Source organism: uncultured Alsobacter sp., from assembly GCF_945952055.1.
In the GTDB taxonomy this organism is placed as follows: Bacteria; Pseudomonadota; Alphaproteobacteria; order Rhizobiales; family Beijerinckiaceae; genus Alsobacter.
Window position 1 is genome coordinate 1 of the sequence record NZ_CAMFHB010000004.1, and the last position, 56,064, is coordinate 56,064.

Here is a 56,064-nt window from a genome sequence, read left to right on the forward strand (position 1 = left end):
AACAGGTGTCCACCATCTCCCCGGTCTAAACACTTGGCCCGGCCACCCACGACTTCAGCACGCCCCCGGCAAAGTCGTGGATGCCCGGGCCAGGCCCGGGCAGGACGGCGGAGAGGGGACCAGTGGTGGGTCAGCCCACCAGATCGGCTATCCCCACCTTGGCCGCCCCAGCCACCATGGCTGCCCAACTGGCGTCGTCCACCGGCAGCCCCTCCGCGAGGCGACGGGCGCGTGTCGTGCGCTCCGGATCGCCGGGCAGCATCGATCCGGCGTCCCGCGCCATCCATGCCGCCAGAGCCTCGACCCTTTCGGCATGGCCGCCCGCGTCGTCGAAGCTCTCCGGCGGCAGGATGACCGACAGCATCGAGTTGGTGACGCCCGTCTCGGTGCTGCCGTCCTGGGTGGCGCCACCGGTGAGCGCGCCCGCGAGGAGTTCGCAGGCGAGCGCGAGGCCGAAGCCCTTGTGCTCGCCGAAGGGCAGCAGGGCGCCCGCGGGCGAGGCGAAGAGCCGGGAGGGATCGACGGTGGGGCGCCCGTCCGCGTCGAGCAGGATGCCGTCGGGCAGCGTTTCGCCCTTGGCATTGGCGACGCGGACCTTGCCGACAGCCCAGCGGCTCGTGGCGAAGTCGACCACCACCGGCTCGTGCCCGGGGCGCGGAATGCCGACGGCGAAGGGGTTGGTGCCGAGCCGCGCCGTCGTGCCGCCGAAGGCCGCGACGGCCGCATGGCGCGGCACGTTGACGAAGTGCAGCGAGACGAGACCGGCCCCTGCGCACTGCTCGGCCCAGTGGCCGATGCGGCCGATATGGTGGGCGTCGCGAAGCGCCAGCACGCAGAGCCCATGGGCGCGCGCCCGGGCGATGCCGAGGTCCATCGCCTCATGGGCCATCACCTGCCCTGCCCCGCGCCGGCCATCGCAGACCACCAGCGCGCCGAGGTCCCGCGCGATGGCGAGCGGCCGGCCGAGCACCATGCGCCCCGCCTCGATCGAATCCAGGTAGGAGGCCAGCAGGCCGACGCCATGCGAGTCGTGGCCGCGCAGGCTCGCCTCGACCAGATGTTCGGCGATGAGCGTCGCCTCGCGCGCTGTTGCGCCGGCGGCCTCGAAGCTGCGGGCGATGCCGGTGCGGAGGCGAAGCGCGTCGATCAAGGGCATCGCAAGGGTCCTTGGGTTGGCTCAGTCCGCCTGGTTCCTCCCAAAGTCTGCATCTCCGCGCGTCCTGGCCGGGCCTGGCCCGGCCATCCACGCCTTTGGGCCAGCAGCGCAAGTCGTGGGTGCCCGGGCCGAGCCCGGGCATGACGGCGGACAGAGGGAGCCTCGAGCGGAGGCATGAACGGCCTCCTCAAATCGACACCGTCATCCCGCCGTCCACCGTCAGCACGGTGCCGGTGGTGAAGGAGGCGGAGCGGGAGACGAGATAGAGGGCTGCGGCGGCGAGCTCGGGCGGGTTGCCCCAGCGGCCGGCCGGGATGCGGGCGGCGATGCGGTCGTGGAAGGCCGGGTCGGCGGCGCGGGTGCGGGCGTTGCCGTCGGTCAGGAAATAACCGGGCGCGATGGCGTTGACCGTCACGCCCTTGCCGGCCACCTCCACCGCGAGGCCGCGCACGAGGCCGAAGAGGCCGGTCTTGGCCGCGGCGTAGCCCGCCATGCCCGGGCGCACGATCATGCCGTTGATCGAGGACGTGAACAGGATGCGCCCGTAGCCGGCCGCCGTCATGATCCGCGCCGCCTCGCGGGCGAGGCGGAAGCCGCCCGTGAGGTTGGCCGCGATGTCGCGCTCCCACTCCTCGTCGCTCATCTCGACCACGGGCTTGCGCAGCGAGGCGGCGGCGTTGCTGACCAGGATGTCGAGGCGACCGTGGCGCTCCGCCACCGCCCGCAGGGCCGATGCCCCTTCCGCGCCCGTCGTGGCGTCGAAGCACAGGCCCTCGGCGCTGGCGCCTCGGCCCTTCAGCTCCGCCACGCGGGCCTCCAGGGCAGCGGCATCCCGGCCGTTGAGCACCACGTGGGCGTTCGCCCCCGCCAGCGCCTGCGCCATGGCCCAGCCGAGCCCCCGGGTCGACCCGGTGACGAGCGCTACCTGCCCGGCGAGGCCGAAGAGCGCGGCGGGAGACCAGGCGTCAGTCATAGTCGATCCTCGGGTCGATATAGACGTAGAGCACGTCGACCATGAGATTGATCAGGATGTAGATCGCCAGGATCACCAGGATCGAGCCCTGGATCAGCGGGTAGTCGCGGCTGCTGATGGCCTGGATGACCAGCCGGCCCATGCCCGGATAGGTGAACACCGCCTCGGTCACCACGGAGCCGCCGATAAAGCCCGCCAGCATGATGCCGACGATGGTGATGAAGGGCAGCAGCGCGTTGCGCATGACGTGGCGGGCGACGATGACGCCCTCCGACAGGCCCTTCGAGCGCGCGGTGCGCACGTAGTCGGCGTTGAGCTCGGCGATCAGCGAGCCGCGCAGGAAACGGGCGAAGATGCCCGAGACGTAGAGCCCCAGCGTGGCGGCGGGGAGGATCGTGGCGCGCAGCATGCCGAGCGGCGACTGCCAGAACGGGACGTAGGCCGACGCGGCCGGCAGCAGGCGCAGTTCGACGGCGAAGAGCAGGATGAGCAGGATGCCGACCCAGAAGGTCGGAACGCCCAGCGCCAGCGCGCCCCAGCCGCTCAGGATCCGGTCGAGCCAGCTGCCCTGGTGGAGCGCGCTCGCCAGGGCGATCGGAATGCCGATGAGGAGGCCGAGCACGGTGGCTGCGGCCGCCAGCTGCAGGGTCGCCGGCAGGCGCTCGCCGATGAGCTGCATCACCGGCACGCGGCTGTGCAGCGACACGCCGAGGTCCCCGTTGAGCGCCCGCCACAGCCAGTCGAAGTACTGGATGATGACCGGCCGGTCGAGGCCGAAGCGGCGCGTCACCTCGGCGATCTGCTCGGGTGTCGCGTTCTCGCCGACGAGCGCACCGATGGGACCGCCCGGCACCCCGTACATCATGAAGAAGATGAGCGCTGAGGCCGCGAGCAGCACGGGCACGAGATGGAGCAGGCGGCGCAGGATGAAGCCGATCATCGCTCGTCGCTCCGTGCGGCGATCACCGTGTCGCGGCCCTCGATGACGGTGGAGAGCGCGCGGCCGATGGTGTCGAAGGCCAGGATGGTCAGCGTCAGCGCGAGGCCCGGCAGCACCGCGAAGGTTGGCGCGTCGTGCAGGTACTCCTTGCCGGTGCGCAGCATCTCGCCCCAGCTCGGCGTGGGGGGCGGGATGCCGACGCCCAGGAACGACAGCGCCGCCTCGAGCAGGATCGCCACCGAGGAGAGCACCACCATCTGCGTCAGGATGGGGCTCCAGGAGTTCGGCAGGATGGTGCGGAACATGCTGTAGGACGAGGTCGCGCCGAAGGCCTCCACCGCGGTGACGAAGTCACGCCGCCGCAGGGTCAGCACCTGCGCCCGCGCCACGCGGGCGAAGGTCGGAACGCCGGTGATGCCGACGGCCACGAGGGCGGCCGCCTGGCTGCGGCCGAGCACGGCGATCATGGCGAGCGCCAGCATGATGCCCGGCAGCGCCAGCAGAAGGTCGACGATCCGCATCAGCACGACGTCGCGCCAGCCGCCGAAGAAACCGGCCATGAGGCCGATCGGCACGCCGATGGAGGCCGCGAGCAGCACCGCGCCCGCCGCCGTCACGAGGGAGGTGCGCGCCCCGTAGATGACCCTCGCCAGGATGTCGCGGCCGAGTTCGTCGGTGCCGAAGAGGAAGTCACGCGACGGCCCCTCCAGCATGCGGATGACGTCCTGGGTGAGCGGATCGAAGCCGAGCAGGCCGGCGCAGGCGGCGAGCGTCGAGAGCCCCGCCAGGAAGGCGATGCTGAGCGCCGCGCCCGGCTTGGCGATGACACGGCGCCCGACGCGGGCGGCTGCGACCAGAGCCCCGCTCATGCCCCCGCTCCCGGATGGTGGCACGCCGCCAGGCTCGGACTGCCGGGGACCGGCGCGAAGGCCGGCGCCTCGGTGCGGCAGCGGTCGGTGGCCCTGAAGCAGCGCGGATGGAAATGGCAGCCGGACGGCGGCTTGGCCGGATCCGGGATCTCGCCCTCCAGCACGATGCGGGCGGTGCGGCCCTGCGTGGCGGCGTCGACGACGGGCACCGCCGAGAGCAGCGCCTGGGTGTAGGGATGCACCGGCGCGCTGTAGACGTCGTGCTTGGCCCCCTCCTCCACAACCCGGCCGAGATACATGACCGCGACCCGGTCGGAGATGTGCTTCACCACCGAGAGATCGTGGGCGATGAAGAGATAGGCGAGCTTCAGGTCCCTCTGCAGGTCCTGCAGCAGGTTCACGACCTGCGCCTGGATGGAGACGTCGAGGGAGGCGACCGGCTCGTCGAGGATGAGGAGCTTGGGCTTCAGCGACAGCGCGCGGGCGATGCCGATGCGCTGCTTCTGGCCGCCGGAGAACTCGCGCGGATAGCGGTGGGCCACCGAGGGCGACAGGCCCACCATCTCGAACAGGCGCGCGATCCACGCCGCTCCGCCCATCTCGTCGTAGAGGCCATGGATGCGCAGCGGCTCGGCGATGGCCTCGCCGACGCTGAGCATCGGATTGAGCGAGGAGAACGGATCCTGGAAGACGTACTGCATGCGGCGCCGGACGCCGCGCATGCCCGTGCGGTCGAGGCCGCGGATCTCCTGACCGTCGAAGCGGATGCTGCCGCTCGTCGTCGGCACGAGGCCCATGATGGCCCGGCCCGTCGTCGTCTTGCCGCAGCCGCTCTCGCCGACGAGGCCCAGCGTTTCGCCGGGCGCGACCCTGAGCGACACGCCGTCGGCCGCCCGGACCGTGCGCACCACGCGCTTCAGCAGCCCCGCGCGGATGGGGAAATGCACCCTGAGGTCGTCCACCGTCAGCAGCGGTTCCGGAGCGGAGACCGGCGCCGGCCGCACGATGGCCGGCACGGACCCGGACCCGGACCTGAAGGGTGGCGGCACCTCTTCGGCATAGTGGCAGGCGGACCGGCGGGTGCCGTCGAGGATGCGCAGGGGCGGCTCCTCGGCGCGGCACTTCTGGCGTCCCTCCCCGATCGCGCAGCGCGGATGGAAGGCGCAACCGGTGGGCATGTCGGTCGGCGTCGGCGGCTGTCCCGGGATCGGGTCGAGCCGGTCGCCCGTGACGTCGATGCGCGGCGCGCTGCGCAGCAGGGCCGCCGTGTAGGGATGGCGGGGCTGGCTGAAGATCTCGCGGACCGTCCCGGTCTCGACGATGCGCCCGCCATACATCACCGCGACACGGTGGGCCACCTCCGCCACGACCCCGAGGTCGTGGGTGATGAGCACGACGGCGGCCCCGGTCTGCTTCTGCCGCTCGGCCAGGAGGGCCAGCACCTGGGCCTGCACGGTCACGTCGAGAGCCGTCGTGGGCTCGTCGGCGATGATGACCCGGGGCCGACCGGCCATGGCCATGGCGATCACGGCGCGCTGGCGCATGCCGCCGGAGAACTGGAAGGGGTACTGGAGCGCCCGGTTGTCCGGGTCGGCGATGTCGACCTCGCGCAGGAGTTCGACCGCCCTCGCCTGCCCGGCCGAGGACGCGAGGCGGCCATGGGCGATTTCGCCCTCGACGATCTGGCGCCCCACGGGCAGCAGCGGGTTGAGCGTGGTCGAGGGGTCCTGGAAGACGACGCCGATGTCCTGCCCGCGCAGGCGGCGCAGCGTGTCGTCGTCGGCGCCCACGACCTCCTGGCCGTTCAGCCTGATCGAGCCCTCGATCAGGGCATTGCGCGGCAGGAGCCCGGCGGCGGCGAGCGCGGTGACGCTCTTGCCCGACCCGGACTCGCCGACGATGCCCAGCACCTCGTTCTCGAAGACGTCGAGATCGACGCCGCGCACCGCATGGATCGGCTTGCCCGATCCCAGGAACGTGACGTCGAGCCCGCGAATGGACAGGACGGGGGCCGCCGTCTGGTCGGTCCCCGTCCTGTCGGATCGATGCATCACTTCTTGATACCCGTGGTCCGCAGCACGAGCATGTTGTCCATGTCGAGCGTGAAGCCCGTTACGTTCTTGCCCGTGACGATGATGCCCTGGTCGTAGGTGTTGGTCGGGATGCCGAAGGCGGTCTCGATCAGCACCTTGTTGAGCCCGTCATAGGCGGCCTTCACCTCGGCGGGGCTGCCGACGGTGGTGTCCACCCTGGAGATGGCGGCCACGTATTCCGGGAACGGATGCGGGTTGCCGAGCACCGGGTTGTTGACGGTGCGGTAGATGCTGTTGGTGGCAAGCCGCGAGGGGAACTTCTGGATGTTGCCGACGCCGCCGAAAAGCGCGTCGAAGCGGCCCTGCAGCATGGTGTCGACGAGGTCGGAGCCCTCCTTCATGTCGAGCTCGATGTTGATGCCGACCTTCTTGAGGGTGGCCTGCACCAGCTGGCTGATCACGACGTCGGGCTGGCTGCCGGAGTTGACGACGAGCTTCCAGGCGCTCTGGTCGGCGGCGCTCAGCCCGGACGCGGCGAGCAGTTCCTTCGCCTTGTCGAGGTTGAAGGCATAGGTCTTGGTGTAGCTTGCGTCGAAGGCCGGGCTCGAGGGCGCCCAGGGCAACGCCACGACCTCGCCCAGGCCCGCATAGCCGGCCTTGAGGATGTTCTCGCGGTCCATCAGGTAGTTGAAGGCCTGGCGGAACTTGGCGTTCTTGAACGGCCCGCGGGTCGCGTTGATGCGGAAGACCTGCACGAGCGGACCGGGGCCCGACAGCACCGGATAGTCGGCGGACTTCAGGCGGGCGGCGCTGCGCGCGGTGCCGCCGTAGATCACGTCGGCGCCGCCGGATTCGAGCGCGGCGGTGGCCGCGGCGTCCTGGGCGAAGACGGTGATCTCGACGTCCTTGGTGACGGGCTCGTTCTTGCGCCAGTAGTTCGGGTTGGCGACGAGCTTGATGCGCTGGCCGACGACGCGCTCGCCCAGCATGTAGGCGCCCGAGCCCGCGGGCTTCTGCTCGACCGTGTCGATCCCGGCCGGGTCGATGATCGAGATGAACTGGAAGAGGTCGGTGATCTGGCGCTCCGGCACCGGCGTCTTGAAGTTCACCTTGATGGTGTTGGCGTCGACGACCTGCCAGTTGTCGACGATGCCCATGGTGGCGAAGACGTTCTTGCCGAGCTTGGGATCGGCGGCCTTCTTGAAGTTGGCGGCCACGGCCTCGGCGTTGAAAGCGCCGCCCGAATGGAACTTCACGTCCTTGCGCAGCGTGAGCGTCACGGACTTCGCGTCGGGCGCGATCTGCCAGGATTCGGCCAGGCTCGGGATCGCCTTGCCGTCCGGCGTGTATTCCAGAAGGCTGTCGTAGAGGTTCTTGATCAGCGAGGCGTTCACCGACGAGAACTGGTGGGGATCGAAGTTGGCGATGTCGGCGATGACCGCCACGCGCAGCGCCTGGGCGTAGGTGGGCGCCGGCGCGGCGAGCGCCAATGAAGTCCCGAGAGCCAATGCGCCGGCGATGCGGCGCACGATTGAGAACCTGTGTGTCATGTCCTGCATCCTTGTCTGACGGTGGAAAGGCTAGGCTTCAGGGCGTCGCAGGCCGGACTAGCGCGCGGGACTGGTGCGCGGCGCGTTCCGGTCGGCGAAGGTTTCGAGCGGGTAGATCGGGCGCGGCAGCCGCTGCCAGGGCAGCGTGAAGACGTCGGACTGACCCGGGCCGGAGGTGTCGGCGCGCACGACGCGCGAGGAGATCGGCGCGAAGTACTGGAAGTTCGAGGCGGTCTTCACGACGGCGATCTTGAACTCGGTCGGCTCCAGGCCGTGCACGCGGTAGACTTCGGGCAGGTTACCCGCCACCCCGCGCAGTTCGCTGACGAGCAGCGTCACTGGCCCGACCTCGAAGACCGCCGTGCGGCCCATGTCGATCTCGCTGCGCTGGTAGCTGGGGATCGTGAAGCCGCCCTGGCGCAGGCGCTTCACCGTTCCCGTCACGGTCAGCGGCTTGAAGAAACGGCTCGCCGTCTCGCCGCCGACCGGCAGCGTCACGGTGGCCCCCTCGCCGGCCTCCCACAGCGTCGCCACGACGCCGGGCGCGATCATCGGGATCAGCGCCGGGCCGCGAATCTTGAGCCGCAGCATGGCCTCGAGCAGCAGGTTGCTGTCGCCGGCCGATCCGCCGAACACGGTGTCGCCGGTGTCGGAGAGCACGACGACGCCCTTGGGCTCGGCGTCGGCGGTGCGCACCGCCTCGTCGATGCCCATGGCCTCGCGCTCCATGAAGGCGTCGCGCAGGCTCCAGGCATGGTCGGCGAGCTCGTCGGCGAGCTTCTCGGCGAGCGCCTTGTCACCGTTGGTGACGACCACCGCGGTCCAGCCGCCCTCCTCGACGTCGAGCCAGGGCTGCATGGGGAACGGCGCGGCCTGCAGCACGCGCGGGTCCTTCTCCATGTCGCGCGCGTGGTCGAACCAGGCCTTCATCGGCCCGTGCGCGGTGAGGAATTTCTCCTGGTGCGTCACCAGCGGGATCTTGCGCATGGCGATGACGGGCTTGAGCTTCTCCTGCACGATCCGCATGAGGAGCCGCATGCCGATGACGCCCGTGTCGAAGGTGTCGTGCGGCTGCGTGCGGTGACCGACGATGGCGTCGACCGAGCCGACCATCAGTTGCGTGACGTTGGCGTGGTGGTCGAGGCCGAGCATGATCGGCACGTCCGGCCCCAGCACGCGGCGGCAGAGCGCGGCCTGCTCGCCCTCGACGTCGTCCAGCCCCTCGGCGGAGCAGGCGCCATGCAACTGGAGATGCAGCCCGTCGAGCTTGCCGGCCGCGCGCAGGCCCTTCTCGATGACGTCGAGGAAATACTGCCGGGACTGCGTGTCGATGCGCCCGCCCGCCACCGCGTTGGCTCGGATGATCCCGACCGTCTCGACCGGAATGCCGGACTCGGCGACGGCCGCGAGGTGCCCGCCGACCTGCCCGAGGCCACCGGACTTCTCGACGACCTCCTGGCCCAGGTGGATGGCGAAGGCCTCGTAGTCGCGCAGATAGGTCGGCAGCGGGTTGAAGTCGTTCGTCTCCTGGGAGACGTGGATCAGGCCGATGCGCATGCCTCGCCTCCTAGAAATAGGTCTTCACCGCGTCGACGACCGTGCCGTCGGCGTCGATGACGAGGAGCACGTCCCACTTGTCGAAGGTCGTGCAGGGATGCCCGATGCCGAGCGACACCATGTCGCCGACCTGCAGCGGGCTGTCGGCCGGGATGGTGAAATGGGCGTGCTGGTCGTTGAGGCTCGCCACCACATGCCCGTCGGGCAGCGGTTGCGGCGTCGCCATGCCGCCGCCGGGCCGGAACCAGGCGGTCGCCACCGGCAGATGCCCGTCATGGCTGACGTCGCGCTTGCCCGCGGTGAGGATCGCCTTGCCGGGTTCCGGGCGGGCCTGGACGTAGGTCCACACCTCCAGGGCGGGCATCAGGCGTCCTGCGGGCAGGCGCAACGTCGTCTCGCGCAGGATGCGGTCGTGCGCCTTGGCGTAGCCGATCGCGTCGTGGGTCAGGTAGCAGCCGCTGCGGATGATCTTCAGGACCGGACGGTTGCCGAAGAGCGCGGGTCCGAAGCGCTCGCCCACCCGGTCGTAGAAGGCGCTGCCGCCTGCCGTGAGGACCACGGGAGACTCGGGTGGGAACAGCCCCTCCGCGACGCAGGCGCCGGCGACGGCGAGCACGTCGTCCAAGAGCGCGTCGACCTGCGCGGTGTCGGGCAGGATGCCCTCGAAGCACTCGATGCCGGCGAGCGACAGGCCCTTCGCCTCCACCACGGCGCGGGCGACGTCCACACCCTCCTCGCGGGTCCGGCACCCCGTGCGGCCGCCGGGCACGCCCATCTCGACGAAGACGCCGAGCGGCCGGGTGGCTCCCGCGCGCCGGGCGCCCTCCGCATAGGCCGTGACGCAGGCGCGGCTGTCGGCCAGGACGAAGAGCTCGAAGCCGGGGTCGGCGAGCGCCGCGAAGCAGGCGTCGATGTTGGCGGGCCCGGTCGGCTGGTTGGCGATGACCACGCGCGGGAAGCCGAAGTGCTTGGCGACCGCCATCTGCTGGGTGGTCGCGACGGTGATCGCCCAGGCGCCCGCCGCGTGCTGCATGGCGTAGAGCTGCGGGGCCATGGTCGTCTTGCCGTGGGGCGAGATCATCAGCCCGTTGGCCGAGAGGAACCCCGCCATCCAGCCGTTGTTGGCCGAGAGCACGTCGGCGCGCATGACGGCGGCGGGCATCGGCAGGTCACCCCTGAAGATGTTCCAGCCGCGCGCCGCGACGTCGCCCAGCCGCAGGCGACCGGCCGAGGCCGGGATGCCCTTGGTCATGGCGTCCAGCATGAGGTCGTCGATGTCGGCGCCGTTCTTGGGCGGCAGGGGAAGGCGATTCAGGGCCATGGATTCGCGTCCAGGGGCGCGATGGGACGGCGCACGCGCCGGTAGGTGACCTTGAGCGGATCGTGCGGGAACGGGCCGCCGGTGTCGAGATAATGGATGGCCGGCGCGATGCGCGCGAAGGCCGCCGAGAAGTGGTTGGACGACTTCACCACGACGATCGCCTTCTTCGACAGGTCGATGCCGAGATTGGTGAAGGCCGGCGGGCTGAAGGTCTGGGACCGCTTGCTGCACAGCACGATGTCGACGTCGCCCACCGACACGGCCGCGGCCGCGCCGAGCGACACCCAGCTCTGCTCGAAGGGGATGACGAGGTCGTCGGTGACGGCTTTCACCACGACGTGCGCGTCGAGCGTGGGGCCGGAGACCGGCGTCGCCTTGCCACCGATGCGCAGCCACAGGTGGCTGCCGGGCCCGGCCGCATGGCAGAGCTCGACGGCGACCGGATCCCAGGTGGCGCCGATCGCCGAGGGCACGTCGGGATGCTTCAGCAGCGTCTCGATCATGATCGTGCTGTCGCCCGGCACGCCGCCCCCGGGGCTGTCCCACCGGTCGCCGAAGACCTGCGGCCAGGCGGTCGCCTTGCGGGCGAGCTCGACCGCCTCCTCCGGCTTGTAGTGGCGCGGCGTGGCGGTGCGGCCCATGGCGAGCACCTCGCGGCCGAGCTTTTCGGCCAGCGCGGCCGCCTTCGGCCTGTCGTTGTCGGTCGTCACCAGGACGCGAAAGCCCACCTCCGGGACGTCGCCGGCGGAAAACCCGTGGGCGAGCGAGATCGACAGGATCCCGTCCTTCCCCTCCATCGCGAAGATCCTGTCGATGAAGGCCCGTCCGATGGGCTGGTTGGTCATGAACGCGCCGGTCAGCGTCCGGCAGTCGAACATCTCCATGGTCGGCCTGATCTCACCCCGCCAGGTGCGGATGGCTAGGTCGACGAGGTCCTCGGCGCGCGCCAGGAAGTCCGTGTGCGGGAACTCCTTGAACAGCACGACGACGTCGCAGGCCGCGACGCGCTTCTCGGTGAGATGGCAGTGCAGGTCGTACTCGGCGCCGACGACGGCCTTGGGGCCGACGATCTCGCGGGCGCGGGCGAGCAGGTCCCCCTCGCAGTCCTCGTAGCCCTCGGCGACCATCGCCCCGTGCAGGCCGAAGAGCGCGATGTCGACAGGCATGGCGGCGCGCAACTGGTCGAGGATCTCGTCGCGCAGGCTCTCATAGCCCCCGCGCGAGACGAGCCCGGCCGGCTCGGCCCAGGTGCTCGTGCCCTCCACGAGCTCGAAGCCGTCCTGCCGGGCGCGGCGGCGCGCCGCGACGACGGGCGCGGTGCACAACGTCGGGGTCTCGGGGTGCTGGCCGGGCGGGAAGTAGAAGGCGCCCTCGAAGGCGGCGCGACCCACGGGAAGCGGCGCGAAGGTGTTGGTCTCCGTCGCCAGGGAGCCGACGAACATCCGCATCGCTGGCCTCCTCCCCTTGCCCCGAGCGGAACGATCGACGCGTTCCACAATGTAAGATGAATGTTCTGACGTCATGTTCAGCTTGAACCCGAGAGCGTGTCAACAGGATTTCGTCCCCGTTTTCTTTGTTGCAAAAGCTGATGGCAGACGCTGTAGTGACAAACGGATGTCTTCGCACAATCGTTCTACATCGTGGAACGCAAGCGGAGCAGAGAGGCGGCGCCGCGGCGCGGCCATCACCGGGAGGAACGGCTTGAGCCCTCGAACGACCGCTGTGGCGCTCCCTGCTCCCGAGGCGCGGATCCAGTCGATCGCGCGCGCCAAGGCGATCCTCGACGTGCTCGCGTCCGGCGATGGCGGCTGGATCCTGCTGCGCGACATCGCGGCCGGCACCGGCCTGGCCAAGACCACCGCCTTCAACCTCACGACGGCGCTCGTCGAGGTCGGCCTGGTCGAGCACAACCCGGCCCAGGGGTCCTACCGGCTCGGCGTCGAGCTCATCGCCTATGGGCGGGCGGTGGAGCGGCGGACCGACCTCCTCGGCTTCATGCGGCCCTATCTCGTCAAGCTCTGCGCGGTGACCCGCGAGACCGTGAACCTCGCCCTGCCCTGCCCGATGGACGTGATCATCGTCGAGAGCCTGGAGGGGTCGCAGAGCCTGCGCATCACCTCCTATGCCGGCACGCGCGCGTCCTATCACTCGACCGCCTGCGGGCGGGCGCTGCTGGCCTACGGCACGGACGCCACGCGCCGGCAGGTGCTGGGCTTCCACCCCCTCGTGCCGCTGACCCCGCACACCACGATCGATCCCGACCGGCTCGACGCCATCCTGGCGCAGTGCCGCCAACGCGGCTTTGTCGAGGAGGTCGAGGAGAACGAGGAAGGCGCGGCCTGCGTCGGGGCCGCGCTGCTCGACGGCAAAGGCGACGCGGTCGCCGCCGTCAGCATCGCCGGGCCGCTGACCCGCATGGGTCCGGAGACGCGCGAGCGCGTCGGGCGGCTGCTCGTCGAGACGCTGGAGGAGGCGCGCCAGGCCCTCCTCACCGCGCCGCATCACTGACCGGGGCACGCCATGGCGCACCGCATCCTCCTCGCCGGCCTCTTCCACGAGACCCACACCTTCCTCGAGGAGATCACCGGGGCGGCCGACTTCCGCACCCGCGCGGGCGCCGACCTCTTGGCCCGGCGCGGCGACGCCTCGACCATCGACGGATTCCTGGAGGTCGCCGAGCGCCACGGATGGACGGTGATCCCGGCCCTGGAGACGCAGGCCACGCCGTCCGGCACGATCGACCACGCCGTGTTCGAGAGCTTCTGGACGGCGCTGGAGGCCGTGGCCCGGCCGGCGCTCGCCCAGGGCATCGACGGCATCTGGCTGGCCCTGCACGGCGCCATGGTGACCACGGGGACGGACGATGCCGAGGGCGAGCTGCTGAAGCGCATCCGGGCGCTGCCCGGCGCCGCCGACCTCCCGATCTTCGCCGTCTTCGATCTCCACGCCAACTTCACGCCGGCGATGGCGGCACTGGCCGACGGGCTCGTCGGCTACCGCGAGAACCCGCATTCGGATGCCCGCGACGCCGCGGTGCTCTCGGCCGAGCTGCTGGCCCGCTCGCTGGCGACCGGCGTTCGGCCCCGCATGGCCTCGCGCAACTTCCCCGTCCTGTGGCCGCCGACCGGGACCGGCACGGCCGACGAGCCGATGCGCTCCATGAGCGCGCTGGCGCGCCGGATCGAGCGCGAAGACCCGCGCGTTTGGGCCATCAGCATCGTCGGCGGCTATTCCTTCGCCGACACCTGGCACACGGGCGTCGCCGCCTGCGTGATCACCGATGCCGCGCCCGACGCGATGGCGGCGCATCTCGATGCGCTCGAAGCCATTGCCGTCAGCCAGCGCGAGCAGGGCGTGCCGGCCGAATGGGACCTGGAGGCGGCGATCGATGACGGTATCGCCCGGCCGCCGTCGGATGGGCCCGTGATCCTCGTCGAGCCGGCCGACAACATCGGCGGCGGGGCGCCCGGCGACTGCACCTCGATCCTGCGCAGCTTCGTGCGGCGCGGGCTGGAGAAGTCGGCCGTCGTCATGGCGGATGCCGCCGCGGTGCGGGCGCTGGCCGGATGTGCTCCCGGGGAGCGCGTCACCATCCGGCTCGGCGGCAGCAGCACGCTCGATCCGGGGCCGTTCGAGCTCACCGTGACCTTCGTCTCCCGATCGGACGGCCGCTTCCGCCTCGAGGATTCCCGCAGCCACATGGCCGCGGCGTCCGGCGTGAACATCGACATGGGTCCGTGCGCCACCGTGCAGGCCGGCGGCACCGCGATCCTGATCACCTCCAGAAAGACCGCGCCCTTCGACCTCGGCCAGCTCCGTTCGCAGGGCATCGTGCCGGAGGACCTCGCCTTGGTCGGCGTCAAGGCCGCCGTGGCGCACCGGCGCGCCTACGACCGCCTGAAGGGCCGCAGCTACTGGGTGGGCACGCCCGGGCCCTGTCCCAGCGACCTCACCACCCTGCCCTACACGAAGATCCGCCGGCCGATCTTTCCGCTCGACCCGCCCTGGAGACCCGCATGACCTTCACCCCGGAATATCCCGCGCTCGACGACACGCCGCGCTCGCACCTGCCCTTCTCGCCCTGCGTAAAGGTGGGTCCCTTCGTCTTCGTCTCGGGCCAGGCCTCGGTCGACAAGACGGGCAAGATCGTCACCGACTCGTTCGAGGGCGAGGTCCGCCGCTCGATCGAGAACATGCGCGACGTGCTGAAGGCGGTGGGCTGCGACCTCACGCATGTCGTCCAGACCCGCAACTACGTGCGCGATCCGGCCGACGTGCCGGAGTTCAACCGTCTCTACCGCGAGTACTTCCAGACGCCCTTCCCGGCCCGGACCACGATCACCGGATGCCTTCAGGGCCTGAAATACGAGATCGAGTGCATCGCCGTCGCACAGGGCTGACGCGCCACACCATTGGGGAGCGATCCATGACGATGACCTTCTCCGCCTCCGCCAAGCGCGTGGCCGAGGCCGCCAGGCTGCTGCCAGGCGGCGTGAACAGCAACTTCCGCATGGGCATCTCCCCCACCCCGCTGGTCGTCGACCACGGCGAAGGGCCCTACCTGCACGACATCGATGGCAACCGCCTCATCGACTACTATCTCGGCATGGGGCCGATGATCCTCGGCCACAACCCGCCGCAGGTCGCCGACGCCATCCGCAAGCAGCTCGAGAAGGGCCTGCTCTTCGCCGCGCAGACGGAGATCGAATACGAGGCGGCGGCGCTGGTGAACAAGCTCGTGCCGTGCGCCGAGCGCCTGCGCTTCGCCTGCTCGGGTTCCGAGGCGGCCCAGGCCGCCATCCGGCTGGCCCGCGCCGCCACCGGCAAGCCGACGATCCTGAAGTTCGAGGGCCACTACCACGGCTGGTTCGACAACGTGATCTGGAGCGTCGCGCCGACGGCCGACACCATGGGCCCGATCGACGCGCCGGCCCACATCCCGGGCTCGCCCGGCATGGACCCGAACGTCGAGGCCGCCATCGACGTCTGCGTCTGGAACGACCTCGACCGGCTGCGCGACCGGCTGAAGAAGGGCGACGTCGCCGGGCTCGTGATGGAGCCCATCATGTGCAACCAGAACGTCATCATGCCCGATCCAGGCTATCTGGAGGGCGTGCGGGCGCTGTGCACGGAGACGGGCACCGTCCTCATCTTCGACGAGGTGATCACCGGCTTCCGCGTGGCGCCCGGCGGCGCGCAGGCGCTGCTCGGCATCACGCCCGACCTCGCGATTTTCGGCAAGGCCATCGCCAACGGCCTGCCCGTCGCGGCGGTCGCCGGCAAGGCCGAGCTGATGGACCTGATGGTCTCGAAGCGCGTGCTGCACGGCGGCACCTACAACGCCCACCCGCTCGGCATGGCGGCGACGGTCGCCACCCTGTCCACGCTCGCCGACGGCAAGGTGCACGCCACCATCGCCAGGCGCGGCCAGCGGCTGATTGAAGGCTTCCGCACCGTGTTCCGCGACCACCAGGTGGCGGCCCGCGTCCAGGGCCTGCCGCAGGTCTTCCACGTGACGCTGGGCGTGCGCGACCCGATCCACCGCTACCGGGACCAGGTCATGGCCGACAAGGCCGGCTACGTGAAGCTCACCACCGCCTTGATGGGCCACGGAGTGCGAGCGCTGGAGCGCGGCGCGTGGTTCCTGTCGGTCGAGCACGACGACGCGGTCATCGACGCGACGATCGAGGCCTTCGACAAGGCGGTGGGCGAAGCGCTGGTGTGAGGCAGCGGCGCTGGAAGATCGTGCGTCCTTCGACACGCCCGCTGCGCGGGCTGCTCAGAGCTTGTGATTCTTCCGGTCGTCCAGTGAGCACCTCCCTCTCCGCGTCATGGCCGGGCTTGGCCCGGCCACCCACGACTTCGGCAGGGACACCTGGCCTTCCCCGGCAAAGTCGTGGATGCCCGGGCCAAGCCCGGGCAGGACGGCGGAGAGGTGGTCGCGCGCTAGAGAAGTCGGATGCAACGCCGTATCGGGAGTTGATCCTCACCCTCTCAGGATGAGGATCGCTCGTGGCTTCGCGTTTCTACAATTGTCCTCATCCTGAGCAGCCGCCGAAGGCGGCGTGTCGAAGGACGCAGGACCCCTCAGCGCTTGCCCGGCGCGGCCGTCGATCGGCGCACGATCAACTGCACGCCCGTCGCGATGCGCTGCGCGGCGCCTTCGGCGCCGGACATGCGCTCCTGCAGGAGGCGGACGGCGATGCGGCCGACCTCGTAGCGGTCGATGATCATGGTGGTGAGGGGCGGACTGGCGTGCGCGCCGATCGGCAGGCCGTCGAAGCCCATGATGGAAAGGTCCTCGGGCACGCGGATGCCGGCGGCGGAGGCGGCCTGCAACGCGGCGAGCGCGACGATGTCGGCGGCGCAGAACAGCGCGGTGGGCCGACGCTTGGTGCGCGACAGCCAGTCAGCGATGCGCGGGCGCGCGTCGAGGCTGATGGCGAGCGGGTCGCCGAGATCGAGCACGTGGCGCGCCGGATCGAAGGCGATGCCGGCATCCGTCAGCGCGTCGCGGAAGCCTTCGAGCCGCAGCGAGATCGACTTCCGGTAGACGTGGGTGACGTGGACGATGTCGCGGTGGCCGAGGTCGAGAAGATGGCGCGTCGCGGCATAACCGCCGAAATAGAAGTCCGGCGACACGCTGGGGATGCGCATCCGGCTGTCCATGCCGTTGACGATCACGGCGGGGCAGCCGTGATCGGCCAGACGATCGATGATCTCGGGGCTGTCGATCCCCACCAGCACCACCGCGCTCGGATTGGCGTTGGCGAACATCGCGGCGTCGGCCGTCGCGGCGCCCGCGGAGGCGCCGATGTCGATGTCGATGCGGATGCCGGCCGCGGCCGCACCTTCCAGGATGCCGCGGATGATCTCGCCGTAGAAATTGTTGCTCGTCAGATAGCGATCGAGCGTCACCAGCGTGGCGGTCCCGCCCCCGCCGGCCGGCGCGGCGCGCCCGGCCCGGCCGCGGTAGCCCAGTTCCTCGATCACGCGCAGCACCCGCGCCCTGCTTTCCGCGCTGACGCCCTTGCGGTCGTTCAGCACCTTCGACACGGCGGCCACCGACAGGCCGGAGGCTGCGGCGATGTCCTTGAGGGTGGGAGCGACCGGGTCGGCTGACGTCACGCGGGTGGACCTTGGGGTGGTGGAGCGGCCGGGAATCGGCCGAGCCCGAACGAAACTATCGCGATTTCGTTACGGGTTCCGCATGAGTGGTCTTCCCCTAGTCCCCTCATCCTGAGCAGCGACCGAAGGTCGCGTGTCGAAGGACGCACGATCTGGCAGCGTGACCATTCTGCGTCCTTCGACACGCCCGCTACGCGGGCTGCTCAGGATGAGGAGACTGGGGAGGGTGGCCCGATGGCCTGTACCGTCACCAGAAGAAGCTGTCGTGCCCCAGCGAGCGCATCAGCGCTTCCATGTAGTAGTAGTCGCCGTAGGGCAGCATGGTGTTGCTGCGGCCTGCCGTGACGTGGGCGGCGCCCTGGCCCAGGAGGCCCTGGGCGGCGGGGTTGGCGGTGAGGTCGCAGTCGGCGATGAGGCCGTCGATGAGCCGGTCGGCGAAGCCGCGCCAGCGGGCGGCCTCCTCGGCCTCGGTGACGCCGGCAAGAATGTAGAGACCGGCCGCCATGATGGCGCCGGCGGAGCTGTCGCGCCAGCGGGTCTCGCCGTCGGTGAGCGCGTAGTCCCAAACGGGCACCCGATCCTCGCCCATCAGGCGCTCGGCCGTGGCGGCGAGCAGGCGGGCCGTCTCCAGGTCGGCCGGGTCGCGGGTGGTCACGTAGGTCTGCGCGAAGCCGTGGATGAGCCAGGCCTGGCCGCGCGACCAGCAGGAGCCGTCGGCGAAGCCCTGGTGCGTCTCGCCGCGCAGGGGGCGCCCGTCGGCGGCGTCGAAGACGAAGGTGTGGAAGCTCGTGCCGTCGGCGCGGACGAGATGCCGGCGCGTGGTGTCGGCGTGCAGCAGGGCGATCTCGCGGAAATCCTCGACCGCCGTCTCGCGGAAGGCCCAGTGCAGCAGCGCGAGGTTCTGCATCGTGTCGACGATCGCCCGGCCCTGCACGAAGGCCGCGCGCTCGCGATTGTGCGGCCCGGGTGGATTCCAGGCCTGGATGTAGTGACCGGCCTCGTTGAAGCGGGCGGCCAGCGCCTCGGCGGCGCGCAGCCCCATGTCGCGCGCCACCTCGGCGCCCGTCATGCGCCAGTCCGCGACGGCGGACAGGGAGAACTGGAAGCCCAGGTCGTGGTCCCGCGCTTTCCGGTTCTGCAGCACGGCGCGGAAGCCCGGCCGGCGCGCCTGGGCGCTCTCGCGGAAGACCGGGTCGCCCGTGAGCTGGTAGGCGAGCCAGAGCTGGCCCGACTGGAAGCTCATGACCCAGTCGGGACCGTTGCAGTAGTCCCAGGTGAGGTCGGGCTTGCCGATCTTGGGATTGCGCAGGCCGATGACCGGCATCGTCGCGGCCAGCCTGTCGACCGCCCGCATCAGGGCCGCCTGGTGGTGGGCCACGGTGCGCGAGGCGGCGACGCTGGCGTAATAGGGATTGCGCGGGGCGTTCATGGGACAACTCCATCCAGACGCAACATTTCGCGATTTCGAAACTTTCGTCAACACATGAAATTTCGATTGACAGAACTCGGCAGGAGGCTCTCAATTCGCGTCAGAAACGGCCTGCCGACGCTCTCTGCCAAGCCCTGCAGAGGCTGCGTCTGACGAAGAGCCGAAACTGCGAACGAAACTTTCGCGAAACGAGGAACGCCGCGCGTGCCCCAGGCACGATCCGCAGGCGTCTGGAGGAGGACACCATGATCGACCGCCGTTCAGTCCTGAAGGCCGGCCTCGCCGGCGCCGCCCTGCCCTTCGCCGGCCGCCTCGTGGGCGAGGCCCAAGCCCAGTCGGCGGACCTGCGCCTCTACTGGTGGGGTTCGCAGGATCGATCGAAGCGCACGCTGGCGGTGGCCGACCTGTTCAAGGCCGCCAACCCCGGCCTCGGCGCCAGCGGCGAAGCGGTGGGTGCCGACTACTGGCCGAAGCTCGCGACCATGCTGGTCGGCCGTAACCTGCCCGACGTGATCCAGTTCGAGCCGACCACCCTGCCCGACTATGCCCGCCGCTCGGCGATGCAGGAGCTCGATCCCTTCCTCGGAAAGACCATCAAGACCGACCAGTTCGCCAAGGGGATCCTCGATCTCGGCACCGTGGACGGCAAGGTCTACGGCATGGCGCTGGGCCTCAACTCGTTCTCGATGTTCTACGACGCCGACCTCTTCGCCAAGGCCGGCATCGCGCCGCCCAAGCACGGCATCACCTGGGACGAGATCGCCCGCCTCGCAGTGGAGATCGGCAAGGCCGGCGGCAAGGAGCGGTTCTGGGGCATCACCAACGGCGCGCGCTACAACTACGTGTTCGACGTGTGGCTGCACCAGCGCGGCAAGTCGCTGTTCACGAAGGATGCCCAGCTCGGCTTCACCGTCGACGACGCCAAGGAATGGTACGACTACTGGGAGAAGGTGCGCCTCTCCGGCGGCGCCGTGGGGCCGGACGTGCAGGCCCAGGACACCCACCTCATCGACTCGAACCCGCTCACCACGGGCAACACGGCGATGGCCTTCACCTTCTCCAACCAGCTCATCGGCTACCAGTCGGTGCTGAAGCAGAAGATCGGCATCACCACGCTGCCGGTGGCCAAGGCCGACGGTCCGTCGGGCCTCTATTATCGGCCCGCGCTGATCTGGAGCATCGGCAAGACCTCCAAGCAGGCCGAGGCGGCGGCGAAGTTCATCGACTTCTTCGTCAACAGCCCCGAGGCGGGCAAGATCCTGGGTGTCGAGCGCGGCGTCCCGGTGAACCTCGCCGTGCGCGCGCAGGTCGCGCCGCTCCTCAACGACCTCGAGCGCCAGACGGTCGCCTATGTCGACTTCATCGCCGACAAGGTGGGGCCCTACCCGGCCCCGGTGCCGCTCGGCGCCAACGAGTTCGACCATCAGGTGATGCGCCCGACCGCCGACCAGCTCGGCTTCGGCAAGATCAAGGTCGCAGAGGCAGCCGAGCGCCTCGTGTCCGAAGGCAAGCGGGTCATCCGAGCTTCTTGAGGCCAGACCCGGCTGCCGGAATGCCCCGGGGTTCCCCTCCCGCCCCGGGGCATTTTTGTTTTCGGAACGGGGCACTATCGTTCGATCCCGCCAGGAGGATGCTCGATATCTGCGCGTCATGGCCGGGCTTGGCGCGGCCACCCACGACTTGCACGCGGCCCCGGCAAAGTCGTGGATGCCCGGGCCGGGCCCGGGCAGGACGTGCGGAGGGGCGGCAGCAACGCAATGGCCAGACGCAGCGAGACCCCCGTGAGCGGCACCCCGACCCCCGATCCCTTCGTCCATCAGCTGTGGAACCCCATGGCCGGCAACCCGCTGCGCACGCGGGCGGATGTGGAGGCGGCGCTTCGGGCCTTGTGGACACCGCTCGAGACCTATCGCTCGCCGGGCAAGGCGCGCATCCGGCTGGGGCACGACTCGGCGCATTTCGACCGGGCCGCCGCGGATTTCGAAGGGTTTGCCCGCCCCCTGTGGGGGCTCGCCCCGGCGGCTGCGGGTGGCGCGGCGTGGATCGACTGGGCGCCGATCCGCGAGGGACTGGCCAACGGAACGGATCCGGGGCACCCGGAATACTGGGGCGCGGTCGGCGACGTCGACCAGCGCATGGTCGAACTCGCGGCCCTGGGCTACGCGCTCCGGCTGGTGCCGGACAGGCTTTGGGAGCCGCTATCGTCGCAGGCGAAGGACAACGTCGCGCGCTGGCTCACGCAGGCGCGGGTCAGGCCGTTCTCGACCAACAACTGGAAGTTCTTCCGGGTCATGATCGACCTGGGTCTGGAGGCCATCGGCGTGGCCCACGACCCCGCCCCGACCGAGCAGTATCTCGACGAGATCGACGCCCTCTATCTCGGCGAGGGCTGGTACCGGGACGGGCCGTGGCGGCGCGTCGACCACTACATTCCCTTCGCCTTCCACTTCTACGGGCTGCTGCTGGCGGCCTATGGCCGCCGTGCCGATCGCGCCGAGGCCTGGCGGAAGCGGGCCAGGGTGTTCGCGCCGGATTTCGACCGCTGGTTCGCCGAGGACGGCGCCGTCGTGCCCTACGGCCGCAGCATGACCTACCGTTTCGCCACGGGCTCGTTCTGGGGCGCGCTGGCGGTGGCCGGCGTGGAGGCCCTGCCGTGGGGCGTCATCAAGGGGCATTACCTTCGTCATCTGCGGTGGTGGGCGCGCCAGCCGATCGCGCATCCGGACGGCGTCCTGTCCATCGGCTACGCCTATCCCCAGCGCATGATGTCGGAGCACTACAACTCGGCCGGCTCGCCCTACTGGGCCTTCAAGGCCTTCGCCCCCCTGGCCCTGCCGGCCGACCATCCCTTCTGGCAGGCGCAGGAGGCGGCGGGCCCCGAGGGCGACGGTCATGCCCTGCAGGTCCATCCCGGCATGGTCCTGACCCGGCCGCCGGGCGACGTCGTCGCCCTGTCCTGCGGCCAGGAGGATCTCGAATTCCGCTTCGGGCCGGAGAAATACGCGAAGTTCGCCTATTCGGGGCGCTACGGCTTCAGCATCGAGGCCGACGAGCGGCGCTTCGTCGACGCGGTCTTCGATTCGATGCTGGGGCTCAGCGACGATGGCCGGCACTACCGCGTCCGCGAGGGCAATGAGGAAGCGCTGGTCTCGCCCGAGGTTCTCTACGCCCGCTGGCATCCCTGGGCGGACGTCACGGTGGAGACCGTCCTGATGGCGCATGGCGCCGGGCACGTTCGCCTGCACCGGATCCGGACGCCGCGCCCCCTCGCGACCTCGGAAGGCGGCTTCGCCGTGGCCCGGACGGACGGCGACCGCGACCTGCGCGAGGCCGGGGACGACTGGGCCCTGGCCGAGACCAGCACGGACGCGTCGCTGATCGTCGACCTCGGCCCGTCGACCCTCCGCCAGCCGGTGGTGCATCGCGCGCTGCCCAACACGAACCTGATGGCGGCGCGGACCTGGATCCCGCAACTGCGCGGCACCCTCCAGGCCGGGGAGACGGTCCTGGCCTGCTTCGCCTGCGCCTCGCCCGCCCGTGACGTCGTACGCGCGGCGCTCGCCGGGCGCCCGGCCGTTCCCGACTTCGAAGCGCTCGTCGAGCGCATCCGCGCCACCGGAAAAGTCCCGGGGGCGATGTCGGGAAAGGTCAACCCGGCCGTCGTGCCGCGTTGAGACCTTGAGTCAGGGACGGCGCCCAAGTCCCTGACGCCGCTCGGACGGCCGGTCCATGCCCTGCCGGTCCTGAGGGCTCCCTCTGGCGCTTCCGCCTTCGGCGTTCCACACTGGCTTCGAACCGGCGACTTGCCGGGCCGACAGGACGTGAAGGGCCGAACGATGGACAATCGCAGCGAGATCTGGCGCCAGGTGGACGAGCACAAGGAGCGCTTCGTCGCGCTCGCCGACCGGGTCTGGGGGATGCCGGAGGTCTGCTACACCGAGGAGCGCTCGGTGGCCGAGCACAAGGCGGAGCTGATCCACCAGGGCTTCAAGGTGACAGAGAAGGTCGCCGGAATTCCCACCGCGATCATGGGCGAGGCGGGCGAAGGCGGTCCGGTCATCGCCATCATGGGCGAATACGACGCCCTGCCGGGGCTCAGCCAGGAGGCCGGCAAGGCGGTCCACAGCCCCATCGAGACGGGTGGGCATGGCCACGGCTGCGGCCACAACCTGCTGGGCTCGGCCGCCTTGCTGGCGGCCACCGCCGTCAAGGATTGGCTTGCCGCCAACAAGGTCCCGGGCCGCGTGCGCTACTACGGCTGCCCGGCCGAGGAAGGCGGGGCCGCCAAGGCCTTCATGGTGCGGGCCGGCGCTTTCGCCGACGCGGACATCGCGATGACGTGGCATCCGTCGAGCTGGTGGGAGGTGGCGCCGCCCCTGTCGCTCGCCAACACCCGCGCCGACTTCGTGTTCACCGGAAAGGCGGCTCATGCCGCAGCCTCCCCGCATCTGGGCCGCTCGGCGCTCGACGCCGTCGAGCTCATGAACGTGGGCGTGAACTACATGCGCGAACACATGCCGAGCGATGCACGCGTTCACTACGCCGTGCTCGACACCGGCGGCATCGCGCCCAACGTCGTGCAGGCCCACGCCCGCGTCCGCTACTCGATCCGCGCCCGCGACCTGCCCGGCATGACCGAGCTCGTCAACCGGGTCACGAAGATCGCCCAGGGCGCCGCCCTCATGACCGAGACCACGGTTGAGACGCGCATCGTCAGCGCCGTGTCCAACATCCTGGGCAACACGCCGCTGGAAAAGGCACTGCAGGCGATCATGGAGGATCTGGGCCCGCCGCACTTCGACGAGAAGGACAAGGCCTTCGCTGCCGCGATCCGCGCCACCCTGCCCGAAAAGGACATCGCGACGGTCTGGTACGCGATCGGCATGGAGGACACCGGCGCACCGCTCGCGGACTTCACCGTGCCGCTCGACGCCAGGCGCAACCCGATGATCGGCTCCACGGACGTCGGCGACGTTTCGTGGGTGGTGCCGACCGTGCAGGTGCATGCGCCGACGGTCGCGATCGGAACGCCCTTCCACACCTGGCAGGTCGTCGCCCAGGGCAAGGAGCCCGCCGCGCACAAGGCGATGATCCAGGCCTCCAAGGCCATGGCATCGCTGGCGATCTCGGCCCTGACCGATCCCTCGCTCATGGCCGAGGCCAAGGCGGACCTGGCTAGGCGGACGAAAGCTTCGCCCTATGTATGTCCCATCCCGCCGGAGGTGAATCCACCGTTGGACATGTCTCGGGGTCATTGAGCCCGTTGACGACCTCCGTCAGGACTGATCAGTTTGTAAGCACAACGACCGTCGTAAGACGGCGCTTTATCGGCACGCATCCTGCAAGACGTGTCTCATGAGAGGGGAAGTCATGAACGAGAACGAGATCCGAGGGCTAGTCGACAGCGTGAAAGACGGCCGCATGGACCGTCGCGCTTTCATCCAGCGCATGGTCGCGGTCGGCCTCAGCGCACCCATCGCCTCCCAGATCCTGGTCTGGAACGGCGTCGCGATGGCGCAGTCCAAGCTTGAGTACAAGCCGACCAAGCGCGGTGGCGGCGGCCCGCTGAAGGTGCTCTGGTGGCAGGGTCCCACGCTCCTCAACCCGCACTTCGCGGTCGGCACCAAGGAACAGGACGCCGCGCGCATCTTCTACGAGCCGCTGGCGAACTGGGATCCGGACGGCAACCTCATTCCGGTGCTCGCCGCCGAGATCCCGACGCGTGAGAACGGCGGCCTCGCTGCCGACGGCAAGAGCGTCGTGTGGAAGCTCAAGCCCGGCATCAAGTGGCACGACGGCAAGCCCGTCACCGCCGACGACATGATCTTCAACTGGCAGTTCGCCAAGGATCCGGCGACGGCCTCGGTCACGATCGGCACCTACCGCGACGTCGAGGTCGAGAAGATCGACGACCTCTCGGTGCGTGTGAAGTTCAAGATCCCGACGCCGTTCTGGGCCGACGCCTTCGTCGGCACCCGCGGCAGCCTCATTCCGAAGCACCTCTTCGAGGCCTTCTCGGGCGCGAAGTCGCGCGAGGCGCCGGCGAACCTCTCGCCGGTCGGCACCGGCCCCTACAAGTTCGTGGAGTTCAAGCCCGGCGACCTCGTCAAGGGCTCGATCAACATGGACTACCACAAGCCGAACATGCCGCATTTCGACTCGATCGAAATGAAGGGCGGCGGCGACGCGGCCTCGGCGGCCCGCGCGGTGCTGCAGACCGGCGAGTACGACTACGGCTGGAACATCCAGGTCGAGGAAGACGTCATCGCCCGGCTCGAGAAGGGCGGCAAGGGCAAGGCGCTGATCTCCAAGGGCGCCAACATCGAGTTCATCCTCCTCAACCACACCGATCCGTGGACCGAGGTGGACGGCGAGCGCGCGAGCCTCAAGACCAAGCACCCCACCCTGCTCGACCCGGCCGTGCGCAAGGCGCTGCAGCTGCTCGTCGACCGCAAGGGCGTGGAGGAGTTCATCTACGGCCGCGCAGGCATCGCCACGGCCAACTTCCTCAACGCGCCGGAGCGCTTCAACTCGAAGAACATGACCTTCGAGTTCAACGTCGACAAGGCGAACAAGATCCTCGACGACGGCGGCTGGAAGCGCGGCTCGGACGGCATCCGCGAGAAGGACGGCAAGAAGCTCAAATACGTCTTCCAGACGTCCATCAACGGCCCGCGCCAGAAGACCCAGGCCATCATCAAGCAGGCCTGCCAGAAGGCGGGCATCGACCTGGAACTGAAGTCGGTCGTCGCCTCGGTCTACTTCTCCTCGGACGTGGCCAACCCCGACACGTACACCAAGTTCTATTGCGACCTTGAGATGTACACGACCACGATGACGCAGCCCGACCCGACGCAGTTCATGCTGCAGTTCGCGTCCTGGGAAGCGGCGACCAAGGAGAACAAGTGGCAGGGCCAGAACATCTCCCGGTGGTCGAACAAGGAGTATGACGAGACCTACAAGGCCTCGGTGGGCGAGCTCGACCCGGTCAAGCGCGCCGCCATGTTCATCAAGATGAACGACCTCATCATCGCCGACAACGCGATCATCCCGGTCGTCTATCGTCCGCGCCTCTACGTCATCAACGAGAAGCTGCGGGCGCCGATCAGCGGCTGGGACACCGACACGGGCAGCCTGGAGTTCTGGTACCGCGAAGCCTGATCCGGCCTCGCATCCATGGGCACCTACGTCCTCCGGCGCCTGCTCATCGCGATCCCGAGCCTGCTCGGGATCTCCGCGGTGCTCTTCTGCGTGATGGCGCTCGCGCCGGGCGACCCGTTCGGGGAGCTCGCGACCAACCCCAACGTGCCGCCCGAAGTCCGGGCGGCACTGCGGGAAAAGTTCGGCATGGATGACCCCATCCTGATGCGCTACTGGCACTGGCTCGTCGCCATGCTCCAGGGCGACTGGGGATTCTCCTTCGTCAGCCGCATCAACGTGGACACGCTGATCCTGCAGCGCATCCCCGCGACGCTGGCCATCGTGGGGCTGAGCCAGATCCTGGCGATCTGCATCGCCATCCCGGTCGGGGTCTATTCGGCCACGCGGCCCTATTCGATCTTCGACCAGATCGCCAACACGCTGGCCTTCATCGGCTTCTCGCTCCCGACCTTCTTCACCGGGCTGCTGTTCATCCTGCTGTTCTCGGTGAAGCTCGACTGGCTGCCCTTCGTCTACCGCTCGGACCTCAGCGCCACCGGCCTCCAGTGGTGGTGGGAGCAGTTCAAGCAGTCGATCATGCCCATCTGCGTCCTGGGGTTCTTCCAAGCCGCGTCGATGATCCGCTACGTGCGCTCCGCCGTGCTCGACGTGATCCGGCTCGACTACGTCACCACGGCACGCGCCAAGGGACTGGGCGAGAAAGTCGTCATCACCAAGCACGTCGTGCGCAACGCGCTCATTCCGGTCGTCACCCTCGTCGCGCTGCAGATGCCGGCGGTGTTCGGCGGTGCGATCGTGACGGAGCAGATCTTCCGCATTCCGGGCATCGGCTCCCTGCTGATTTCCTCGATCCTTTCCAACGACACGCCGGTGGTGATGGCGGTCACCTTCGTCTTCTCCTGCCTGGTCGTGCTCTTCAACCTCATTGCGGACGTGTTGTATGGCTGGCTCGATCCCCGCATCTCCTACAGTTGAGGGAGCTGCGGTCGCGGCCAAGCCGTGGTCGCCGGGCCTCGACGCGTGGCGTCGCTTCCGTCGCCATCGCCCGGCGCTGGTCAGCGCCGTGGTGATGTCGATCATGATCGTCGTGATCCTGTTCGGCTCCTTCGTCTGGAAGGTGCCGATCAACGACATCGACTTCCGCGCCAAGCTGTCGACGCCCTCCTTCGCCCATCCCTTCGGCACGGACGACCTCGGCCAGGACCTGCTCGCCCGCATGATCTACGGGGGCAAGATCTCGCTCGCCGTCGGCTTCGCGGCGATGTTCGTCGCCGTGGTGCTCGGCACCATCATCGGCGCCATCGCGGGCATGTCGCGCGGCTGGCTTGGCTCGTTCCTGATGTGGCTCGCCGATTTGTTCCTGTCCCTGCCGCAGCTGCCGCTGCTGCTCGTGGTGATCTACCTGTTCCGGGATTCGCTGAAGTCGGTCTTCGGACCGGAAGGCGGCGTCTTCATCATGATCGTGGTCGTCATCGGCGGCCTGCGCTGGATGCCCGTGGCGCGTCTCGTGCGCGCCCAGTTCCTGTCGCTGCGCGAAAAGGAGTTCGTGGAGGCGGCCCGCGCGCTCGGCGCCAGCAAGACCCGCATGGTCGTCCGGCACATCCTGCCCAACGCGCTGGGGCCGGTGATCATCGCCGCGACCATCGACGTGGCGGCGGCCATCATCCAGGAATCGACCCTGTCCTTCCTCGGGCTGGGCTTCCCGCCGGACATCCCGACCTGGGGCCGCATCCTGTTCGATGCCCGCGACTTCCTCGACATCGCCCCGCACTGGGCGCTGTTCCCGGGCGCGGCGATCTTCCTCACCGTCGTCACCATCAACTTCATCGGCGACGGGCTGCGTGATGCTCTCGACGCTCGACGCGTCATGTGAGGCGGCCGCATGAGCTCCCCTGCCCCGCTTCTCGACATCCGCGGCCTCAAGATCCACTTCGGAACGGACGAGGGCGTCGTCCAGGCCGTCGACGGCGTCGACATCAGGATCAACCCGCGCGAGACGGTGTGCGTCGTCGGCGAGAGCGGCTGCGGCAAGACCGTGACCGCCATGTCGATCCTGAAGCTCATCGCCATGCCGCCCGGCCGCATCGCCGCAGGCCAGATCCTCTGGCAGGGCCGCGACCTCGTGCCGCTCACGGGGCCGCAGCTCGACGACATCCGGACCAAGGAGATCGCCATCGTCTTCCAGGAGCCGATGACGTCCCTGAACCCGGTGTTCACGGTGGGCGACCAGATCGGGGAGGCGGTGCGCCGGCACATGAACCTGTCGCGCAAGGAGGCGCGCGACCGCACCATCGAGATGCTGAAGCTCGTGAACATCCCGCGTCCGGAGACGCGCGTGGACGACTATCCGCACCAGTTCTCCGGTGGCATGCGCCAGCGCGTGATGATCGCCATGGCGCTCTCCTGCAATCCGAAGCTCCTCATCGCCGACGAGCCGACCACGGCGCTCGACGTCACCATCCAGGCGCAGATCCTCGACCTGATGGCGGAGCTCAAGGAGCGCCTCGGCATGGCGGTGATGCTCATCACCCATGCGATGGGCGTGGTGGCCGAGACGGCCCAGCGCGTCGTGGTGATGTATGCCGGCCGCGTCGTGGAGGAAGCCACCGTCGAGGACCTGTTCGAGCGCCCGCTGCACCCCTATACGCAGGGCCTGATCCGCTCGATTCCGCGCCTCGACCTGGCGGCCACGCAGCACGTCCGGCTCGAGGCGATCGCCGGCACCGTGCCGCGCCTCATCAACCCGGCGCCGGGCTGCCGCTTCGCCAGCCGCTGCAAGCACGTCATGCCGATCTGCAGTGCCGAGCAGCCGGCCCTCGTGACGGACGAGCGCGGGCACAAGGTCGCCTGCCATCTCCACCCCGCGGCGCAGGAGGCCGTTGCCCATGGCTGAGCCCCTGCTCTCGGTGAAGAACCTGGTGAAGCACTTCAGCCTGAAAGGCGGGCTGTTCCAGCGCGAGGCCGCGCGCGTGCACGCGGTCGACGGCGTGTCCTTCGACATCGCCGAGGGCGAGACGCTCGGCCTCGTGGGCGAGAGCGGCTGCGGCAAGTCGACGACGGGGCGCTGCGTGCTGCGGCTGACCGAGCCGACCTCCGGCTCGATCACCTTCGAGGGCCAGGACGTCATGGCCATGGACGAGGACAAGCTGCGCGCGGTTCGCCGCGACATGCAGATCGTCTTCCAGGACCCCTTCGCCTCGCTGAACCCCCGCCTCACCGTCGGCTCCATCATCTCGGAGGCGCTGATCATCCACCGCCTCGCCTCCTCCCGCTCGGAGATGGAGGACAAGGTGGTCACGCTGCTGAAGAAGGTTGGCCTGAATCCCGACCATCGCCGGCGCTACCCCCACGAGTTCTCCGGCGGGCAGCGCCAGCGCATCGTCATCGCCCGGGCGCTCGCGGTGGAGCCGAAGCTCGTGGTGTGCGACGAGCCGGTCTCGGCGCTCGACGTGTCGATCCAGGCCCAGGTCATCAACCTGCTCGAGGACCTGCAGGAGGAGATGGGCCTCACCTATCTCTTCATCGCCCACGACCTCTCGGTGGTGGAGCACATCTCCGACCGGGTGGCGGTGATGTATCTCGGCCGGATCGTCGAGATCGCGCCTGCGCGCGAGCTCTATCTCAACCCGCTGCACCCCTATGCCGAGGCCCTGCTCTCGGCCGTGCCGATCCCCGACCCCAAGGTGAAGCGCCCGCGCATCAAGCTGGAGGGCGACGTCCCCAACCCGATCTCCCCGCCCAAGGGCTGCCACTTCCACACCCGCTGCCCGATCCGCCAGCTCCCCTTGTGCAGCGAGAAGACGCCCGAGCTGAAGCAGACCAGCGAAGGACACTGGCTGGCCTGCCACCTGCGCGGGTGACGCGCGGTCCTGCGTCCTTCGACACGCCGCCTTCGGCGGCTGCTCAGGATGAGGGGATTTACACGAGTGCCTTTGGAGCCTGAACCCTCGATCTCCTTATCCCGCGAGCGTGTGAATCGATCTCCGGTAGGGTATCGGATCTGACTTCTCCATCGCACGACCACCTCTCCGCCGTCCTGCCCGGGCTTGGCCCGGGCATCCACGACTTTGCTGGGGCCATCCTGAAGTCGTGGGTGGCCGGGCCAAGCCCGGCCATGACGCGGAGAGAGTGGCGATAGCTGGACGACCACAAGATTCACAACCTCCGAGCAGCCCCCGACGCAGGCGTGCCAAAAGACGCACCGCGCCGGGCCGCCTCTCACGCATCGGTGATCGGACTGTCTGAAACGCGAGCGCTGCGGCGGTGACCAAGGCAGGACACTCCTGCCGCCCTTGGGAACTCCCGCCATGTCAGCGTCGTCCGCCCTCCAGCCTTCCGCGCTCGCCCTTCCCTCCCGCAAGACGCTGTTCCGGCTCTTCGCCGGCGGCTACATCGCGCTCATGGCGTGGGAGATCTGGGCCCGCGTCATCACCGCGTGGGTGCTCGGCGGTCCACTGGAGCCGCCGCAGCTGGTGATCTCGCTGGTGCAGACGTGGACGGGCATCGCGCTGTCGCTGCCCACGGCCACCTTCGGGCACTACGTCGTCGGAATCGTGGGCTATCCGCTGCTCTACTGGATCGTCTCGCGCAACCTGCCGCGCTGGCCGGTCATTCTCGATGCCGGCGTCTGGCTCGCCTTCACCCTGTTCATGGCCGTCGCGACGCTGCGCGGCACCGCGACCATGGGCACGGGACTGTTCTGGCTGGTCGTCACCGCCATCACCGCGACGCGGGCCATCAACCCCTCGCCGCTCATCGCCAACTGCCTGAGCTGGGGCTCGTTCACCTGGTTCAACGCGCTCGGCATCTTCGCGCCCCTCGCCGGCCTGCCCTTCCTGCTCATGGAGTGGGGCGGCGAGCTCTCCTTCATGAGCTATGTCGGGCACATCCTGTTCGGCTTCATCGCGGCGCTCGTCTTCGAGACGCTGGAGAGCCGGGATCCGGGCTGAGTATTCAGGCAAGGCCGCCGATCGGCCCCGTCGCCGTCATCCGTCGACCCGGCCGTTCAGTGCGTGGGGAGCGCCGCGGAAGCCCAGTCGATGCCGGCGGCGACCCACCGGGCCTCGATCTCGTGCTCGCCGGCGTGGAGGCACAGCATCAGGGCCTTGCCGGACCGGCAAGCCGACCCGTCCCACACGTCGCAGTCCAGCCCTTCGACGGTTTCGTGGCGGGTCGGTTCGTTCGGGCATCCGTTGACCCGGCGCCAGGTCGCCATGCCCTTGCGCACTTCGCCCTGGCGAACGCTGCTGGTCGGCCCGCCCAGGGCGCGGCCCATCATGGGGACCATCGGATCGTTCAAGCCGTGGACGTGGCGAAGCACCTGCGGTCCGGCCGTGCAGTCCGTCGGCTCGGGAACCCAGAAGGCCCCGGCGACCGGAACATAGGCGGCGAAAAGGCCGTGCCCCTGGCAGGCCAGATACCACGTCATCGAGCCGCCCACGGAAAAGCCCGACGCGATGAGACGCTTGCGGTCCACGGGGATGCGTTTGGCGACGTCGCCGACCACGCTTTCGATGAAGGCGACGTCGTCGCGGCCGGTCTCCGCCTTGCCCGGGAAGGACCAGCTCGCACCGCGTCGGTCGGCGGCCGCGCCCTGCGGGGCCACGAGCGCCATTCCGCGGCGGTCGAGTTCCTCGGCCAACATGACGTCGCCGGCGATCTCGTCGGCTGAGCCACGATACCCGTGCATGAAGACGAGCACCGGCAAGGCCGTCTTGCCGTCCCAGCCCTGCGGCAGCCGCAAGCGGTAGGTGCCCTGTTCGACGTGGCAGGGCTCGGCCCCCGGACATGCCAGGGCGGCGGACGAAACGCCCGCCGCCAGGACCGCTCCCAGGCTCGCGAAGGAGAGCCTTCTCGCCCGCGTCATGCTGCCTCCAGGCTCGCCATGCGGTTGCCGAAGGCGTCTTCGCCACGCTGGCGACGCCTCAGGGCCAGGATAGACCGAACGGCTTCGCCATCGCCAGCGGACCGGGCCGCGTGGACCAGCGTCTGGACGAAGACGTCGCGCTGCGCCGCGCTTCCCCCGATCGCCGGCAGCCGGCCCATGACGCGGGCGAAGTCGGTCCGCCGGCCCGCGACGACGCGGGCGAGGTCCAGCCCCACGGACGCGGCCACGCACGCCTGGTCGCCGGTGCCCGAGGCCGCGTGGGCCTCCCACGCGGCGAGCGCCGCGTCGAGGCCCTGCGTGTCACCGGTGGCGGCCAGCGACAGCATGTGGTGGAGACTTGCGAACATCAGCGTCGTCTCGGCGGCACGCCGGCGCGCCAGAACCGCGAGCTCCTCCCACCGGTCGCCGACCGAGACGCCGGCGAGCCGCAGCCGCCACAGGAGGGAGGCGGCATTCGCCACGTCGCGGTAGTCGTCGGTCGGCTGCGGCCGGATGTCCTCGTCGTAAAGCGCCAGGGCCCGCTCGGCATCGCCGGATTCCAGGCACATCAGCGCCAGGTGCCAGGCCATGTGGAACTGGAAATTGTTGCAGCGGCTCCACACGTCACGGGTCGACTCGAGACGGCGGATGCCGATCGCGACACGGCGGTTCATCTCGTCGACGTGGCTCAGGGCGTGCAGACCCCAGGCATCGTCCGGGGCGAGCGCCAGCGCGACCTCGCCGAACCGCTCGGCCTCGGCATAGCGGCCGGCTTCCTCCAGCGCGAAGGCATGGCAGCCGAAGACGTAGCCGGAGGCATCCTCGTCGGAGCGCCAGGCATGGATCACGCTCGAGGTGGCGGCCAGCATGCCGGGTGTGTCGCCGGCCATGAAGCGCAACGCGTGGGCGAGCTTCAGCAGGAGGAAGTTCAAGGGCTCTTCGCGAAGCCTGGCCTCCAGGTGCGCGGACGCATCGAGGAAGCGGCCGGCGACGGCGAGATCGAGCGCATCGACGAGGACGCTTTCCGATTCCGTCAGACGCGCGCTGCGTCGCGCCGCCGATCGCGCCTTCGCCGCCGCCTGGATGGCGCCGGGCCGCATCTCCTCGCGCCCCAGAGTGAGCAGCGCGAAGCCCTTGAGGGCGTGACCCGCAACGAAGTCCGGGGCGCGGGTGATGGCCTCGTCCAACGCAGCGCCGGCCGAGGGGCGGTGCCCCGCCAGTGCCGCGACCGCCCTCTCGTAGGCCGCGATCGCATCCGTGTCGTCGATGCCGTGCCGTCCGTTGTAGCGATCCTGCATCACAGTCTCCCTTTGCTTTACGGGAGATGGTCCCCGCCGGGGGGCCGCCCGTTACGCCCCGTCACGTGCATGTGAAGCCGGAGCCGCCGTCGCTTTTGCCGGACTGCCGGAACATCGCGGCGAGGCGGTCCTCCGCCTCCTCGTCGACGCCCGCCCACTGGCGGTCCCGGACAAGGTTCAAGGTGGCGGCGAGCTGCGCGACGTAGCGCCGGCAGTTCACGCAGATGAAGAGGTGCGCCTTCAGCGCGAGGCGCTCGCGCAGGCTGAGGTCCTCGTCCAGATAGGTGCTCGCACGCCGGCTCACGTCTCTGCAGGTCATTCTCACGATTGCCTCCGCGGCCCTTGGCCGGTTTGTGTCGTCTTCTTGTCTGGTCCGGCCTTCTGCGGGTCGGTCATGATCTTCGACAGCGCGTCGCGCACCGAGGCGCGGGCGCGATGCAGCAGAACGCGCTGGTTTCCCTCGCTGATCCCGAGCAGCGACGCCACCGTGGGGCCATCCTGCTCCTCGACGTCACGCAGGATCAGGACGGCCCGCTGGGCCTCGGGCAGCAGCTCGATCGCGCCCCGCGCCACCGTCCACAGGTGCTGGCCGGCGACGATCCGCTCCGGCGTCATGGCGTCCCACGGCTCGATCGGCGAGGCCCAGTGGCCGTTCGCCATGAAGCGGTCCGGATCCACCGGGTCGCCGCCGGCGGGCCCGAGGTCCGAGAAGGCCACGGTTCGGCGGGCCCGCTGGGCGGCCGTCCGCGCCTTGTTGGCGAGGATCGAGTAGATCCAGGTCTTGAGCGTCGAGCGCCGCTCGAAACGCGCGAGCCCGTCGATCACGGCGACCCAGGTTTCCTGGACCACCTCCTCCGCCAGCGCGGCGTCCCGGACGAAGCTTCGCGCGAACGCGAGCATCATCCCGTGGAGTTGGCGCACGAGCCAACGAAAGGCGCGCTCGTCGCGCTCCAGCAGGCGCGCGATGAGCGTGTCGTCGTCATAGGCCGCGTCCGCGGCACCGGATGTCACGTGGCTGGCCCCCGTCAGGCGGTCGTCGGTTCGGGAACGGAGGACGGCCCGGGGGCGGCCGCCTGCGCAGGTTGGGTGTCAGGATGCTTGTGAGGCTTGGACCAGGGGGCGGACTTGAACCATTCCACCGTCAGGGCGGCCACCACCACGAGCGCGAGCCCGGCGAGGTTGACGGCGGCCGCGGGGCCGGCTCCCCGCCCCTCGATGTCGAGCACGACGCCGGCGGCGCGCGCCAGGAGCAGGCTCGCGAGAAAGGTGCCCAGCGATTGGCGACCGATGCGCACCAGCAGCCGCCCCGCCGGGTGGGCGTCGAGGCTCGTCCTGGACGGCTCGACGAGGCTCAGGGCGACATAGGCGAGCAGCAGGAAATGCAGGATGCGCAGCCAGTGGAGGTCGGCCTTCTCGTTGAGCGGCAGGATGGCCACCCGCACGTCCAGCGCCCATTGCAGGCTGCCGTACACCGCCTTGTGCGCGACCGGGACCGTGAACAGCAGCCCGGCCACCGCGATGGCCACCAGGACCGGGCGGCGCAGCGGCGGCACCTTGATCCATCCCTTGGCGAAGAAGAAGCCGAGGAAGAACACGGCCTGCCACGAGAAGGGATTGAGGAACCAGGGATCGTGCGTGAGCGGATCGCCGTCGAGTTCGAGCCCCCGCAGCCAGACCGTGGCGTAGAGGCCGGCCACCAGCACGAAGGGCAGAGCCGGGTGAAGGCGTCGCAGGCCCATGACCGCCGGCACCATGGCGAGGATCACGAGGTACATCGGCAGGATGTCGAGATATTGCGGCAGCCAGCGCAGCGTGAGGAAGGCGAGGATGGCGCCGCCCGGATCGGCGAGCAGCGGCGCGAACTGCGTGGCGACGATGTGGGAGGAGCCCGTGAGCCTGTCCAGCGCCGCCGCCAGCGCCACGCTGGCCAGGAACAGCCCGGCATGAGCCCAGTAGACCTGCCAGCACCGCCAGGCGATGCGGGCCGTCCCCATGGCCAGCCCGCGCGTCTCGAACACGCCCGAGAAGGCCAGCGCGCTGGCGACGCCGGAGCAGAACACGAAGAGCTCGGTGCCCGACGAGAAGCCGAAGCGGGCCGGGATCCAGTCCCCCCAGGGATTGTCCGGCACGTGGGCGACGAAGATGATCAGCATCGTCAGCCCGCGGAAGAGGTCGAGACGCTGGTCGCGCGGGCGGGAGGACGGCCTCGCCATCAGAAGGCTCCGTCGTACGCGCGTGGCCCGATCTCGCAGGCGATGACCGTGACGCCCGGCCGTGCGAAGGCCGCCCGGGCCGCATGGCCGAGCGCCGTCGCATCGGCCACCGTCTCGCCGACCAGCCCGAAGCCCCGCGCCACGGCCGAGAAGTCGGTCCCGCCGATCTCCACCGCGGCGGTGGGCAGGCCGGACTGTCGCTGCTTGAGGTCGATCAGGCCGAGGCTGCGGTCCACCATCACGGCGACCACCACCGGCACGGCGAGATCGCGCGCCGTGGCGAGTTCCCCCGCCACCATCTCGAGGCCGGCATCGCCGACCACGCAGAGCACGGGCTTGCCCGCCCCGAGGGCTGCGCCGATGGCGAGCGGCAACGCGCATCCCATGGTGCACAGCCCGGTGGACTGCAGCAGGCGGCGGGGGCCGTCACACGTCCAGGTCTGGCTCAACAGGATCCGGTGCGCCCCGGAATCCGCCGTCGCGATCGTGGCCGCCGGGGCGGCGTCCCGCAGGATCTTGAAGGCGACGCCCGGCCCCCAGTCGGCGGTGGGCGTGAAGATGTCGGCGAGCCTGGCCCGCACGCGGGCCGGCGCGTCGTCGGGCCAGCCCTGCAGGGCCGGGAGCCGCTCGGCGAGACGGCGCAGCGCCGTCCCGACGTGCCCCTCGGCCAGGACGGTCGAGGCATGCATGCCGTGCTGCACGTCGCTGGCGACCAGGTCGACGACCGGCGTGGAGGCGGGCCAGGGCTGCCGCCAGCCCTGCCGCATCTCGATGGGATCGTAGCCGGCCAGCAGGATGGCGTCGGCGCCTGCGAGCAGCGGTCCGATGGCCGCGTCCGCCCGGGGCGACAGGCCGACGCCGCCGATCACCCGCTGGTCGGTCTCGGGCAGGACGCCCTTGGCCTTGTAGGTGGTCAGCAGCGGCGCCTTCCAGCGGGCCAGCAGGCGGTCGAGGTCGGCGGCGCTGCCTTCGTTGACCACGTCCAGGCCCGCGATCACCAGGGGGCGCCTGGCGCGGGCGAGGATCTCGACGGCATGGTCCAGTCCCCCGGCGACGGGTCCCGGCCGTTCAGGACTGGCGCGGGCGGGCACCGGGCCGGCCTCGGCCTCCATCACCGCGACGGGCAGGTCCACGTGCACCGGCCCCGGACGGCCGGACAGGGCGATCGCCACCGCCTTCTCGATGACCAGGGCCTGCGTGCCGGGCGCGGCCCGGAAGCTCGCCTTGACCAGCGGTCGCAGCACCGCCTGGTGATCGAAGACCTGGTGCGTGAAGGTTTCGGCCAGCGCGGTGTCGAGGCACCCGGTCAGGACGATCAGCGGAACGCGGTCCTGCTGGGCGTGCGCCACCGCGGTGATCGCGTTGGAAACGCCGGGTCCGATGGTCGTCAGCAGCACCGGCAACGCGCCGGTCGCGTGCCACAGGCCCTCGGCGATGAACCCTGCCGCGTTCTCGTGCCGGGCCAGCCGCACGCGGATCCCGGCCCGCTCCAGGGCATCGACCAGCGCCAGCACCTCGCCCCCGGGGATCCCGAAGGCATGGGTCGCTCCGGCGGACTTCAGGCGGGCGGCGACATGGTCGGCGCCCGTGGCGGTGGAGGGTACGGCGGACATGGCGAAGCACGGCTCTGCTGCGGATCTTCGCAGCTTCGTCCAGCCAGCGGCGAAAGCGTTACATACGTTTTAGCGATGGGCGCGTGATCGCGCCCACGCTCAGGCCGCGTGATGGCAGGCGACCGCCACGTCGCCCCGGCCGCCGAGCTCCGGCCTTTCGCTGCGGCACAGGTCCGTGGCCAGGCTGCAGCGCGGCGCGAAGGCACAGCCCCGGGGGCGGTTGATGGGGTTCGGCACCTCGCCGGTCAGCGGCGCGCGCTCGCGGTTGGGGCTCTCGATGTCCGGAATGGTGTCGAGCAGCAGCCGGCTGTAGGGGTGCCTGGCGCCCTCGAACACGCCTTCGGCGGGCCCCGTCTCCACGAAACGGCCCAGATACATGACGGCGAGGTCGTCCGACATGTGGCGCACGACGGCGAGGTTGTGACTGATGAAGACGTAGGTAAGGGCCAGTTCCGCCTGGAGCCCGCGCATCAGGTTGAGCACCTGGGCCTGCACCGACACGTCGAGCGCGGAGGTCGGCTCGTCGCAGACGAGGAGGTCGGCTTCCGTCGCCAGCGCCCGGGCGATGGAGATGCGCTGGCGCTGCCCGCCGGAAAACTCGTGCGGATAACGCGATGCATCGGTGCGCGCCAGGCCGACGAGCGACAGGAGCTCGCCGACGCGCGCGGAGATCGCCGCGCCCTGTCGGAGCTTCAGCTCGTGCAGCGGTTCGGCGACGATGTCCTCCACGGTCCAGCGCGGGTTGAGGCTGGCATAGGGATCCTGGAAGATCATCTGCAGGCGGGGTGTCCTGGGCTTGCCCTGCGCGTCCGGCGCCGTTCCGAAGGCGATGGTGCCGGCGGTGGGCTGGACGAGACCGACGACGAGCCTGGCCAGCGTGGATTTTCCGCAGCCCGATTCCCCGACGATGCTGAAGGTGGTGCCGCGGCGCACCCGAAAGCTCACGCCGTCGACGGCCTTGAGGATGCGGCGTCCGCGCCGTTCCACCACCCGGGTCAGCCACGGCGGCGACACGTCGAAATGGCAGGAGACGTCCCGCGCCTCGAGAATGGTGTCAGGCGCCGGCATGGGCGGCCTCCGCGGCGACCAGCAGACAGGCGGCCCTGTGGCCGGGCGGTCCCGCGAGGTCGGGGCGCTCGTGGTGGCAGGCCTCGACCCGCACGGGGCAACGGGGGTGAAAGGCGCACCCCTGCGGAATGGCGTCGAGCCGCGGCATGGCCCCGTCGATCTGCGAGAGCGCGTCCATGCGCCGGCGCATGCTCGGGATCGAGCCCATCAGGCCGCGCGAATAGGGATGGCGGGCGCGGTGGATGACAGCGTCGACGGGCCCCTCCTCCACCACGCGGCCGGCATACATCACCGCGACGCGGTCCGCCGTCTCGGCGATCACGCCCATGTCGTGGGTCACCAGCATCACCGCCATGCCGCGCTCCCGGCACAGGCGCTTGATGAGCCCCGTGATCTGGGCCTGGATCGAGACGTCGAGGGCGGTGGTGGGCTCGTCGGCGATCAGCAGCACGGGATCGGCCGCGAGCGCCAGGGCGATCACCACCCGCTGGCGCATGCCTCCGGAAAACTGGTGCGGATAGTGGTCGATGCGCTCGGCGGGCGCCGGGATGCCCACCTCGGCCAGGAGCCCCAGGGCGCGCTGGCGGGCCGCGCCCCGCGACAGGCCCAGATGGGTGCGGATGGTCTCCTCGAGCTGGTTGCCGACGCGCAGCAGCGGGTTCAGCGAGGTCAGCGGGTCCTGGAAGACGACGCCGATCTCGCGTCCCCTCACCTCTCGCATCGCCTTCACGTCGAGCCCGTCGATGCGGCGGCCGCGCAGCGTGACGCTGCCGCCGACGATCCGCCCCGGCGGCTCGATGAGCCCGATGACGGCCGTGCCGGTGAGCGACTTGCCGGCGCCCGACTCGCCCACGACGCCCAGGATCTCGCCGGCGGCGATCGACAGCGACACGTCGCGCAGCGCGTGCAGCGGTCCACGGCGCGTCTCGAAGGTGACGGACAGCCCGTCGACGGCGAGGACGGGAGAGCTCACGCGGGCCTCCGCGTCACCGGATAGGCGGAGGAGAAGATCTCCTCGGCGGGCGGATGCTGCCAGGTGCGCTGCGGATAGAGAGCCATCAGGCGCTCGAACTGCGCCTGTGCACGCCGGTTGTCGGCGGCCTCGTCCACGCCCGGGATGATGCGGTCGATCATCGAGAAGCGGCCATCGACCATGACGGTCCTGACGTCGCGGCCGTGCCCGGTGAGCATCAGCGTCTGGATGGGATCGATGACCTGGCCGGTGTGGGGGCGATCGAGGTCGATCACGATCAGGTCCGCCTTGGCGCCGGGCTCCAGCCGACCGAGGTCGGGGCGCTCCAAAGCCTTGGCGCCACCGAGGGTCGCGGCATCGAACAGGTCCTCGCTGCGGCAGGTCGTCGTGGTGGCGTCCGCCACGCGGCAGAGGATCAGGCCCATCTGCATGTTGAGGATCATGTCCGGGGGCGAGGTGTCGGTGCCGAGCCCGATGTTCAGCCCCATGTCGCGATAGCGGGCGAAGGAGCGGATGACGTTGCCGTGCCGGGAGGAGACCAGCGGGCAGTGGACGATGGTGGCGCCGTTGTCGCGGATGATCTCGAGGTCGCGGCCGGGCCGGTCGATGCCGGGCGCCCCCGAGACCCACGTTCCGTGCGGCAGCAGCGTACGCCGGCCGAAGAAGCCGAGGCTCTCCAGCCACTCGGGCGGGCTCATGCCGCGCAGCGCCAGCACCAGGTCGTACTCGATCTTCGACTGGCAGCAGTGCAGGCGCACCGGCACGCCGAGCTCGTCACGGGCGGCCGCCGTGCGGCGCAGGAGCTCTGGCGTGCAGGTCTCGATGCGGTCGGGCGCCAGCATGGTGCGCACGAGGCCGCCGGCGGTGTTCTCGAAGCGCCGGCAGAAGGCGATCGCCTCCTCGAGGTTGGCGAGCCCGCGCGCCTCGTCGAAGAACGGCTGGATGGTCCCGTCCGGCGCCACGAACTGGTTGCCGGCCCGGTAGGCGGGACCCAGATAGGCGCGCAGCCCGAGATCCTCCGCCGCCTGCGCGGCGCCGGCGAACTCGGCGGTCGTCTCGCCCCATTCGCGGTAGAACAGCGAGGCGATGGGCAGGGCGGTCGTGATGCCGTTGCGGATCAGGCCCGCGAAGGCATGGCGCTTCTGGAAGACGAGCTCATCCGGCGAGTACATCTCGTAGGGGCCGGCTTCCATGTAGGTGTGCGGCCAGACGCGCCCCTTGCGCCATGCCGGCTGGTTGTCGAAGCCGAGGATCGTGGTGTCGAGGTCGGACAGGGCGTCGAGGTCGACGAAGCCCGGCGACACGATGGCCTCGCCCATGTCGAGCCGCCGCGCGACCTCGCCCTGGAAGCCGTGGCCGACGAAGACGACCCGGTCGCCCTCGACCACCACCTCGCCCCGTTCGAGCAGCCGGTGCCGGCCGTCGGCATGGCCGACGACCCAGTGGGCGGTGATGAGCGTGCGGCCGTCGAGGCGGGCGGGCGCCATGGTCAGGGCGCCTCCACCAGGCAGGCGCCGTCGCGGGCCACGACCTTGCCCCTCTTCACGACGAGCGGGCGCTTGTGGCGCGACACGACCGCGTCGGTGATCGTCTCGCCCGTGAGCAGGACCAGGTCGGCGACGCAGCCCACCTCCAGGCCGTAGCCCTCGATGCCGACGACGGCGGCACCTCCGCTCGTGCAGACCTCGAAGGCGATCTCGACCTCTTCGTCCCGCCGGAAATTGTTGCGCAGGCCGAGGAACATGGCCCGCTCCAGCATGTCGGCGTTGCCGTAGGGGCCCCAGGTGTCGCGGATGCCGTCGTTGCCGGAGCACACGCGCACGCCCGCCTTGCGCAGCCTGGCGATGGGCGGGGCCGGCCGGCTGGCCGGGCCGGTGGTCATGATGGCGACGTCGAGTTCGACGAGCTGCTCGATCAGCGGTTCCACCAGCGCGGGGTCGGGATCACCCAGGCAGAAGGCGTGGCTCACCGTGACCTTGCCCTTCATGCCGAGCGCACGGGTGCGATCGAGGATCAGCTCCATCGAGAAGGCGCCCATGGTCGAAGGCTCGTGCAGGTGGATGTCGACGGGCTTGCCGAACCGCTCGGCCAGCGCGAACACCGCGTCGACATGACCCTTGGGGTCCCGGTCGATGGCGCAGGGGTCGAGGCCGCCCACGAAGTCCGCCCCCATGGCCATGGCCTCGGTCAGCAGCTCGAGGGTGCCGGGACGGATCAGGAGGCCCGACTGGGGAAACGCCACGGTCTGCAGCGTCAGCACGTCGGCGTAGCGGGCGGCGGTCTCGAGCACGCCGCGCATGCCGGAGAGCCCCACGTCGGTGTCGACGTCGACGTGGGAGAGGATGTGCGTCGAGCCGTGCGAGGACGACAGCACCACCTGGCGCGCCGACTGGCGGGCCGAGTCGATGTTGAGCTCCTTCTTGAGGCGACGCTCGTTGGTGATCTTGTCGATGAGCCGGGGGCCGGCGGAGTTCGGATGCCAGCCCATGCCGAGCAGCGTCTTGTCGAGATGGGTGTGGGCCTCGACGAGGCCGGGCGCCAGGATCGCGCCGCCGCCCTCCTCCACCGGGACGCCGGGGGCCGAGAGCCCCTGCCCCAGCGCCGCGATGCGCCCGTCCCTGACCAGCACGTCGACGGTGGCGCCGCCCATGGGGCGGACATTGCGGATGAGGAGATCGTTCGCCATGGGGTCCTCCTGAGGCTCAGCGGAGCCTGGGGTTGAGGGCGTCGCGCAGCCAGTCGCCGACGAGGTTCACCGCCAGCACGATGAGGCCGAGCTGGACGGCAGGGAAGACCACGACCCACCAGGACCCGGAGAACAGGTACTGGTTGCCGACGCGGATGAGCGTGCCGAGAGAGGGCTTGGTGACGGGCATGCCCACGCCCAGGAAGGAGAGCGTGGCTTCCGACAGGATGGCCAGTCCCAGGTTGAGCGTCGCGGCCACGAGCACGGGCGTGAGCGCATTGGGCAGGATGTGGCGCCGCATGATGCGGCGGCTCGCGACGCCGATGATCTGGGCGGCGAGCACGTATTCCTTGCGCCGCTCCACCATGGTGGAGGCCCGCACCGTGCGCGCGTACTGGACCCACCCCGTCAGCGAGATGGCCCCGACCAGGATGACGCCCGAGAAGGCGTCGCGCAGGCCCGGGGGCAGGAGCCCCTTGAAGACGGCGCTGACCAGGATCGCGACGAGAAGCGTGGGGATCGACAGCACCGTGTCGGCGAGCCGCATGAGCACGTTGTCGACCCAGCCCCCGAAATAGCCGGCCGCGAGCCCGATCGTGACTCCGATCGCCATGGCGCACAGCACGCTGGCCAGGCCGATGAGCAGCGAGATGCGCGTGCCGTAGAGAATGGTGGACAGCACGTCTCGCCCCTGCGGGTCCGTGCCGAGCAGGAACGGCCACTCGCCGTCCTTGGCCCAGATCGGCGGGAGTTCGGCCTTGTCGATGAAGATCTGCGCCAGGTCGTAGGGGTTCTGGGGCGACAGCACCGGGGCGAGCACCGCCGTGCCGGCGAGAACGACGAAGAGCACGGCCCCGAAGACGGCCATCGGCGTGCGGCGGAAGCTCCAGAACAGGTCGGAGGCGACGATGGCGCGCAGGACCGCGCCGAGGCTGCGCCGGGCTTCAGCGGCCATGGCTGCCTCCGGCGACGGCGTCCTGCCGCAGGCGGGGGTCGACCACGGCGTAGGTCAGGTCGACGATGGTGTTGACCGCCACGAACACGGCCGAGACGACCATGAGGTAGGCGGCCATCACGGGGATGTCGATGAAGGACACGGCCTGCACGAACAGGAGCCCCATGCCGGGCCACTGGAACACGGTCTCGGTGACCAGGGCGAAGGCGATGAGGTTGCCGATCTGCAACCCGGTCACGGTGATGACGGGCATCAGGCAGTTGCGCAGCGCGTGGCGGAAGCGGACCGAGCGCTCGGTGAGCCCCCTCGCCCGGGCGAAGCGGATGAAGTCGGTGCGCATCACCTCCAGCATCTCGGCGCGCACGAGCCGCATCACCAGGGTGATCTGGAACAGCGACAGGGTCAGCGACGGCAGGATCAGCGCGATCAGTCCCGAACGCGTGAGGAAGCCCGTGGACCAGCCGCCGATCTGCACCACCTGCCCGCGCCCGAAGGCCGGCAGCCAGCCGAGCGACACCGAGAAGAGAAGGATCAGCAGGATGCCGACCGCGAAACTCGGCAGGGACACCCCCAGCACGGACACGAACTGCAGGGCCTGGGCGGCCAGGCCGTTGCGGTTGACGGCGGTGTAGACGCCGAGCGGCAGGCCGATGAGAAGCGACAGCACGGTCGCCACGATCACCAGCTCGAAGGTCGCGGGGAACCGCTCCGCGATCAGGACGAAAACGTCCTGCTGGTTGCGAAACGAGATCCCGAAGTCGCCGCGCGCGGCATTGGCGACGAAGGCGAGGTACTGGGCGGGCACGGAGCGGTTGAGCCCCAGCCGCTCGCGCAGTTCGTCGCGCTGGGCCTGCGAGGCCTGCTCGTTGAGCATCAGCTCCACCGGATCGCCCACGAACCGGAAGATCGCGAAGGCGATGAGCGCGACCGTCAGCATGACGCCGACGGCATTGGCGAGCCTCTTGATCACGAAGACCAGCATGTCGCCTCTCCGGTTGAGGGTCTCGAGACCCCACCCCTCCCGACGTCCTGGCCGGACTTGGCCCTTCGGTACACACACATCTGACTCGAGCCCGAAGGTAGGGCGCTCTCCCTCCCCTGCAGGGGAGGGTGGCAGCCGCGAAGCGGCTGATGGGTGGGGAACCCGGCGAAGGCGAGGCGGGCAAGCCTGGGCCGGCCCTGATGTCGTGCCCAATTCTGCCGCACTGCCCCCACCCGTCTCGCGCTTCGCGCGATCCACCCTCCCCTGCAGGGGAGGGAGACCGCGCTCAGCCGTCGAGAAAAATGTGTATGCATGCCGAAGGGCCGGGCACGGGCAAGACGATCGGAGAGGTCGGACAGGGGCACCTGCCTTACTTCAGCTTCGTCAGCCAGAGCCTCGGCTTGTTGTCGGCGCCCTGCACCATGGTGTCGACCGTGGCGTTGCGCATGGCCCAGACCATGGGCTGCTGGTGCATGGGGATGAACATGACCTCATCCTTGGCGATCTTCAGCGCCTCGGTCATCATCGGCAGGCGCTTGGCGGGGTCGAGCTCGACACCCCCCTTGTCCGTGAGCTCGTCGATGCGCGGGTCACCCCAGTTCGCCCAGTTGAACACGCCGCCGGCGCCGCTCTTGCTGCGGATCACCTGCACCAGCAGCGAGTAGGTGTCGATCATCGGCTCGGTCGCCCAGCCGAAGGAGATCACGTCGAACTCGCCCTTGACGCGCTTGGGCGTCTGCTGGGCCCGCGGGGCGAGGCTGAGGTTGGGCTTGAGGCCGATGCGCGACCACATGGACGCCACCGCCTGGCACAGCTCCTCCTCGTTCACGAGGCTGTCGGTGTTGCAGTTCATCAGGAAGGAGAAGCCGTTCGGGTAGCCCGCGTCGGCCAGGAGCTTCTTCGCGCCCTCGGCGTCGAAAGCCGGACGGGCGTCGAGGAACGGCGCGTAGCCCGGGATGGCGGGTGCGACGAGCGAGCCCGTCGTCCGGGACAGGCCGCGCATGGCGCGCTTCTGCACCGCGTCGGCGTCGATCCCCTTGTAGAGCGCCTCGCGGACGCGCTTGTCCTTGAAGGGGTTCTTCTCCTTGACGTCGCTCTCGACGAGCTTGTCGGTCATGTTGAAGGCGAAGAACACGGTGCGCAGTTCGTTGGTCTGCAGCACCTTGATGTCGGGCGATGCCGCCAGGCGCGGGATGTCCTGCAGCGGCGCCACGTTGGTGAAGTCGATCTCGCCCGACAGCATGGCCGCGACGCGCGTGGCCGACGAGGTGATCGGCGAGAACTCGATCCGGTCGATGTTGTGGAGCGGCTTGTCCCACCAGTCCTTGTTGGCGACGAACACGGTCTGGGCGTCCACCCGGCGCGACTCGATCCGGAAGGGGCCGGTGCCGTTGGCGTTGGTGGTGGCGTAGCCTTCGACGCCCTTGCCGCTGTCGGTGGGCAGCAGCGCGTTGTTGTCCGTCATCCACTTCTTGTCGAGAATGTAGATGTTGGTCAGGTCGTTGAGCAGCAGCGGATAGGGTCCCAGGACCTCGATCTCGACCGTGAGGTCGTCGATCTTCTTCGACGACTTGTAGGCAGGCAGGTTCCCCTTCAGGGGCGAGGTCGGATGGGTGACGCGCTCGAGCGAGGCCAGCACGTCGTCGGCCGTGAAGGGATCGCCGTTGTGGAACTTGACGCCCTTGCGCAGCTTGAAGCGCCAGGTGGTCGGAGACACGATCTCCCACGACTCGGCCAGGGCGGGCTCGATCTTCAGGTCGCCATTGTAGCGCACGAGTCCTTCGTACACGTGGTTCAGCACGGCGAGCGTGAAGGTCTCGCCGAAGGAGTAGGGATCCAGGGAGGCGATCTCGCGCGCCCCGCCCCACTTCAAGGTCTTCGCCTGCGCACCGGGCATCGCCGCCGACACGGCCAGCGCGGCGGTCGCCGCTATGAGGATCCTGCGAAGCATCATTCCCTCCTGATCACCGCGATCGTCCCCCGGTCGCACAGCGATCGTATGCAGTTTTGGTCCACGATGACGAGCAAAAAATACTTGCAGTCTGCTGCCCGTTTCGGCGCCGGGCTGGTTGCGACGGGTGCAAATTCAAGAGAAACGCTGGAGTTGCCCCCTGCACCGCCAACCGGTTGGCGGTGCAAATTCGGGCATTCTGCATACTGTTTTTGAGCTATCCTGTATCCGAAACGAGAGGCCAGAGGACATGGCGGCACGACGCGGCACGGATGAGGCGACGACGGGGGAAGGCGATGCGCCGCGCTCGCGCGCGATGATGGTCTACCGCGCCCTGCGCCGCGCCATCATCGAGCAGGCGCTCTCTCCGGGCGCCAAGCTGCCGGAGGACGCCATCGGCGAGCGGCTGGGCGTGAGCCGCACCCTCGTGCGCGAGGCGCTCGGGCGGCTCGCCGCCGAGGGCCTCGTTGAACTGCGCCACAACCGGAGCGCCGCCGTCGCCTATCCCAGCCTGGAGGAGGCGCGCGAGGTCTTCGCGGTGCGCAAGGCCATGGAGCGTCTCGTCGTGGAAGAGCTCGCCGGGCGGCTCACGGCCGAACAGCGCAGGCGCCTGCGAACACATGTCGGGCGCGAGGACGAGGCCCGCGTCCGGGGTGGCGCGGAGTCGATCCGGCTGGCGGGCGAGTTCCACCTGCTGCTGGCGGAGTGCACGGGCAACTCGCTGCTCATCCGCTACGTCAACGAGGTCGCGTCGCGCTGCTCGCTGATCCTGGCGATCTACGGCCGGCCTCACTCCTCCGACTGCGCCGTGAACGAGCACAGGGACCTGATCGAGGCGCTGGAGAAGGGCGACGTGCCCACCGCCGTGCGCCTGATGGACCATCACCTGGCGTCCGTGATGGACCGGGCCCTGCTCTCCGACCGGCGCGGCGACGACATCCGCGACGTCCTCGCCTCCTTCGCGCGGGAGGAGGGCCTCGGACAGCCGCCCGCCCCACAGGTCCGCAAACCCAGAAAGGCCCGCTGATGCAGGTGCCCCTCGCCGACCCGATCGACTTCTCGTTTCCGGCCCTGACCGCCCGGGAGCGCTACAAACTGTTGATCGGAACCGTCGTTCCCAGGCCGATCGCGCTGGTCACCACCGTCGACCTCGCCGGGGTGCCGAATGCCGCGCCTTTCAGCTTCTTCAACTGCCTGTCCGCCGATCCGGCGCTGGTCGCGCTCGGCGTCGAGTTCAAGGCGGACGGCCGGAACAAGGACACCGGCCGCAACGTCCGCGACACGAAGTGCTTCACGGTCAACATCGTCTCGGACGCGATCCTGGAGGGCATGAACGTCACCGCGGTGCCCTTCGACGGCAGCGTCGACGAGATTGCCGAGGCGGGCTGGACGGCACGGCCCGGCACGGTCGTGTCGTGCCCCTGGATCGCGGAGGCCCCGGCCGCCCTCGAGTGCCGGCTGCACAGCATCCTGGAGATCGGAACCTCCCGCGAGATCATCCTGGGCGAAGTCCTGCACGCCCACTTCCGGAACGGCGTGGTCGATCCCAAGACGCTGCACGTCGATCCGGTGGCCCTCGACGCGGTCGGCCGCATGGGGGGACACGGCTACGCGTCGACGCGCGACTATTTCGACCTCCCGACCATGTCGGTGGCCGACTACGGCGAAGGGCGTCACCCGACACGCTCGCCGCTGGCTGCTCCCGCCCCCCGCCGCAGCGGTCGCGCACAACGCACCGGGCCCTTGCGGGGGCGCTAGTTGTCACGTCCGAGCGTCCAGCTCGGCGTGCACGGCATTTGACTTTCTTCGCGTCTGGATCGCGCAACTTCAGTATCGGTCTGCATCGTCCATTTGATCTGTCGAAATCGCGATGTGGTAATCTACTTAATTACTGGGTTTACAGAACCCCGCTGACCAATTGTTAAGCCGCATGCGGTGCTCTGGCCGTGAAAGGGCCACCCATGCACCACATCCCCCCGGACGAGTTGCTTCGCCTGAATGCCTTGCGTGAACTGTCTTGTGGCGGCGGCGAGCACATCGCGGCGCTCGACCACGTGGCCCGCGTCGCGATCCAGCACTTCAAGGTCCCCATCGCCGTCGTGTCCCTGCTCGATGGGCGCCGGCAATACTTCGTCGGCCGCCAGGGCACTACGCTCGACGGCTCGCCGATCGGCGACTCGTTCTGCAAGCACACCATCCAGTCGGACGACGTCTTCGTCGTCGAGGACGCGGCGGTGGACCCCCGCTTCGCCCACTCCGCCCTCGTCGTCGGCGAACCCCGCATCCGCTTCTATGCCGGCGCGCCGCTGATCACCGAGGACGGTGTCAGGATCGGCGCCGCATGCCTGATCGACCACAAGCCGCGGACGCTGAACGTCGGCCAGAAGATCGTGCTGAAGCAGTTGGCCAAGATCGCCATGGCCGAGCTCAAGGACAGGGGCGACAGGCTCGCCAGCGAGTCGAAGGACGCGACCGCGAAGGTCCGGGCGACCGCCCTCTGGCCGTGATCCAGCCATCGGTTGACGGCTCCGAATTCCATGGCCATGGTCCGAATATGACGATGGACCCCGTTAAACTCGCCGCCGCCGCGGACGAGGCCAGCGAATTTCTGAAATCGCTGGCCAGTCCCGTACGCCTGAAGATCCTGTGCCTGCTCGGCAGCCGCGAATGTTCCGTGGGCGAACTCGCCGACGCCATGGGCGTGCGCCAGAGCGTCGCGTCGCAGCATCTCGCCCTGCTTCGCAAGGACGACATCGTGACGTCGCGACGCGACGGGCAGACCATCTGGTACTCGCTGGCCGACCCCCGCGTCATGCGCATCATGGAAGTGATGCAGGCGCTGTTCTGCGTCGACGACCTGCCGGAGCCCGCCCCGCTGCGTCGGCGGACGCCGGTTCCCGCGGAAGGCTGAAGGCTGCCCGTGGGAGGCTGACGTGCCTCAGCGCTCCACGAAGGCGCGCTCGATCACGTAGGATCCGGGCGTGCTGCCGCTGCCTTCCTTGAATCCCCGCTCGTCGAGCATGACGCGCAGGTCCGCCAGCATCTGGGGGCTGCCGCAGATCATGACGCGGTCCTGGGCCGGGTCGATCGGATCGATGCCGGCTTCCGTGTAGAGCTTGCCGGTCGCGATCAGGTCGGTGATGCGGCCCTGATGCGCGAAGGCTTCGCGTGTCGCGGTGGGGAAATAGACGAGCTTGTGGCCGACGAGATCGCCGAAATACTCGTTTTCCGGCAGGTTGCGCACGAGGCGCTGGCTGTAGGCGAGTTCCGCGACCGTGCGGCAGCCGTGGATGCAGATCACCTGCTCGTACAGCTCGTAGATCGCCGGGTCCTGGAGGATGCTGGCGAAGGGGGCGAAGCCCGTGCCCGTCGACAGGAGGATGAGGCGCCGGCCGGGGAGCAGGTTGCCCTGGATGAGCGTGCCCGTGGGCTTGTGACCGACGATGACGCTGTCGCCCACCGTGATGTGCTGGAGGCGGGAGGTCAGCGGACCGTCCTGCACCTTGATGCTGTAGAACTCGAGATATTCCTCGTAGTTCGCGCTGGCGAAGCTGTAGGCCCGCAGCAGCGGCCGACCGTCGACCTGCAGGCCGATCATCGTGAACTGGCCGTTCTCGAACCGCAGCGTCGGATTGCGGGTGGTCCGGAAGCTGAACAGAGTATCCGTCCAGTGCTCGACGAGCAGGACCTTTTCGGAATCGAAGGCGGCCATTCCATCTCCGCGGGATCAGTGGTCGAGGCGGCCCCGGCCAGCGCCGGGGACGGCCTCAACAGCACGAAATCGGCCGTCGGGGCAAGTCGGAAGTGCCCAGGTCAGTGCGCGGGGCGCGTGTCGAGCCCGACCATCCGGTAGAGGCCGCAGGATCCCACGAGCGCGCTGAGGATCGGCACGATGCCGAACCAGCCGATCCAGTTCCAACCGGTCTGCGGCGCCCAGAACGGCAGCGCACAGGCGATCATCGCCAGCCCGACATAGAAGCGCAGCAGCCTGTCGAAGCCACCCACGTTGCGCGTCATCTCATCGTCTCCCGCGAACAGTGCAGCGCACATATTGCACCGCAATATTGTCTCGCAATAGCGAAGACAATCGGGGCCCGCATTGACCCAGATCATCGCGGGCGGCTCTCGAGCCGCTTTGGCAAAGCGTGGTTTCCCCCGCCTGAATCGTCAGGTTCAGGCGGCCGTCACGACCGTCGTGCGCAGGACGCCGATGCGCTCGATGTCGAGTTCGACGACGTCCCCGTCCTTCAGGAAGCGATTCAACTCCAGCCCGCAACCCGTTCCCACCGTTCCAGAACCGATGATCTCGCCCGCGTGCAGCGTCTCCGACGACGAGATGAAGGCGATCACGTCGGCCCACTTGTGGTGCATGGAGCCCGACGAGCCGCCGCCCCAGCGCTCCCCGTTGACGCGGGCTTCCATGGCCAGGGCGTAGGGGTCGCCGATCTCGTCGGCGGTGACGATCCAGGGGCCTAGGACGTTGCTCCCGTCGAAGTTCTTGCCCTTGGACGGTCCCAGGCGGCCCTGCATCTCGCGCCCCTGGGTGTCGCGCGCCGAAAGGTCGTTGAAGATCGTGTAGCCGAAGACATGCTCCATGGCGCTCGCCGCCGGGATGTCGCGGCCCGACCGGCCCAGCACGCAGGCGAGTTCGAGCTCGAAGTCCATGACCTTGGAATAGGACGGCCAGGTCACGACGGTATCGGGACCGCCGACTGCAAAGCGGCTCGTCAGGTAGTAGATGGGTCGCTCGTACCAGATCGCCGGCACCGGCGGCGGTGGCAGCCCCTGGGCTTCGGCCACCCGCCGGCCGGCATTGCGGACATGCTCCTCGAAGAACATGCCGTCGCGGAACTGGCGGGGCTCGGGCAGCGGCGCCAGCAACCGCGTGCCGGCAAGCGGCACCACGGCCTCCCGCGGCCATGCATCGGCGAGCCGCCTCGCCTGCGCGAGGCCTTCGGGCCCGGCATCGATCAGGGCCAGCATGGAGGAGAAGGCGGGAAGCCCCTGGCCGGCCCGGGCCAGGTCGAGGATCTCACCGCGGACGGTGTCGACGACGCCGAGCGCCGATCTTGCGTCCGCCACGAAGGTCGCGAGCTTCATCGGGGTCTCCTCACTCGACGATGGCGACGGCGCGGGTCCAGCCGCCCGAAGCGGCTTTCACCTTCACGGGGAAGCAGGCGACCGTGAAGCCGTGGGGCGGCAGCTGGTCGAGCTGGCCGAGCTTCTCGACCTGGCAATATCCCTGCTCGCGGCCGGCCTTGTGGCCCTCCCACACGATCGCGGGATCCTTGGTCTGCGCGTAGCGCCTGGCCGTGGCGCCGAAAGGCGCGTCCCAGGACCAGGCGTCGGTGCCCACGACCCGAATGCCCCGCGAGGTCAGCCACAGCGTCGCGTCCCGACCGAAGCCGCAGCCGGAGGGCACGTAGTCCGGCCGCCCGTACTTCGCGCCCGCCGCGGTGTTCGCCACCACGATGTCGAAAGGTTGCAGGTCGTGACCGATACGGTCGAGTTCGGCCTCGATCTCGGCGGGCGTGACGACGTGCCCGTCGGGCAGGTGCCGGAAATCGAGCTTCACGCCCGGCCGGAAGAACCAATCCAGCGGGCACTCGTCGATGGTGATCGCCCGCTGTCCGCGGTCCATCGTGGAGGCGTAGTGCCACGGCGCGTCGACATGCGTGCCGTTGTGGGTGGAGATCTGACAGCGCTCCACCGCCCACCCCTCGCCGTCCGGCAGATCGGCGGGCGTCAGGCCGGGGAAGAAACGGCAGACGACGTCGGCGCTCTCCTTGTGCGTCTCGTAGGCGATCTGTGGCTCGAGCCCCGGCGGATCGGAGGCGATGCCGGCTTCCAGCGGAACGGAAATATCGATGATGCGGCGGGCCACGTCGGTGTCTCCACGGGGACTCTGCTGCGGCCATTTTCTCGATAAAACACTTTTTGTCGACAAAATTCGCTTGCACGGCATCACGCCTCGCCGTAGCAAAGATGCAGCTCCCCGGCCGCGACGAGGTCATGCGTGCCATCCAGCTCGGTCCTGCGCATCGTGCCTCCCCTCCCCGACCCGGTCAGGCTCGGGACGCCGACGGAGGCCGAGCGGGCCGCCGAGGCGCTGCGGCGCGACATCGTCAGCGGCGCCTGGGCACCGCGCACGAAGCTGAAGATGCGGGAGCTGACCGAGCGCTACGGCACCGGCGCATCGCCCCTTCGCGAGGCCCTGTCCCGGCTCGCGGCCGAGGGCTACGTCGTCCAGGAAAGCCAGAAGGGCTACAGGGTCCCGCCGCTGTCGGCCGCCGACCTCGACGACATCACCCAGTCCCGGCAGATCATCGAGTGCGAGGCCTTCCGCCTCGCCATCCGGCATGGCGGGCCCGCGTGGGAGGCCGGCATCGTCGCCGCGTTCCACCTGCTCGAGCAGGCGCTGCGATCGTCGAACCCCTCGGACACCGGGCTCGACGAGACCTTCGAGACCGCCCATCACAGCTTTCACAGGGCGCTCGTCTCGGCCTGCCCCCTGCCCTCGCTGCTGGGCTTCTCCGAGCACCTGTACCGCCAGGGCAGCCGGTACCGGCACCTGATGCAGCGCGGCATCGCCCCCTCCGGGGAGGTCCTCGCCATCCATCGGCGCCTGCGGGACCTCGCGCTCACGCGCGCCGCGGACGAAGCGGCCAGGGAATTGCACGCACACATCGCCATCCCGGCAAGACGCCTGGCCGAGCAACTGCAGGGCAGTTTCCCGGCGGGTCCGCCCGGCTGAGGCTTCGCAACGACAAGAACGAGAGGGAGGACCGCATGAGAAAGACCGTGCTGAAAGTCGCCGCCGCCTGCGCCGGGCTGCTGCTCACCGCCGCGGCGGCGAGCGCCCAGACGAAGATCACCGTCGCCTACACCGCGGTCGCCGACTTCGCGTCGGGCTTCTACGCGGTCGATGCCGGGCTGTTCCGCAAGCGCGGCCTGGACGTCGAGTTCAAGACCGTGCCGCTGAACCCGCAGATTCCGGCGGCGCTGGAATCGGGCTCCATGCAGATCGGCGGGACGACCGTCCCCGTCCTGCTGCAGGCGGTCGACGGCGGGCTCGACCACGTGGCGATCGCCGGGTCCGGCATCACCGCGAAGGGCGACGTCATCTATGCCGCCATGGGCAGGCCCGACGCGGCCATCGCCACGGCCAAGGACTTCGAAGGCAAGAAGTTCGGTGTTCCGGGCATCGGAGCCTTCCTGCACGTCCTGTTTCGCAAGTGGCTGATGGAGTCCGGCGCCGACTGGAAGAAGGTCACCTTCGTCGAGGCCGCCTTTCCCCAGCACCTCGACATCCTCAAGGGCGGCACGGTCGACGGCATCGTCACCGGCGAGCCGACGGTCGCCCGCATCGTCACGACGGGCACGGGCAAGGTGCTCACCTACTTCAACGACACGATGAAGGGCGAGATGCCCGTCATCGTCTATTCGGCCCCGCGCGCCTGGGTGCAGAAGAACCCGGAGGCGGCCAAGGCCTTCCGCGAGGCCATCGCCGAGGCCACCCTGTTCGTGAACGACCCCGCCAACGCCGACGCCGTGCGCCAGGTGATCGGAAAGTTCATCCCCCTGCCCCCGCCCGTCCTCTCGTCGCTGAAGTTCGGCAAGTGGAAGGCGGAGGTGACGGAGCAGGGACTGCAGGAGTGGATCGTGGCCATGCAGGCCCAGGACATGCTGCAGACCAAGCTCGACCCCACCAAGGTCATCGCCCGGTGAACGCTCCGACATCGTTCTCGCCATCCAGCGTGAGCCTCCCCCCGCGCGGACGGAAGGCCGCGGCATGACGTCGGCGATCACGCTGGACGACGTGGGCATCGTGCTCGGCGGGCTGCGCATCCTGGAGGGCATCTCCCTCGACGTGCGGCCCGGCGAGTTCCTCGTCGTCGTCGGCGCCTCCGGCAGCGGCAAGACCACGCTGCTGCGCCTCATCGCGGGTTTGTCGCGTCCCACCCAGGGCCGGATCCTCGTGGGCGGCGAGCCGGTCGCCGGCCCGTCCCGGAAGGTCGCCATCGTCTTCCAGGACTATGGCCGCGCGCTGCTGCCCTGGCGAACGGCGGCCGGAAACGTGGCCCTGGCGCTCGAATCCGTCGGTACGCCGCGCGCCGAGCGGGCGGACCGGGTCGCGGCGCTGCTCGCCAAGGTCGGGCTGGCCCGTCACGCCGACAAGTATCCCTCCCAGCTCTCCGGCGGCATGCAGCAGCGCCTGCAGATCGCGCGCGCCCTGGCCCAGGGCGGATGGGTCCTGCTCATGGACGAGCCGTTCGGCGCGCTGGACGCGCTGACTCGCCAGGGCCTGCAGGACGAGGTGCTGCGGATCGCGGCCGAGACCGGCCTGACGGTGGTCTTCATCACGCACGACCTCGAGGAGGCTCTCTATCTGGGAGATCGGGTGGTGCTCCTGGGGTCGCACCCCGGGCGGATCGAGCAGACGGCGGCGGTGGACCTGCCGCGGCCCCGCAACCAGCTCGGCACGCGCGAGGATCCGCGCTTCCTGGCCCTGCGCCGCGAGCTCTTCGGGCACTTCGCGGGCCACGCCGCATGAGCCTCGCGCTGCGCTCCCTGGGGCCGGCCCTCGCGGTTCCCGCCGCGGCCCTGCTCGCCTTCGAACTGTGGTTCGCCGCGACCGGACGCGTGAGCGACACCATCGCCCCGCCCTCGCAGGCCTTTTGGCGTCTCGCGGCCGGGCTCGCCGACGGCAGCATCGTCGCGATGACGGTCGAGACCCTGGCCGCCACGCTCGCGGGGCTGGCCGTGGGCGGAGGCCTGGGGCTCGCCGCGGGCTCGGTGCTCGCGCTCACGCGGCGCGCCGACATGACCGCCCGCTACGTGGTCGAGATGCTGCGCGCCATTCCCTCCATCGCCCTCCTCCCGCTCGCCTTGCTGATCTTCGGCTTCGGATACCGGATGGAGATCTTCGTCGTCGCCTTCGCGACGTTCTGGCCCGTGCTCATCCTGTCCCACAGCGCCGTCCTGGCGGTCGAGCCGCGGCTCATCGACGTGTCGCGCATGCTGGGCTTCGGACCGCTCTCCACCCTTTCGAAGATCGTCCTGCCGGCGGCCGCTCCGCGGCTCGCCACGGCACTGCGGCTGGCCTCCGGCATCGCCCTGGTCGTGGCCGTCACCTGCGAGATCACCGCCAATCCGCAAGGGCTGGGCAACGGCCTCATGCGGGCGCAGGAGAGCCTGCAGCCGGCGCTGATGTGGGCCGTGCTGCTGTGGATCGGCGTGATCGGCTACACCGCAAACCGCGCCCTGCTCGCCATGGAGCGGCGACTGTTCGCCCACCGCAGCGACGTCGACACCTCGGTGGCCGCATGACGACCCGCGACCGCCACGGCCTCGCCGCCGTTCCGTTCGGCCTCGCGGGGCTCGCGGTGCTCCTGGCCGCCTGGTGGAGCGTCACCGCCCTGGCCCTCGTGCCGCGGACCTTCCTGCCCGCTCCCGCGCTGGCCTGGGCGGCGCTGGTGCGCGGCTGGACGGTCGGCGACCTCGCGGGCCAGACGGCCCAGACGGTCCTGCGCATGCTGGGCGGCTGGCTCCTGGCGAGCCTCGCCGGCGTGGCCCTCGGCAGCCTGGTCGGCCTGTCGGCGACGGCCCGCCGCTATCTCGGGCCGAGCCTCGCCTTCATGCGGGCCCTGCCCGCCTCCGCCGTGATCCCGGTGGCGATCGCCTTCGCGGGGCTTTCGCCGGGGATGGTGCTCGGCGTCGTCGCCTTCGGCTCGCTGTGGCCGACGCTGCTCTCCACGGTGCACGGCTTCGCCACCATCGATCCGCGGCTGCGCGACGTGGCGAGCGCGCTGCACATGTCGAATGCCGCGTTCGTGTGGAAGATCGGGCTGCCCAACGCGCTCGCCGACATCCTCACCGGCATGCGCCTGTCGATGACGGTGGCGCTCATCCTCTCGGTGACGGGCGAGATGCTGGCCGCGCAGCAGGGGCTCGGCCAGGCGATCCTGCTCGCGGCCCGCTCGTTCCGGTCGGCCGACCTGTTCGCCGGGCTGATCCTGCTCGGCGTGATCGGCATCGCCTCGACGCTGGTCCTCGCCGCGGTGGAGCGGCGCTGCCTGCGCTGGCGCTGAGGGTCACTCGAGACGCAGCACCACCATGCCGGCCTGCTCCAGGGCGACCTGGACCGGCGAGCCCAGCATCCGCGCGGCGGCCCGGCCGCGGTCGACCACGAAGAGGTCGCCCACCGCCGTCGTGATCGTGTACTCCCACTGGCGGCCGAGATAGGCCGCCTTGGCGACCGTTCCCGCGAGACCGCCGGGGGCGTCGCCCAGTTGCAGCGCATCCGGCCGGATGGCGAGCTTGACGGCTCCCATGCCGGCGC

At 69.7% G+C, this 56,064-nt stretch carries 50 protein-coding genes and 1 pseudogene (1 of these 51 only partly in view); 22 read left to right on the plus strand and 29 right to left on the minus strand.

From position 1 onward, the window contains the following. Positions 1-130 precede the first annotated feature (130 nt). The 9 genes from Q0Q47_RS04130 to Q0Q47_RS04170 all read right to left on the minus strand — a co-directional run bounded on the left by Q0Q47_RS04130 (position 131) and on the right by Q0Q47_RS04170 (position 11,847). On the minus strand, positions 131-1,156 hold the full coding sequence (locus tag Q0Q47_RS04130; protein WP_293854808.1) for a malate/lactate/ureidoglycolate dehydrogenase: 1,026 nt from the start codon (positions 1,154-1,156) through the stop codon (positions 131-133). A 187-nt stretch (positions 1,157-1,343) separates the two neighbouring features. Continuing rightward, the gene (locus tag Q0Q47_RS04135; RefSeq protein ID WP_293854810.1) at positions 1,344-2,129 is read right to left on the minus strand and encodes an SDR family oxidoreductase; all 786 of its coding nucleotides are present in this window, start codon (positions 2,127-2,129) and stop codon (positions 1,344-1,346) included. After that, a complete protein-coding gene (locus Q0Q47_RS04140) occupies positions 2,122-3,069 on the minus strand; it encodes an ABC transporter permease (protein WP_293854813.1) in 948 nt (315 codons plus the stop codon). The genes Q0Q47_RS04135 and Q0Q47_RS04140 overlap by 8 nt, the downstream gene beginning before the upstream one ends. After that, complete coding sequence (locus Q0Q47_RS04145; protein ID WP_293854816.1) at positions 3,066-3,938, minus strand: ABC transporter permease; 873 nt, start codon at positions 3,936-3,938, stop codon at positions 3,066-3,068. Before Q0Q47_RS04145 ends, Q0Q47_RS04140 begins: the two co-directional genes overlap by 4 nt. Next, positions 3,935-5,989, minus strand: coding sequence for an ABC transporter ATP-binding protein (locus Q0Q47_RS04150; protein WP_293854818.1), 2,055 nt, complete (start codon positions 5,987-5,989; stop codon positions 3,935-3,937). Before Q0Q47_RS04150 ends, Q0Q47_RS04145 begins: the two co-directional genes overlap by 4 nt. Continuing rightward, complete coding sequence (locus Q0Q47_RS04155) at positions 5,989-7,521, minus strand: ABC transporter substrate-binding protein (protein ID WP_293854821.1); 1,533 nt, start codon at positions 7,519-7,521, stop codon at positions 5,989-5,991. The genes Q0Q47_RS04150 and Q0Q47_RS04155 overlap by 1 nt, the downstream gene beginning before the upstream one ends. Before the next feature lie 57 nt (positions 7,522-7,578). Then, positions 7,579-9,078 (minus strand): M81 family metallopeptidase, encoded by a 1,500-nt coding sequence (locus Q0Q47_RS04160; RefSeq protein ID WP_293854824.1) that lies wholly within the window; start codon positions 9,076-9,078, stop codon positions 7,579-7,581. 10 nt (positions 9,079-9,088) lie between these two features. Then, entirely contained in the window at positions 9,089-10,399 is a 1,311-nt protein-coding gene (locus tag Q0Q47_RS04165) for an amino acid aldolase (protein WP_293854827.1), read from the minus strand. Next, positions 10,390-11,847, minus strand: a complete 1,458-nt coding sequence (locus Q0Q47_RS04170) for a M81 family metallopeptidase (RefSeq protein ID WP_293854830.1) — start codon at positions 11,845-11,847, stop codon at positions 10,390-10,392. The genes Q0Q47_RS04165 and Q0Q47_RS04170 overlap by 10 nt, the downstream gene beginning before the upstream one ends. 253 nt (positions 11,848-12,100) lie before the next feature. Between Q0Q47_RS04170 and Q0Q47_RS04175 the strand changes: the two genes are divergently transcribed. From Q0Q47_RS04175 to Q0Q47_RS04190, 4 genes are read left to right on the plus strand one after another with little or no spacing between them, the layout of a single operon-like run. Further along, complete coding sequence (locus Q0Q47_RS04175; protein ID WP_293854832.1) at positions 12,101-12,907, plus strand: IclR family transcriptional regulator; 807 nt, start codon at positions 12,101-12,103, stop codon at positions 12,905-12,907. A gap of 12 nt (positions 12,908-12,919) precedes the next feature. Then, a complete protein-coding gene (locus tag Q0Q47_RS04180) occupies positions 12,920-14,419 on the plus strand; it encodes a M81 family metallopeptidase (RefSeq protein ID WP_293854835.1) in 1,500 nt (499 codons plus the stop codon). Further along, positions 14,416-14,799, plus strand: a complete 384-nt coding sequence (locus Q0Q47_RS04185; protein ID WP_293854837.1) for a RidA family protein — start codon at positions 14,416-14,418, stop codon at positions 14,797-14,799. The genes Q0Q47_RS04180 and Q0Q47_RS04185 overlap by 4 nt, the downstream gene beginning before the upstream one ends. A gap of 26 nt (positions 14,800-14,825) precedes the next feature. Further along, entirely contained in the window at positions 14,826-16,124 is a 1,299-nt protein-coding gene (locus Q0Q47_RS04190) for an aminotransferase class III-fold pyridoxal phosphate-dependent enzyme (RefSeq protein ID WP_293854840.1), read from the plus strand. 362 nt (positions 16,125-16,486) lie between these two features. On the opposite strand, the gene Q0Q47_RS04195 is transcribed toward Q0Q47_RS04190, so the two are convergent. Beyond that, the gene (locus tag Q0Q47_RS04195) at positions 16,487-17,527 is read right to left on the minus strand and encodes a LacI family DNA-binding transcriptional regulator (RefSeq protein WP_293854843.1); all 1,041 of its coding nucleotides are present in this window, start codon (positions 17,525-17,527) and stop codon (positions 16,487-16,489) included. Positions 17,528-17,774: 247 nt separating this feature from the next. Continuing rightward, positions 17,775-18,956, minus strand: a complete 1,182-nt coding sequence (locus Q0Q47_RS04200; protein ID WP_293854846.1) for a glycoside hydrolase family 88 protein — start codon at positions 18,954-18,956, stop codon at positions 17,775-17,777. Positions 18,957-19,201: 245 nt separating this feature from the next. Here Q0Q47_RS04200 and Q0Q47_RS04205 point away from each other — a divergent pair, with 245 nt between their 5' ends. From Q0Q47_RS04205 to Q0Q47_RS04245, 9 genes are all read left to right on the plus strand, one after another. Continuing rightward, entirely contained in the window at positions 19,202-20,488 is a 1,287-nt protein-coding gene (locus Q0Q47_RS04205) for an ABC transporter substrate-binding protein (RefSeq protein WP_293854849.1), read from the plus strand. A gap of 300 nt (positions 20,489-20,788) precedes the next feature. Beyond that, on the plus strand, positions 20,789-22,630 hold the full coding sequence (locus tag Q0Q47_RS04210; protein ID WP_293855382.1) for a DUF2264 domain-containing protein: 1,842 nt from the start codon (positions 20,789-20,791) through the stop codon (positions 22,628-22,630). 162 nt (positions 22,631-22,792) lie between these two features. Continuing rightward, positions 22,793-24,214 (plus strand): M20 family metallopeptidase, encoded by a 1,422-nt coding sequence (locus Q0Q47_RS04215; protein ID WP_293854852.1) that lies wholly within the window; start codon positions 22,793-22,795, stop codon positions 24,212-24,214. Positions 24,215-24,326: 112 nt separating this feature from the next. Next, positions 24,327-26,117, plus strand: a complete 1,791-nt coding sequence (locus Q0Q47_RS04220) for a peptide ABC transporter substrate-binding protein (RefSeq protein ID WP_293854855.1) — start codon at positions 24,327-24,329, stop codon at positions 26,115-26,117. A gap of 15 nt (positions 26,118-26,132) precedes the next feature. Next, positions 26,133-27,092 carry an ABC transporter permease gene (locus Q0Q47_RS04225; protein WP_293854857.1) on the plus strand — a complete coding sequence of 320 codons (960 nt, stop codon included), beginning with the start codon at positions 26,133-26,135 and terminating at the stop codon, positions 27,090-27,092. After that, positions 27,058-27,990 carry an ABC transporter permease gene (locus tag Q0Q47_RS04230; RefSeq protein ID WP_293854860.1) on the plus strand — a complete coding sequence of 311 codons (933 nt, stop codon included), beginning with the start codon at positions 27,058-27,060 and terminating at the stop codon, positions 27,988-27,990. The genes Q0Q47_RS04225 and Q0Q47_RS04230 overlap by 35 nt, the downstream gene beginning before the upstream one ends. Positions 27,991-27,999: 9 nt before the next feature. Next, the gene (locus tag Q0Q47_RS04235; RefSeq protein WP_293854862.1) at positions 28,000-29,010 is read left to right on the plus strand and encodes an ABC transporter ATP-binding protein; all 1,011 of its coding nucleotides are present in this window, start codon (positions 28,000-28,002) and stop codon (positions 29,008-29,010) included. Further along, positions 29,003-29,977, plus strand: coding sequence for an ABC transporter ATP-binding protein (locus Q0Q47_RS04240; protein WP_293854865.1), 975 nt, complete (start codon positions 29,003-29,005; stop codon positions 29,975-29,977). Before Q0Q47_RS04235 ends, Q0Q47_RS04240 begins: the two co-directional genes overlap by 8 nt. A 447-nt stretch (positions 29,978-30,424) precedes the next feature. After that, positions 30,425-31,066, plus strand: coding sequence for a hypothetical protein (locus Q0Q47_RS04245; RefSeq protein ID WP_293854867.1), 642 nt, complete (start codon positions 30,425-30,427; stop codon positions 31,064-31,066). A 56-nt stretch (positions 31,067-31,122) separates the two neighbouring features. Here Q0Q47_RS04245 and Q0Q47_RS04250 read toward each other — a convergent pair whose 3' ends face one another. From Q0Q47_RS04250 to Q0Q47_RS04310, 13 genes are all read right to left on the minus strand, one after another. Further along, complete coding sequence (locus Q0Q47_RS04250) at positions 31,123-31,983, minus strand: PHB depolymerase family esterase (RefSeq protein WP_293854870.1); 861 nt, start codon at positions 31,981-31,983, stop codon at positions 31,123-31,125. Further along, entirely contained in the window at positions 31,980-33,281 is a 1,302-nt protein-coding gene (locus tag Q0Q47_RS04255) for a tetratricopeptide repeat protein (RefSeq protein ID WP_293854873.1), read from the minus strand. Before Q0Q47_RS04255 ends, Q0Q47_RS04250 begins: the two co-directional genes overlap by 4 nt. A gap of 61 nt (positions 33,282-33,342) precedes the next feature. Next, a complete protein-coding gene (locus Q0Q47_RS04260) occupies positions 33,343-33,600 on the minus strand; it encodes an anti-sigma factor (protein ID WP_293854876.1) in 258 nt (85 codons plus the stop codon). A gap of 2 nt (positions 33,601-33,602) precedes the next feature. After that, positions 33,603-34,292: a sigma-70 family RNA polymerase sigma factor gene (locus tag Q0Q47_RS04265; protein WP_293854878.1), complete on the minus strand. Its 690-nt coding sequence runs from the start codon at positions 34,290-34,292 to the stop codon at positions 33,603-33,605. Between the two features lie 14 nt (positions 34,293-34,306). Further along, positions 34,307-35,494: an OpgC family protein gene (locus Q0Q47_RS04270; RefSeq protein ID WP_293854881.1), complete on the minus strand. Its 1,188-nt coding sequence runs from the start codon at positions 35,492-35,494 to the stop codon at positions 34,307-34,309. Further along, complete coding sequence (locus tag Q0Q47_RS04275; protein ID WP_293854884.1) at positions 35,494-37,107, minus strand: thiamine pyrophosphate-binding protein; 1,614 nt, start codon at positions 37,105-37,107, stop codon at positions 35,494-35,496. The genes Q0Q47_RS04270 and Q0Q47_RS04275 overlap by 1 nt, the downstream gene beginning before the upstream one ends. 99 nt (positions 37,108-37,206) lie before the next feature. Then, positions 37,207-38,175 carry an ABC transporter ATP-binding protein gene (locus Q0Q47_RS04280; RefSeq protein ID WP_293854888.1) on the minus strand — a complete coding sequence of 323 codons (969 nt, stop codon included), beginning with the start codon at positions 38,173-38,175 and terminating at the stop codon, positions 37,207-37,209. Further along, on the minus strand, positions 38,162-39,148 hold the full coding sequence (locus Q0Q47_RS04285; RefSeq protein ID WP_293854890.1) for an ABC transporter ATP-binding protein: 987 nt from the start codon (positions 39,146-39,148) through the stop codon (positions 38,162-38,164). Before Q0Q47_RS04285 ends, Q0Q47_RS04280 begins: the two co-directional genes overlap by 14 nt. Then, complete coding sequence (locus Q0Q47_RS04290) at positions 39,145-40,635, minus strand: amidohydrolase family protein (RefSeq protein WP_293854893.1); 1,491 nt, start codon at positions 40,633-40,635, stop codon at positions 39,145-39,147. The genes Q0Q47_RS04285 and Q0Q47_RS04290 overlap by 4 nt, the downstream gene beginning before the upstream one ends. 2 nt (positions 40,636-40,637) lie before the next feature. Further along, positions 40,638-41,834 carry an amidohydrolase family protein gene (locus Q0Q47_RS04295; protein WP_293854896.1) on the minus strand — a complete coding sequence of 399 codons (1,197 nt, stop codon included), beginning with the start codon at positions 41,832-41,834 and terminating at the stop codon, positions 40,638-40,640. A 16-nt stretch (positions 41,835-41,850) separates the two neighbouring features. Beyond that, positions 41,851-42,789, minus strand: coding sequence for an ABC transporter permease (locus Q0Q47_RS04300; protein ID WP_293854899.1), 939 nt, complete (start codon positions 42,787-42,789; stop codon positions 41,851-41,853). Beyond that, the gene (locus tag Q0Q47_RS04305; RefSeq protein WP_293854902.1) at positions 42,779-43,771 is read right to left on the minus strand and encodes an ABC transporter permease; all 993 of its coding nucleotides are present in this window, start codon (positions 43,769-43,771) and stop codon (positions 42,779-42,781) included. Before Q0Q47_RS04305 ends, Q0Q47_RS04300 begins: the two co-directional genes overlap by 11 nt. Positions 43,772-44,141: 370 nt before the next feature. Then, positions 44,142-45,722: an ABC transporter substrate-binding protein gene (locus Q0Q47_RS04310; protein WP_293854905.1), complete on the minus strand. Its 1,581-nt coding sequence runs from the start codon at positions 45,720-45,722 to the stop codon at positions 44,142-44,144. Between the two features lie 316 nt (positions 45,723-46,038). Here Q0Q47_RS04310 and Q0Q47_RS04315 point away from each other — a divergent pair, with 316 nt between their 5' ends. The 4 genes and pseudogenes from Q0Q47_RS04315 (at position 46,039) to Q0Q47_RS04330 (ending at position 48,633) form a co-directional block, all read left to right on the plus strand. Further along, positions 46,039-46,749 carry a GntR family transcriptional regulator gene (locus Q0Q47_RS04315; RefSeq protein ID WP_293855385.1) on the plus strand — a complete coding sequence of 237 codons (711 nt, stop codon included), beginning with the start codon at positions 46,039-46,041 and terminating at the stop codon, positions 46,747-46,749. Further along, a pseudogene (locus tag Q0Q47_RS04320) lies at positions 46,749-47,375 on the plus strand (flavin reductase family protein); the annotation flags it as partial. The gene Q0Q47_RS04315 and the pseudogene Q0Q47_RS04320, both read left to right, overlap by 1 nt. Before the next feature lie 308 nt (positions 47,376-47,683). After that, entirely contained in the window at positions 47,684-48,229 is a 546-nt protein-coding gene (locus Q0Q47_RS04325; protein WP_293854907.1) for a GAF domain-containing protein, read from the plus strand. A 53-nt stretch (positions 48,230-48,282) separates the two neighbouring features. Then, entirely contained in the window at positions 48,283-48,633 is a 351-nt protein-coding gene (locus Q0Q47_RS04330; RefSeq protein WP_293854910.1) for a helix-turn-helix transcriptional regulator, read from the plus strand. Positions 48,634-48,660: 27 nt separating this feature from the next. Here the strand turns inward: Q0Q47_RS04330 and Q0Q47_RS04335 are convergent, their stop codons facing one another. The 4 genes from Q0Q47_RS04335 to Q0Q47_RS04350 all read right to left on the minus strand — a co-directional run bounded on the left by Q0Q47_RS04335 (position 48,661) and on the right by Q0Q47_RS04350 (position 51,606). After that, complete coding sequence (locus tag Q0Q47_RS04335) at positions 48,661-49,434, minus strand: ferredoxin--NADP reductase (RefSeq protein ID WP_293854912.1); 774 nt, start codon at positions 49,432-49,434, stop codon at positions 48,661-48,663. 101 nt (positions 49,435-49,535) lie between these two features. Next, entirely contained in the window at positions 49,536-49,739 is a 204-nt protein-coding gene (locus tag Q0Q47_RS04340) for a DUF2892 domain-containing protein (protein ID WP_293854915.1), read from the minus strand. A 156-nt stretch (positions 49,740-49,895) separates the two neighbouring features. After that, positions 49,896-50,822, minus strand: a complete 927-nt coding sequence (locus tag Q0Q47_RS04345) for a fumarylacetoacetate hydrolase family protein (RefSeq protein ID WP_293854918.1) — start codon at positions 50,820-50,822, stop codon at positions 49,896-49,898. Between the two features lie 10 nt (positions 50,823-50,832). Next, positions 50,833-51,606 (minus strand): cyclase family protein, encoded by a 774-nt coding sequence (locus tag Q0Q47_RS04350; RefSeq protein ID WP_293854921.1) that lies wholly within the window; start codon positions 51,604-51,606, stop codon positions 50,833-50,835. A 132-nt stretch (positions 51,607-51,738) separates the two neighbouring features. On the opposite strand from Q0Q47_RS04350, the gene Q0Q47_RS04355 reads away from it, so the two are divergent. The 5 genes from Q0Q47_RS04355 to Q0Q47_RS04375 all read left to right on the plus strand — a co-directional run bounded on the left by Q0Q47_RS04355 (position 51,739) and on the right by Q0Q47_RS04375 (position 55,813). Then, positions 51,739-52,476: a GntR family transcriptional regulator gene (locus tag Q0Q47_RS04355; RefSeq protein ID WP_293854923.1), complete on the plus strand. Its 738-nt coding sequence runs from the start codon at positions 51,739-51,741 to the stop codon at positions 52,474-52,476. A gap of 35 nt (positions 52,477-52,511) precedes the next feature. Next, complete coding sequence (locus tag Q0Q47_RS04360; RefSeq protein ID WP_293854926.1) at positions 52,512-53,450, plus strand: ABC transporter substrate-binding protein; 939 nt, start codon at positions 52,512-52,514, stop codon at positions 53,448-53,450. A gap of 64 nt (positions 53,451-53,514) precedes the next feature. Further along, positions 53,515-54,276 carry an ABC transporter ATP-binding protein gene (locus tag Q0Q47_RS04365; protein WP_293854929.1) on the plus strand — a complete coding sequence of 254 codons (762 nt, stop codon included), beginning with the start codon at positions 53,515-53,517 and terminating at the stop codon, positions 54,274-54,276. Further along, complete coding sequence (locus Q0Q47_RS04370) at positions 54,273-55,052, plus strand: ABC transporter permease (RefSeq protein ID WP_293854931.1); 780 nt, start codon at positions 54,273-54,275, stop codon at positions 55,050-55,052. Before Q0Q47_RS04365 ends, Q0Q47_RS04370 begins: the two co-directional genes overlap by 4 nt. Further along, complete coding sequence (locus Q0Q47_RS04375; RefSeq protein WP_293854934.1) at positions 55,049-55,813, plus strand: ABC transporter permease; 765 nt, start codon at positions 55,049-55,051, stop codon at positions 55,811-55,813. The genes Q0Q47_RS04370 and Q0Q47_RS04375 overlap by 4 nt, the downstream gene beginning before the upstream one ends. Positions 55,814-55,816: 3 nt before the next feature. Here Q0Q47_RS04375 and Q0Q47_RS04380 read toward each other — a convergent pair whose 3' ends face one another. Beyond that, positions 55,817-56,064, minus strand: the 3' portion of a protein-coding gene (locus tag Q0Q47_RS04380; protein WP_293854937.1) for an ABC transporter ATP-binding protein. Its footprint extends 811 nt past the window's final position; only the last 248 of its 1,059 coding nucleotides appear in the window; its start codon lies off the right edge, out of view; its stop codon occupies positions 55,817-55,819.

What these genes read in the sequence shown, in the direction of transcription:
- Q0Q47_RS04260 (WP_293854876.1), bottom strand. Translation starts at nt 33,600, where the DNA reads ATGACCTGCAGAGACGTGAGCCGGCGTGCGAGCACCTATCTGGACGAG.
- Q0Q47_RS04160 (WP_293854824.1), bottom strand. Translation starts at nt 9,078, where the DNA reads ATGCGCATCGGCCTGATCCACGTCTCCCAGGAGACGAACGACTTCAAC.
- Q0Q47_RS04200 (WP_293854846.1), bottom strand. Translation starts at nt 18,956, where the DNA reads ATGAACGCCCCGCGCAATCCCTATTACGCCAGCGTCGCCGCCTCGCGC.
- Q0Q47_RS04375 (WP_293854934.1), top strand. Translation starts at nt 55,049, where the DNA reads ATGACGACCCGCGACCGCCACGGCCTCGCCGCCGTTCCGTTCGGCCTC.
- Q0Q47_RS04145 (WP_293854816.1), bottom strand. Translation starts at nt 3,938, where the DNA reads ATGAGCGGGGCTCTGGTCGCAGCCGCCCGCGTCGGGCGCCGTGTCATC.
- Q0Q47_RS04180 (WP_293854835.1), top strand. Translation starts at nt 12,920, where the DNA reads ATGGCGCACCGCATCCTCCTCGCCGGCCTCTTCCACGAGACCCACACC.
- Q0Q47_RS04290 (WP_293854893.1), bottom strand. Translation starts at nt 40,635, where the DNA reads ATGGCGCCCGCCCGCCTCGACGGCCGCACGCTCATCACCGCCCACTGG.
- Q0Q47_RS04300 (WP_293854899.1), bottom strand. Translation starts at nt 42,789, where the DNA reads ATGGCCGCTGAAGCCCGGCGCAGCCTCGGCGCGGTCCTGCGCGCCATC.
- Q0Q47_RS04270 (WP_293854881.1), bottom strand. Translation starts at nt 35,494, where the DNA reads ATGGCGAGGCCGTCCTCCCGCCCGCGCGACCAGCGTCTCGACCTCTTC.
- Q0Q47_RS04225 (WP_293854857.1), top strand. Translation starts at nt 26,133, where the DNA reads ATGGGCACCTACGTCCTCCGGCGCCTGCTCATCGCGATCCCGAGCCTG.
- Q0Q47_RS04315 (WP_293855385.1), top strand. Translation starts at nt 46,039, where the DNA reads ATGATGGTCTACCGCGCCCTGCGCCGCGCCATCATCGAGCAGGCGCTC.
- Q0Q47_RS04370 (WP_293854931.1), top strand. Translation starts at nt 54,273, where the DNA reads ATGAGCCTCGCGCTGCGCTCCCTGGGGCCGGCCCTCGCGGTTCCCGCC.
- Q0Q47_RS04210 (WP_293855382.1), top strand. Translation starts at nt 20,789, where the DNA reads ATGGCCGGCAACCCGCTGCGCACGCGGGCGGATGTGGAGGCGGCGCTT.
- Q0Q47_RS04170 (WP_293854830.1), bottom strand. Translation starts at nt 11,847, where the DNA reads ATGCGGATGTTCGTCGGCTCCCTGGCGACGGAGACCAACACCTTCGCG.
- Q0Q47_RS04245 (WP_293854867.1), top strand. Translation starts at nt 30,425, where the DNA reads ATGTCAGCGTCGTCCGCCCTCCAGCCTTCCGCGCTCGCCCTTCCCTCC.
- Q0Q47_RS04205 (WP_293854849.1), top strand. Translation starts at nt 19,202, where the DNA reads ATGATCGACCGCCGTTCAGTCCTGAAGGCCGGCCTCGCCGGCGCCGCC.
- Q0Q47_RS04335 (WP_293854912.1), bottom strand. Translation starts at nt 49,434, where the DNA reads ATGGCCGCCTTCGATTCCGAAAAGGTCCTGCTCGTCGAGCACTGGACG.
- Q0Q47_RS04130 (WP_293854808.1), bottom strand. Translation starts at nt 1,156, where the DNA reads ATGCCCTTGATCGACGCGCTTCGCCTCCGCACCGGCATCGCCCGCAGC.
- Q0Q47_RS04185 (WP_293854837.1), top strand. Translation starts at nt 14,416, where the DNA reads ATGACCTTCACCCCGGAATATCCCGCGCTCGACGACACGCCGCGCTCG.
- Q0Q47_RS04235 (WP_293854862.1), top strand. Translation starts at nt 28,000, where the DNA reads ATGAGCTCCCCTGCCCCGCTTCTCGACATCCGCGGCCTCAAGATCCAC.
- Q0Q47_RS04325 (WP_293854907.1), top strand. Translation starts at nt 47,684, where the DNA reads ATGCACCACATCCCCCCGGACGAGTTGCTTCGCCTGAATGCCTTGCGT.
- Q0Q47_RS04230 (WP_293854860.1), top strand. Translation starts at nt 27,058, where the DNA reads ATGGCTGGCTCGATCCCCGCATCTCCTACAGTTGAGGGAGCTGCGGTC.
- Q0Q47_RS04275 (WP_293854884.1), bottom strand. Translation starts at nt 37,107, where the DNA reads ATGTCCGCCGTACCCTCCACCGCCACGGGCGCCGACCATGTCGCCGCC.
- Q0Q47_RS04250 (WP_293854870.1), bottom strand. Translation starts at nt 31,983, where the DNA reads ATGACGCGGGCGAGAAGGCTCTCCTTCGCGAGCCTGGGAGCGGTCCTG.
- Q0Q47_RS04295 (WP_293854896.1), bottom strand. Translation starts at nt 41,834, where the DNA reads ATGGCGAACGATCTCCTCATCCGCAATGTCCGCCCCATGGGCGGCGCC.
- Q0Q47_RS04165 (WP_293854827.1), bottom strand. Translation starts at nt 10,399, where the DNA reads ATGGCCCTGAATCGCCTTCCCCTGCCGCCCAAGAACGGCGCCGACATC.
- Q0Q47_RS04220 (WP_293854855.1), top strand. Translation starts at nt 24,327, where the DNA reads ATGAACGAGAACGAGATCCGAGGGCTAGTCGACAGCGTGAAAGACGGC.
- Q0Q47_RS04360 (WP_293854926.1), top strand. Translation starts at nt 52,512, where the DNA reads ATGAGAAAGACCGTGCTGAAAGTCGCCGCCGCCTGCGCCGGGCTGCTG.
- Q0Q47_RS04255 (WP_293854873.1), bottom strand. Translation starts at nt 33,281, where the DNA reads ATGCAGGATCGCTACAACGGACGGCACGGCATCGACGACACGGATGCG.
- Q0Q47_RS04340 (WP_293854915.1), bottom strand. Translation starts at nt 49,739, where the DNA reads ATGACGCGCAACGTGGGTGGCTTCGACAGGCTGCTGCGCTTCTATGTC.
- Q0Q47_RS04280 (WP_293854888.1), bottom strand. Translation starts at nt 38,175, where the DNA reads ATGCCGGCGCCTGACACCATTCTCGAGGCGCGGGACGTCTCCTGCCAT.
- Q0Q47_RS04190 (WP_293854840.1), top strand. Translation starts at nt 14,826, where the DNA reads ATGACGATGACCTTCTCCGCCTCCGCCAAGCGCGTGGCCGAGGCCGCC.
- Q0Q47_RS04215 (WP_293854852.1), top strand. Translation starts at nt 22,793, where the DNA reads ATGGACAATCGCAGCGAGATCTGGCGCCAGGTGGACGAGCACAAGGAG.
- Q0Q47_RS04140 (WP_293854813.1), bottom strand. Translation starts at nt 3,069, where the DNA reads ATGATCGGCTTCATCCTGCGCCGCCTGCTCCATCTCGTGCCCGTGCTG.
- Q0Q47_RS04135 (WP_293854810.1), bottom strand. Translation starts at nt 2,129, where the DNA reads ATGACTGACGCCTGGTCTCCCGCCGCGCTCTTCGGCCTCGCCGGGCAG.
- Q0Q47_RS04240 (WP_293854865.1), top strand. Translation starts at nt 29,003, where the DNA reads ATGGCTGAGCCCCTGCTCTCGGTGAAGAACCTGGTGAAGCACTTCAGC.
- Q0Q47_RS04310 (WP_293854905.1), bottom strand. Translation starts at nt 45,722, where the DNA reads ATGCTTCGCAGGATCCTCATAGCGGCGACCGCCGCGCTGGCCGTGTCG.
- Q0Q47_RS04305 (WP_293854902.1), bottom strand. Translation starts at nt 43,771, where the DNA reads ATGCTGGTCTTCGTGATCAAGAGGCTCGCCAATGCCGTCGGCGTCATG.
- Q0Q47_RS04345 (WP_293854918.1), bottom strand. Translation starts at nt 50,822, where the DNA reads ATGAAGCTCGCGACCTTCGTGGCGGACGCAAGATCGGCGCTCGGCGTC.
- Q0Q47_RS04150 (WP_293854818.1), bottom strand. Translation starts at nt 5,989, where the DNA reads ATGCATCGATCCGACAGGACGGGGACCGACCAGACGGCGGCCCCCGTC.
- Q0Q47_RS04330 (WP_293854910.1), top strand. Translation starts at nt 48,283, where the DNA reads ATGGACCCCGTTAAACTCGCCGCCGCCGCGGACGAGGCCAGCGAATTT.
- Q0Q47_RS04155 (WP_293854821.1), bottom strand. Translation starts at nt 7,521, where the DNA reads ATGACACACAGGTTCTCAATCGTGCGCCGCATCGCCGGCGCATTGGCT.
- Q0Q47_RS04365 (WP_293854929.1), top strand. Translation starts at nt 53,515, where the DNA reads ATGACGTCGGCGATCACGCTGGACGACGTGGGCATCGTGCTCGGCGGG.